This is a genomic window from Phycisphaeraceae bacterium, from assembly GCA_020851465.1.
GTDB lineage: Bacteria > Planctomycetota > Phycisphaerae > Phycisphaerales > Phycisphaeraceae > JADZCR01.
The window spans coordinates 1-56,673 of sequence record JADZCR010000012.1; the positions used below are offsets into that span (position 1 = coordinate 1).

General features: G+C 54.6%; 46 protein-coding genes and 1 CRISPR repeat array. Of the genes, 18 read left to right on the forward strand and 28 right to left on the reverse strand.

Annotation, left to right across the window (positions count from 1 at the left end; translation table 11 throughout):
- Positions 1–348: 348 nt before the first annotated feature.
- The 7 genes from IT444_11740 to IT444_11770 all read right to left on the reverse strand — a co-directional run bounded on the left by IT444_11740 (position 349) and on the right by IT444_11770 (position 13,671).
- Entirely contained in the window at positions 349–4,803 is a 4,455-nt protein-coding gene (locus IT444_11740; GenBank protein ID MCC7193443.1) for a tetratricopeptide repeat protein, read from the reverse strand.
- A gap of 5 nt (positions 4,804–4,808) precedes the next feature.
- On the reverse strand, positions 4,809–7,499 hold the full coding sequence (locus IT444_11745) for a hypothetical protein (GenBank protein ID MCC7193444.1): 2,691 nt from the start codon (positions 7,497–7,499) through the stop codon (positions 4,809–4,811).
- A gap of 5 nt (positions 7,500–7,504) precedes the next feature.
- The gene (locus IT444_11750) at positions 7,505–9,274 is read right to left on the reverse strand and encodes an EpsI family protein (GenBank protein ID MCC7193445.1); all 1,770 of its coding nucleotides are present in this window, start codon (positions 9,272–9,274) and stop codon (positions 7,505–7,507) included.
- The gene (locus IT444_11755) at positions 9,226–10,341 is read right to left on the reverse strand and encodes a GNAT family N-acetyltransferase (GenBank protein MCC7193446.1); all 1,116 of its coding nucleotides are present in this window, start codon (positions 10,339–10,341) and stop codon (positions 9,226–9,228) included. Before IT444_11755 ends, IT444_11750 begins: the two co-directional genes overlap by 49 nt.
- Before the next feature lie 152 nt (positions 10,342–10,493).
- Positions 10,494–11,063 (reverse strand): hypothetical protein, encoded by a 570-nt coding sequence (locus tag IT444_11760; protein MCC7193447.1) that lies wholly within the window; start codon positions 11,061–11,063, stop codon positions 10,494–10,496.
- A 103-nt stretch (positions 11,064–11,166) separates the two neighbouring features.
- The gene (locus tag IT444_11765) at positions 11,167–12,423 is read right to left on the reverse strand and encodes a glycosyltransferase (protein ID MCC7193448.1); all 1,257 of its coding nucleotides are present in this window, start codon (positions 12,421–12,423) and stop codon (positions 11,167–11,169) included.
- Entirely contained in the window at positions 12,424–13,671 is a 1,248-nt protein-coding gene (locus IT444_11770; protein MCC7193449.1) for a glycosyltransferase, read from the reverse strand. It lies immediately after the preceding gene.
- Positions 13,672–13,761: 90 nt separating this feature from the next.
- Here IT444_11770 and IT444_11775 point away from each other — a divergent pair, with 90 nt between their 5' ends.
- Positions 13,762–14,328 carry an NADH-quinone oxidoreductase subunit B gene (locus IT444_11775; GenBank protein ID MCC7193450.1) on the forward strand — a complete coding sequence of 189 codons (567 nt, stop codon included), beginning with the start codon at positions 13,762–13,764 and terminating at the stop codon, positions 14,326–14,328.
- Between the two features lie 85 nt (positions 14,329–14,413).
- Here IT444_11775 and IT444_11780 read toward each other — a convergent pair whose 3' ends face one another.
- Positions 14,414–16,177 carry an NAD+ synthase gene (locus IT444_11780; protein ID MCC7193451.1) on the reverse strand — a complete coding sequence of 588 codons (1,764 nt, stop codon included), beginning with the start codon at positions 16,175–16,177 and terminating at the stop codon, positions 14,414–14,416.
- 144 nt (positions 16,178–16,321) lie between these two features.
- Here IT444_11780 and IT444_11785 point away from each other — a divergent pair, with 144 nt between their 5' ends.
- A complete protein-coding gene (locus IT444_11785; GenBank protein MCC7193452.1) occupies positions 16,322–17,320 on the forward strand; it encodes a tetratricopeptide repeat protein in 999 nt (332 codons plus the stop codon).
- 9 nt (positions 17,321–17,329) lie between these two features.
- On the opposite strand, the gene IT444_11790 is transcribed toward IT444_11785, so the two are convergent.
- The 3 genes from IT444_11790 to IT444_11800 all read right to left on the reverse strand — a co-directional run bounded on the left by IT444_11790 (position 17,330) and on the right by IT444_11800 (position 19,919).
- Positions 17,330–18,403 (reverse strand): deoxyhypusine synthase, encoded by a 1,074-nt coding sequence (locus IT444_11790; GenBank protein MCC7193453.1) that lies wholly within the window; start codon positions 18,401–18,403, stop codon positions 17,330–17,332.
- Positions 18,404–18,575: 172 nt separating this feature from the next.
- Positions 18,576–19,232 (reverse strand): bifunctional 4-hydroxy-2-oxoglutarate aldolase/2-dehydro-3-deoxy-phosphogluconate aldolase, encoded by a 657-nt coding sequence (locus IT444_11795; protein ID MCC7193454.1) that lies wholly within the window; start codon positions 19,230–19,232, stop codon positions 18,576–18,578.
- A gap of 135 nt (positions 19,233–19,367) precedes the next feature.
- Complete coding sequence (locus tag IT444_11800; protein MCC7193455.1) at positions 19,368–19,919, reverse strand: DUF2617 family protein; 552 nt, start codon at positions 19,917–19,919, stop codon at positions 19,368–19,370.
- Positions 19,920–20,127: 208 nt separating this feature from the next.
- Here IT444_11800 and IT444_11805 point away from each other — a divergent pair, with 208 nt between their 5' ends.
- The 3 genes from IT444_11805 (at position 20,128) to cyaB (ending at position 23,222) form a co-directional block, all read left to right on the forward strand.
- Positions 20,128–22,005, forward strand: a complete 1,878-nt coding sequence (locus IT444_11805) for a HEAT repeat domain-containing protein (GenBank protein ID MCC7193456.1) — start codon at positions 20,128–20,130, stop codon at positions 22,003–22,005.
- The gene (locus IT444_11810) at positions 22,002–22,469 is read left to right on the forward strand and encodes a hypothetical protein (GenBank protein ID MCC7193457.1); all 468 of its coding nucleotides are present in this window, start codon (positions 22,002–22,004) and stop codon (positions 22,467–22,469) included. The genes IT444_11805 and IT444_11810 overlap by 4 nt, the downstream gene beginning before the upstream one ends.
- A 180-nt stretch (positions 22,470–22,649) precedes the next feature.
- Entirely contained in the window at positions 22,650–23,222 is a 573-nt protein-coding gene (gene cyaB / locus IT444_11815) for a class IV adenylate cyclase (GenBank protein ID MCC7193458.1), read from the forward strand.
- Between the two features lie 2 nt (positions 23,223–23,224).
- Here the strand turns inward: cyaB and IT444_11820 are convergent, their stop codons facing one another.
- The 3 genes from IT444_11820 to galK form a co-directional block, all read right to left on the reverse strand.
- Entirely contained in the window at positions 23,225–23,836 is a 612-nt protein-coding gene (locus IT444_11820) for a hypothetical protein (protein ID MCC7193459.1), read from the reverse strand.
- Positions 23,837–24,053: 217 nt separating this feature from the next.
- Entirely contained in the window at positions 24,054–24,929 is an 876-nt protein-coding gene (locus IT444_11825) for an aminotransferase class IV (GenBank protein ID MCC7193460.1), read from the reverse strand.
- Positions 24,930–25,152: 223 nt separating this feature from the next.
- Complete coding sequence (gene galK / locus IT444_11830) at positions 25,153–26,382, reverse strand: galactokinase (GenBank protein ID MCC7193461.1); 1,230 nt, start codon at positions 26,380–26,382, stop codon at positions 25,153–25,155.
- Positions 26,383–26,524: 142 nt separating this feature from the next.
- On the opposite strand from galK, the gene IT444_11835 reads away from it, so the two are divergent.
- From IT444_11835 to IT444_11850, 4 genes are all read left to right on the forward strand, one after another.
- Complete coding sequence (locus IT444_11835) at positions 26,525–26,932, forward strand: polyketide synthase dehydratase domain-containing protein (GenBank protein MCC7193462.1); 408 nt, start codon at positions 26,525–26,527, stop codon at positions 26,930–26,932.
- 46 nt (positions 26,933–26,978) lie between these two features.
- On the forward strand, positions 26,979–27,365 hold the full coding sequence (locus tag IT444_11840) for an acyl carrier protein (GenBank protein ID MCC7193463.1): 387 nt from the start codon (positions 26,979–26,981) through the stop codon (positions 27,363–27,365).
- 77 nt (positions 27,366–27,442) lie between these two features.
- On the forward strand, positions 27,443–27,961 hold the full coding sequence (locus tag IT444_11845; GenBank protein MCC7193464.1) for a hypothetical protein: 519 nt from the start codon (positions 27,443–27,445) through the stop codon (positions 27,959–27,961).
- A 72-nt stretch (positions 27,962–28,033) separates the two neighbouring features.
- Entirely contained in the window at positions 28,034–28,483 is a 450-nt protein-coding gene (locus IT444_11850; GenBank protein ID MCC7193465.1) for an RbsD/FucU family protein, read from the forward strand.
- Positions 28,484–28,512: 29 nt separating this feature from the next.
- Here the strand turns inward: IT444_11850 and IT444_11855 are convergent, their stop codons facing one another.
- Complete coding sequence (locus IT444_11855) at positions 28,513–29,409, reverse strand: NAD(P)H-hydrate dehydratase (GenBank protein ID MCC7193466.1); 897 nt, start codon at positions 29,407–29,409, stop codon at positions 28,513–28,515.
- Between the two features lie 57 nt (positions 29,410–29,466).
- Positions 29,467–30,546 (reverse strand): 3-deoxy-7-phosphoheptulonate synthase, encoded by a 1,080-nt coding sequence (locus IT444_11860; GenBank protein MCC7193467.1) that lies wholly within the window; start codon positions 30,544–30,546, stop codon positions 29,467–29,469.
- Positions 30,547–30,885: 339 nt separating this feature from the next.
- On the opposite strand from IT444_11860, the gene aroF reads away from it, so the two are divergent.
- Complete coding sequence (gene aroF / locus IT444_11865) at positions 30,886–31,902, forward strand: 3-deoxy-7-phosphoheptulonate synthase (GenBank protein ID MCC7193468.1); 1,017 nt, start codon at positions 30,886–30,888, stop codon at positions 31,900–31,902.
- 58 nt (positions 31,903–31,960) lie between these two features.
- The gene (locus IT444_11870) at positions 31,961–32,482 is read left to right on the forward strand and encodes a hypothetical protein (GenBank protein ID MCC7193469.1); all 522 of its coding nucleotides are present in this window, start codon (positions 31,961–31,963) and stop codon (positions 32,480–32,482) included.
- Positions 32,483–32,526: 44 nt separating this feature from the next.
- Here the strand turns inward: IT444_11870 and IT444_11875 are convergent, their stop codons facing one another.
- The 6 genes from IT444_11875 to IT444_11900 form a co-directional block, all read right to left on the reverse strand.
- Positions 32,527–33,441 (reverse strand): UbiA family prenyltransferase, encoded by a 915-nt coding sequence (locus tag IT444_11875; GenBank protein MCC7193470.1) that lies wholly within the window; start codon positions 33,439–33,441, stop codon positions 32,527–32,529.
- A 44-nt stretch (positions 33,442–33,485) separates the two neighbouring features.
- A complete protein-coding gene (locus IT444_11880) occupies positions 33,486–34,088 on the reverse strand; it encodes a UbiX family flavin prenyltransferase (GenBank protein ID MCC7193471.1) in 603 nt (200 codons plus the stop codon).
- 72 nt (positions 34,089–34,160) lie between these two features.
- A complete protein-coding gene (locus tag IT444_11885) occupies positions 34,161–34,931 on the reverse strand; it encodes a hypothetical protein (GenBank protein ID MCC7193472.1) in 771 nt (256 codons plus the stop codon).
- A gap of 4 nt (positions 34,932–34,935) precedes the next feature.
- The gene (locus tag IT444_11890; protein ID MCC7193473.1) at positions 34,936–35,628 is read right to left on the reverse strand and encodes a hypothetical protein; all 693 of its coding nucleotides are present in this window, start codon (positions 35,626–35,628) and stop codon (positions 34,936–34,938) included.
- Between the two features lie 109 nt (positions 35,629–35,737).
- The gene (locus IT444_11895) at positions 35,738–36,715 is read right to left on the reverse strand and encodes an AEC family transporter (protein MCC7193474.1); all 978 of its coding nucleotides are present in this window, start codon (positions 36,713–36,715) and stop codon (positions 35,738–35,740) included.
- 134 nt (positions 36,716–36,849) lie between these two features.
- Positions 36,850–38,196, reverse strand: coding sequence for an aspartate kinase (locus IT444_11900; protein MCC7193475.1), 1,347 nt, complete (start codon positions 38,194–38,196; stop codon positions 36,850–36,852).
- Positions 38,197–38,697: 501 nt separating this feature from the next.
- On the opposite strand from IT444_11900, the gene IT444_11905 reads away from it, so the two are divergent.
- Positions 38,698–40,530, forward strand: a complete 1,833-nt coding sequence (locus IT444_11905; GenBank protein MCC7193476.1) for a DNA repair protein RecN — start codon at positions 38,698–38,700, stop codon at positions 40,528–40,530.
- Positions 40,531–40,605: 75 nt separating this feature from the next.
- Here the strand turns inward: IT444_11905 and IT444_11910 are convergent, their stop codons facing one another.
- Positions 40,606–41,409: a hypothetical protein gene (locus IT444_11910; GenBank protein ID MCC7193477.1), complete on the reverse strand. Its 804-nt coding sequence runs from the start codon at positions 41,407–41,409 to the stop codon at positions 40,606–40,608.
- Positions 41,410–41,515: 106 nt separating this feature from the next.
- Between IT444_11910 and IT444_11915 the strand changes: the two genes are divergently transcribed.
- Positions 41,516–43,006 (forward strand): AMP-binding protein, encoded by a 1,491-nt coding sequence (locus IT444_11915; GenBank protein MCC7193478.1) that lies wholly within the window; start codon positions 41,516–41,518, stop codon positions 43,004–43,006.
- Between the two features lie 60 nt (positions 43,007–43,066).
- On the opposite strand, the gene IT444_11920 is transcribed toward IT444_11915, so the two are convergent.
- A complete protein-coding gene (locus tag IT444_11920) occupies positions 43,067–44,050 on the reverse strand; it encodes a TIM barrel protein (GenBank protein ID MCC7193479.1) in 984 nt (327 codons plus the stop codon).
- 284 nt (positions 44,051–44,334) lie between these two features.
- Between IT444_11920 and IT444_11925 the strand changes: the two genes are divergently transcribed.
- From IT444_11925 to truB, 4 genes are all read left to right on the forward strand, one after another.
- Positions 44,335–46,035 carry a M20/M25/M40 family metallo-hydrolase gene (locus tag IT444_11925; GenBank protein ID MCC7193480.1) on the forward strand — a complete coding sequence of 567 codons (1,701 nt, stop codon included), beginning with the start codon at positions 44,335–44,337 and terminating at the stop codon, positions 46,033–46,035.
- A gap of 241 nt (positions 46,036–46,276) precedes the next feature.
- A complete protein-coding gene (locus IT444_11930) occupies positions 46,277–47,107 on the forward strand; it encodes a fumarylacetoacetate hydrolase family protein (GenBank protein ID MCC7193481.1) in 831 nt (276 codons plus the stop codon).
- A gap of 58 nt (positions 47,108–47,165) precedes the next feature.
- Entirely contained in the window at positions 47,166–48,377 is a 1,212-nt protein-coding gene (locus IT444_11935; GenBank protein ID MCC7193482.1) for a hypothetical protein, read from the forward strand.
- Between the two features lie 27 nt (positions 48,378–48,404).
- Positions 48,405–49,301, forward strand: a complete 897-nt coding sequence (gene truB, locus IT444_11940; GenBank protein MCC7193483.1) for a tRNA pseudouridine(55) synthase TruB — start codon at positions 48,405–48,407, stop codon at positions 49,299–49,301.
- Here truB and IT444_11945 read toward each other — a convergent pair.
- The 4 genes from IT444_11945 to IT444_11960 form a co-directional block, all read right to left on the reverse strand.
- Entirely contained in the window at positions 49,220–50,110 is an 891-nt protein-coding gene (locus IT444_11945; protein ID MCC7193484.1) for a hypothetical protein, read from the reverse strand. The genes truB and IT444_11945 overlap by 82 nt on opposite strands.
- 50 nt (positions 50,111–50,160) lie before the next feature.
- Complete coding sequence (locus IT444_11950) at positions 50,161–51,243, reverse strand: GntR family transcriptional regulator (GenBank protein MCC7193485.1); 1,083 nt, start codon at positions 51,241–51,243, stop codon at positions 50,161–50,163.
- 55 nt (positions 51,244–51,298) lie between these two features.
- Positions 51,299–52,282, reverse strand: a complete 984-nt coding sequence (locus IT444_11955) for a Gfo/Idh/MocA family oxidoreductase (GenBank protein MCC7193486.1) — start codon at positions 52,280–52,282, stop codon at positions 51,299–51,301.
- Positions 52,283–52,400: 118 nt separating this feature from the next.
- Positions 52,401–54,905: a DUF4838 domain-containing protein gene (locus IT444_11960; protein ID MCC7193487.1), complete on the reverse strand. Its 2,505-nt coding sequence runs from the start codon at positions 54,903–54,905 to the stop codon at positions 52,401–52,403.
- 683 nt (positions 54,906–55,588) lie between these two features.
- Here IT444_11960 and IT444_11965 point away from each other — a divergent pair.
- Positions 55,589–55,840, forward strand: a complete 252-nt coding sequence (locus tag IT444_11965) for a hypothetical protein (protein MCC7193488.1) — start codon at positions 55,589–55,591, stop codon at positions 55,838–55,840.
- A 314-nt stretch (positions 55,841–56,154) separates the two neighbouring features.
- Positions 56,155–56,649: a CRISPR direct-repeat array (repeat unit 36 nt; unit sequence GTTGCGGGTTGGCCACGGGCTGAGGTTGAATGGATG).
- The last annotated feature ends 24 nt before the right edge of the window (positions 56,650–56,673 follow it).

The following is a 56,673-nucleotide window of genomic DNA, read 5'->3' on the forward strand; positions in this document are numbered from 1 at the left end:
CATAAGCCATGGCCTGAGTAGCCAGCACCGCAGCGCCGGCAACTCCCATAAACATGCCAATCTTCGTCTTCATAAAGGTCTCCGCTTCCATTCGTCCGAACCCCTTATCGCCATCGCCCCGGACGTTTCGGTGACAGCCAAGATCGCGTAAGCAAGAAACATTCTTGCTTGAATACGCTGTGTTGAATACTTTCCTACAGGCCCCCCCTGATATGGGACCTCTCGCCCTCACTTGGCGACTGTCACAGATTACACCCATTTTTCTGTCGTGCAAGGGACCTACAACAATTTTTTTGGGTTAAACCCTCATTTTTAAGGCTTAACGTTAAAAAATTTACCCCAGATTATCTATTTTTTCAAAAGCTCCTTGGCTCTCTCCGTTGACGGGGAGTCTGATGGGCCAGCAGCTGCAACGGACAAGTGATAATCAGCCCATTTCTCATTTCCCATGCTCTGATACGTAGCTCCAACGTGGTACTGGACTTCCGGAACACCACCCAGTGCCACTACAGCGCGACTAAGGAGTGGAAGTGCTACTGAGTCATTTTTTGACAAGTGTTCGATCCAACCAACCGTATCGATAAGAGGGGAATAATCTGGCTGCAATTTTAGCATTTCATTGGCCATCGTTCGTGCTCGGCTCAATTCCGACGGCCGATTTTCCGCCAGCAGATAAGCCAGATCGTTGCTCGCAGCCACCTTATAAAATCCGTTGAGGGCTCGGACGGATTCTAATTTAGGAATCGCAGCGTCCGGCATCTTGGCGGTTTGGAGGAAGTTAGCCTGCGTGTATAAAACAAAGTCGTTTTTAGGCTCTCGATCTACCAGCTTTTGCATTACTTCTGCAGCACCCTTGTAGTCTTTGTCCAACGCTCGCTCGCGGGCTGCGAGAAAGATCGCCAGGGAACTGGTCGGAATAGCCCGAGCAGTCTGATCCACAAATGGTCCGATAGGCTTATTGGTGTCAATGAGTGCTTGGGCAGTCAAAGCATACGCTGGCGCAAAAGTCGGCATCTTCTTGATGACTTCGCGGCAGAGTTCCTCCGATAACTGTGGAAGACCTGCTTCCTGTGCCACCAACGCCAGTGCAAACTGCTTGAACGTGGCGATCATCTCAGGGGTCTGGATGTCCGGCCGTTCGAGGATCGGCAACAGATCGCTGGAATAGATCGTTCGCATACCCAGTACCTTTTCCGCTGCGGAACGGGCTGCAGGCACGTCGCCCTTAATGGCTGCGGCGATATAGGCAGCCAACGGAGCTGACAACGATTCAGGCGGGGCGGGCTGGCCGACAACCAGCGATAGCAGCGATCCCTTGGATAAGGCGGGGTCGTTGGTCAATACACGGGTTGCTTCGGGAAGTCTGCCCAAACGAACTAGCACACACGCGCGAAGAATGGCAACTTGCGTCGATTTGGGCTGCACACGTTCGAGATCATCCAGTGCTGCGAGTGCTGCCTTCCAATCCATTTTGTCTGCTGCGATCGCAGCACGCACGATCAGCCATCGCGCCCGCGAAGCTTCGGGCAGTCGCTCCAATGCAAGCTGCTCATCACTCCACTTGGTGAGTTCATCGTTGCCTGCGTTTCGTAAATTAATCTGCATCAACTCCGTGGCGACGGCATTAGCAAATGCTGGATTCCGTGCCAGACTCTGGAGACGCTTGCGCGCATCATCAATCTTTCCCTTGCGCTGCTCAATGCGCGACAGTGCAATCTGAGCCGGCACATAAAGCGTGGAATAATTCGCTATCGACGAAAGTTTTTCGACGGCTGCCTCATCACGCCCCAGTGTCGCATAAGCGGTACCGATCGCGTACGTGATTCGCGGGTCATTGAGCTTTCCCGCAGTCTCAAGGGATTCGAAAGCATTGACTGCCTGCTCCTTCAGCCCGAGCTTGAGGTACATCTGACCCAAGGCTGTCAAACCCATGATCTTGAAGGAAGTGACCTGTTTGGTCATGTCGAGATAAACCTGCTCCGCGGAGGGGAAGTCGTACTTCGCCTGATATGCCATACCGAGTTTGGTGGGCATTTCGACGTTTTCGGGAGCCAGTTTGATGGCGGTCTTGTACGAAGCGATCGCTTCATCGATCCGTCCCAGCGGAATCAGCGCATCACCTCGCCACCGATGCAGCAATGCCTCCTCGGGCTTTTGAGCGATCCATTCATCCAGCAGCGCCAGCGCACTCTCAAACTTTTGCAGTTGCGCAAGTCGGTCCATGACCTCGTATCGCAGCCGTGCCTGATCAGGCGTAATCATTTTGGCGATGGCTTCGAGTCGCTTGACGGATGCTTCGCGACTTTCACGGCCGTGCATGATGTCAGCCTGCCTTAACGCAGCCTGAGGGACCATCAAATTCGCTTGGATGAGCTTGTCATAAACAGCAACCGCTGCGGGTACGTCATTACGCATCAAATTGATCTTGGCGATCGCATCTCCCAGTGCCAAAGCCAATGGTTTACGAGCGCGGATTTGAGAGTTGTAACCGGGCTGGACAATCTGAAGAGCCTCGGTCGGACGATTAGAAGCCATCAGCAGTTTGGCCTGCGCCAGACGTGACAGAGGCTCCGCCATATCGGGGAGACTTTGAAACTTAATAAATTGCGTCCGGCCGGCATCGTAATTTTTCTGCTCCAGATAGAAATTAGTCAGGAGCGTGTATCCCAGCGGCAGATTGGGCTGAGCCGTGACCAGGGCGACAAGGTTTTCTTCCGCACGGAGGTAGTCTTTTTTCCGCAGATAAATGTCCGCCAGAATGAGACGCAACGAAGCATCGGTATTACCCGCTGCCAATGCACGGTTACAGATTGCCGCTGCATCATCGAGACTACCCAGACGGGTCTTGATCTGTGCGAGCAGGCCTGGATTTGATGCTTCGGTAACCTTTTTTTCATCGATCTGCGCAAGATGTTCATTGGCCTTGTCAGGTTGCTCAAGCACCTGATAGATACGGGCCGCGATGGCGTGAGCGTCCACGTTGTTCGGATCTTTTTCCAGGACCTTGCCGATCTGCTCCAGCGCATCTTCCATCAGAAAGAGGCTGGTGTAGGATCGTGCCAGGAGCATCCTTGCTTCGATATTGTTTGGCTCAGCGTTGACCACTGATCGCAGAGAGTCCACTGCCCGGTCAAACGATCCCCGTTGAAGATACAACCGACCCATGAGCTGATCGACACTCGCGTAGTCGGGGTATTTCGCTTTCAGCTCCTTGAGCATCTCACGGACCTCGCTGTCCTTGTTCTGCATGAGACGCATTTCAGCCAGCTTGAGTTGGCCCGAAGGCAAATCCGGGTGTCGCTGCACGAGCATCTGCGCGTATTGCTCCGCTTTTTCGAACTGCGACAAGAAGGCATAACCATCCACCAGGATGACCAGATGTTCATCCAGCAGCGGCTTGATTTTTTCTGTTCGCTCCAACACTTCACGGACACGGTCAGGGTGACCTTGCGATTGATCAAAAATGACTTTGAAACGAATCGCCCGCGGATCGCTGGGGTTGTTGTCATAGTTGCGGGTAATTTCGTCACCCGCGTCCTGGAACTTGCCCTCAGCAGTGATGATCGCAACCTTGATCTCCATGTACCGCGGATTTTCAGTCAGCGTCGGTGAGTTACGACGATCGAGATCAATCGCTTTCTGAATCGCTTCTTTCGCCTGCGATAGATTGTTGGTCTTCCAAAGTGCCATCGCGTAAAGAACCTGAATCTGCGGCGAGTTGGCAGCATCTGTCGAAAGTTTCGCGAGGATGACTCGCGCGTCCTCAAACTTCGCCTGTTCGTAAAGTGCCTGTGCCTTGAGGTAGCGGGTGGTGATGTCCTTGGGCTTGCTCTTGAGCGCAGCATCAAGCAGCGGCAGTGCCTTGTCCGATTCGTTCGCCAGCAGGTGCAGCTTGGCGGTGGCTATTTTCGCAGCAGTCATTTTTTTCTGTGACTCTGCGAGCGCATCGCGGATTTTCCAGCCCAGCTCGACACGGGCGGACGATGGCTGGACGCTATCGGGCATGGCAACCAGCGCGTAAGTCAACTGCTCGTAGATACCAATAGGCAAATCTTTTTCCTGTGATATTTTCTGAGCCAGCGTCCAGATGGCCGACCAGTCTTGTTGATCAAGAAGCAGGCGGGTGTACATGCTGGCGGCATCGAAGTGTCGCGGGTCAGCATCAATAGCGTTCTTGAGTTGCTCACGGGCATCAGCCATCAGCGCGTCGTGCTGTTGCCGCATACGACGCAGCTCATTACTGACCGCCTGCTGTCCATCAAGATCAGCTTCTTTAAGGGCTCGTTCCTTGTCACGGATATTCCGCTGGAGCCGCATGGCCTCGGCCTCAGAGAATCGAGCGCGGTAAAAGCTCGCGTCACCTTTGCTCTTGCCGGTGGTTTCAATCCAATCAGCCTGTTCCCGACCCAGCTTCAGCGTTTCGTCAAAGATTGCCTGAGTTTTGGCGTTGGTATTGAAATCTGATTGTGAAAAAAGCGTACTCAGCTTCACCATCGTCCACTGAGCCTTGAGCCGTCGCGCTTCTACCAGTTCAGGGTTTGCTTTCGCAAACTGATCGATTGTCTTGAGTGCGTCATCAAGACGAAGGAGTTGCATTTGTGCGCGGACTTTAATCTTCGTGGCTTCAACATCGCCGGGCTTCTCCTCCAGGAGGCTTTCAGCCAGTTGAAGAGCCTGGTCGGGCTTACCGTTTTTAAGTGCCAGGTTCGCATTGCGCATGCGCAGCTCGGCACTATCACCGCAACCGACAAGCATGCCGCTCAGCACCAGAACCAGCGATAACGACTTGATCATCCGTTTCATCTGCATCACTCCACGATTGCCCCATCCGGAATGGCGGGGTCGATGATTCCTACTTGAGGCGGGGTTGACTTGGCCGCCGCTTCAATCCTTTCAACCAGTGCGTCAAACCTCGCTCCGGTTACGTTAAGTCTCTGCAACTGATCTCGCGTCTCCTTGGCTGCGTCCAGATTACCGCTGTCCAACTGCAACTCCGCTAGATAAATCAAAACAAGCGGATCGCTGGGACGTTTGGTGTTGAGATATGACACAGCCGGCAGCATGATCGCCGGACTCAGCGACATGCGAGCGGTGGACAACACCCGATCGACCAACCACAGAGGAGCATTCTCCATGGCTTCGGATTTGATGATTTCCGTCATGGCACTCATGAGCTTGCGATCGGCTTTTCCCGCTTTGAGTGCCTCTGTGCCCAGTAAACGCATTTCCAGTGATCGATCGGGATTGGTCACTGCCAGTGCCTGAAAGGCAGCTGCTGCAACGTCAGGATTACCCATCTCAAGCGCCGCCCTGGCAGCGAATTCCGCCGCAATCAGACGCATCTCCGAATCGGCCGCCTCCTGATCAATCAGACTCCGTGCATCGGCAGCCGCGTGAGCAGCATCATTGAGCGCCAGATTGATTCGCGCCCGGCAAAGCGTCGAAAGACCCGCATTCATCTCACGGACAAGCTCGATTACATCGCGCATCCTCGCCTGGTCCACGTCGGCCATGGCGTCAGCGATTACCATCATCGCTGCGGCATCATTCCACGGATGACGCTTCAGCAGGTCACGGAGTGCCAGATTAACCGCGCCGACATTCCGGTTGCGGCGGGCAAAGCAAAGATCTGACCACAATCGCACCATTGAGTACCTGGGAAGCTCGACATCAGAGGGGCTTTCATCACTCAAGAGTGCCAGTCTGGACTCTTGTTCGTGTAGCTCGTTGGCATCCGGCCACCGCTGGGCAGCAAGGGTAAGCATGTCCCTCGCTTGCGCCAGAAGCGGAGGAACGAAGCGGTTTTCGCGCAGACTTGCGCGGCCGGTGGTGGGGGCAGGCTCAGAACGGGTATAACTCGGTCGGCGAGCTTCTCGCAAGGTGAGCGGATCAGGCTCCAGTGAAACGCGCATGGCTCTTACAACCGTCCATGAGACTCTCATCCGTACCCCGCCCTCGGCACGACGCCACGCATCCACAACATCAATAAATGGATCTCGAACCAGTGAAGGACGATCGAGGCGACCATCTAACCACATAACATCGTCGAGCGCCATCGCCGCAGCCAGCGCAACGTGAGTCGGCGTCGCCAGCTTCGCTCCCTGGTTGCTCAGGAGCGTGCTCAGACCACGGCGGTCCACCTTGTCCACCAGCAGCGCGATGCGATACGCACGCACGCGAGGATGATTCGGCGACAGTGCCGCAGCCGTCATGATGTCCTGTTCCGCCAGCGTCGAGGGACCTCCGCTGATTAGTGAATCAATCAACGCCAACCGGAAGACCAGATTGTCGTTATCGCGTTTCAGACTTTGCTGAAGCCAGAGTTCGGACTGATTTTTATCTCCCTTGGCTGCCAGCGCAATGCCATACGCGCCCATGACCTCTGGAAATTGCGTTTCTTCCGCCAACGGTTTGATCGCTGCGATCGCTTCGTCCACCAATCCACGATTGAGCATGGCTGTGGAGAGCAGGCTGACCAATGTCGGATGAGAAGGATGTTTTTCGAGGAGTCGGCGAACAAGCTCCTCAGCAGCGGGGGCATTACCGCGAGCCAGACGAAGCCTGACTTGAGCAATGTCCAACCGAAGCGAATCAGCGCCCACCAGTGAGGAGTGATTGATCAGTTTTTCAGCACAGTTGACTTCGTCGTCTGTAACCGGCAACCCATAACTTCGTTCCAGACTCAGCAAAGTGTCTGCAACAGCACCGGCAACGTGGCGTGACAGTTTGGGAAGCTCGGCCAAGTCCTTCGCCTCAGCGGTCGCGGTATCACGATCTCCCGCACGCCACGCTGCTCGTATGAGCATGTACCGCGGCTGCGGATCGTTCGGCATCTGCCTGCGCATGCTGCGGCTGAGCCGATTGACAGTGGTATCGGAAGCAGCCATCTGCCGCTGCATGAGTTCCACTGAACCCGACGGCTGAGGCAGCGATGCCTCGATCATTTCCGGCGAGTGAAGAATCCTGAACATCAACGCGGATCGAACGTCCCGCTCGGTGGCTTCCATCATCGCCAATGCGGGATCGCCCGGATGTTTCAGCGCAAAGGTTTCACGACGCTGAGTAGCGTAAGCAAGCAGACTTTCCACGTCGGGACGAACCGACGCGATCAATGGGGCGGGCGTGCGTTGCACGATGTCGTCTGCTTCGGTGACAAAAGCCTTGGCTTGGAGTGAAGCCGCATCGTACGAACCGTCTCGATCCAGTGCTTCGAGCACCAATCTCGCCTGATGATGCAATCCCTTATCCAACAAGGCGCGGGCCTCGACCAAACGAGCCTGCCGGTGATAGGGATCGATCTGGCTGATCTCCAGTGCCGCACGGAGGCTCACTTCTGGATCTTCCGATTGGAGCAGCGGCTCGTACTTTGCCAGGCGATACTTGGCTAGCCATACCCGGCCGGTGTAAGCAAGCACACCTGCAACCAGCGTGACAAGCAGGATGATACCGATGAGCCGCCGCGATAGTTGAAGCGGTGCTGGCGATGGGTTAGAAGGCACGATACTCAATTAAGCCCCTTATGTATGGCGGGCATCAGTTCCCGTGCCGCGTTAAGTCCCAGCTCACGCGCCTTCTCCAGATCGTTACCATCCATCGGTACTGAAAACCGGATAAGAGCTCCAGAGGTGCTTCGTCGAGTCAGACCGTTCAAGACGATTTTGAACTGCTGACTCCAGTAACTGTTGGTGTACTCGTCGCCGCATTTGTAGATGTACATGTGGTAGATCTGTCGCGCACCTCGCTGGCTCACCAGTTCACGCAACACGATGTGACCCGGCCCGGGGACATCCAGTGAAATATCAGCCTTGTGTACGATCTGATCACCGCCGCCTTCCAGGCAGACATCCGGCGGGTGAGTACCTTTGCGATTGTCGGGGCTGAAAACGATCAACAAGTCAGCTTCACGATGTGAGGCACGGTCGAAGAAACGACGGTACACGTAATCATTGGTTTCGAGGATCGCCAGCGTCAATTCGTCGAGTGTTTCGTCAGCACTCTCAAACTTTTTCCCATCAATCATGATGGTCTGAGGCACCGCGTGGCGGGCGACATTACTGTTGTTTTGCGCGACTGCCTTGGTTGACCAGAAAAGACTCAAGCCTGCGGATAGCAGCAGCGCGAAAAGAACCGTTGGCCGAAGCGTAGCTGGTGATGCGCCGCTGCCGCGAGGAATTCCGTCAAGAAATCCGAGCAAGCGGGTATCTGCCCAGTTGCGTTTGAGCATCCGTCCGGCAAAGAGAATGATCTGCTCGATGCCAAAGAGCATGGCCAGTGCGACGATGAAGACCAGCAAACCCGACATATCGTGAAACGTGCTATTGGGACCCGCGGCATCCACGCCATAGTAGTTAGCGACGAGATTAAGCGACGTGATGCGAACGATATTGGTTGCCATGGCCACCGGTACCGCCATGAGCAGCATGAAGATGCGCCAAGGGCCTTTGACACGGCAAACCACGGCAAACAAAGCGGCAAAACAGATCAGCGAAATAAGACTGCGCAGGCCGCCGCAAACATTTTCGACAACCAGTTCCTTGGGTAATCCATCAGGGCCTGGTTCGAGAATAATTGTGGCACCCTCCATGATGGCAGGTACTTTGAAGATATGGTTGGTGATCCAGAGAGCCGACTCGCCGGCAAAAAACTTGAGCTGGAAATTGAGCTTGAAAATCCAGTCCATGGGCAGCGGCACCATGAAGACCAAAAATGCAACCGGCAACCAGTATGCCTTGAGCAGGGTCCATCCACCCCAAAGCAGAAGAAGTGCCGCCAGCACGCCAATCAGAGCGAATCCCGAAGGGAACATGACTCGTGCATACACGCTGAGCACATGAACGAGCAGCGAAGCCGCCAATGCAACACCACCAATAAGATTGGCGGAGAACGTCCGTTCCGTCGGCGTACCTACTTTTCGATATATCAAAAACGCAATCAGCAGCGATACCGCCGGAACCATCGGGCCGTGGGTGTAATAGGAATCACCTTCGGTGAGTCGATCACTCAGGCTCCACTTCACCTTGTCCCAGCTTGGGAACCAGCGATACCACATATCGCCAAATGTGTAATACCAGCCAACCGCCAGCAGCGCGAAGGTCACCAACAGGCCGAACAAGGCACGACCACCAGCACGCGGTGTCGCGTCGGTATCGGCCACGGGAATAGGAATCCCCGCATGGACATGCGGCACTTCGCTCGATGTCACCGGGTTGCTCGGCGTCGTCTGACTCAAGGAATTCCTCTCACGATGGCTGGACCCACAAGTCGCGTCAGCCATACGGGCAGTTTCTGCCATGTCTCGATACGACGTTTGTGTCTGGGGTTGTCCGGGCGAACCGCATTGATGTCACCGCGACGCACGTGATATTGCCAGACGGTCGGGTGCGGCTGCGCCCCCCATTGTTTCTTGAACTTGTACGTCCCCGAATCAACGCTGGATCGACCAAAATCGAATTCCCGGCTTCCTCTGGCGATCGCTCGCAGGAGAAGCTGGTGGTACATCCACATATTTGCGTTTGTCGAATTGAACTCTCGCAACGCACTGGCGGACGGTACCTGAGTCGATCCAGCCGCATGGATGAGCAGGGCTCCCGCGATCGGCTGGCCTTTGTGATGTACGACCGCCATCTCGGCGTCACCCTCCAGCCGCCCCAGGATCGACGCGAAAAATTTCCTCGCGTACACCGGTGTGCCTAAATCTCGCATGTTGATGGCAAAAACATGATAAAAATCGTCGAGCACTTCCAGACCGCCCCATTTGAGGGTGAGGTCGCTTTTATCCCCTTTGCGAACCAGATTGCGGGCTTTGGAATCTATGGCACGCCAGAGTTGTTCGGCACCGGGTTGACCGGCACCGGGTAATGCCTCCTCAACTGCCTTGCCTTTGGCAGGTGGGACCGGGGCGTGAGGGTCCGGTAACGTCAGGACCATCCGCACTTTTTCATCACGAGAGGCCCCCAATTCCTTGTGAGCCAAAGCCTGCCCATGACGCAGCTCGAGGTATTGAACATCGTGGTCATCAGCAAGTGATACCGCACGCTCGATCAGATCAGCCACGACGCGCTCATCATTGGTTGCGATGCCGGCACGATTCAAATAGGGAAGGCTGACAAGAAAGCGACCAAACAATCGACTGGAAACCAGAGCCACCGGCAGGTAGCCGTCGATTTTACCATCGGCGGAGCGTGAAATAATGGAAAATGGCCGATGGCCGAGGCCTTCGTGAAGGATATCCAGCCACCGTGGATCGTGCTCACCGCAGGCACCACTAGGGGCCGTCGCTAGAAACGAACGCACCTCCTGCTCAAGCGCAGGGTTCTGCTTTGATAGAACTTCGATTGCCATGCCGTGTTCCGCGCCGCGCGCAATGCGCCCCTGAAGCCCTGATGCAATTTTCGATTAACGGGCACGCCTCTCATCGGCAATCTGACCGCCGGCCTGCGGTCGCGTCATCGGATCATAATATCGGACTCAGGTTATCGGCGAAATGTCACGTTTTACATCCCTAGCGGCTTGGCGGGCACTCCCCCGACCTTCGCGTTGGCATCAACGGGCTTAATGACCACCGCACCGGCACCCACGATCGCACGTGGTCCCACGTCGGCCATCACAATCGCACCAGCACCAATCCACGCACCAGCACCAATCGTTACCTTCGTAAACTCCTGTGGATTGTCGCGCATTACAGTGCCTGCCGCAGCAGTCTGTCCGTGTTGATGACGACCACTGAGAATCTGTACCCCATCCGCAAGCATCACATCGTCACCAATCTCTGCCCAGCCGATGGAGCAGAAACGCCCGATGTAAACGCGGTCACCTACTGTCGCCTGGGCTTTGCTGAAGACCGACATAAATCCGAAATACACATTGACGCCGACTGATGACAAAAGCGTTTTGTAGAAGCACTGTCTCGCGTACACACCCAGAAAGCCGGGGAGCCGTCCGATACGTTCACTAGCTGCACTGAACGCCCGCATCTGGCCGAGGATGGGCTTGCAGAGCATATACGCAATCAGAATCGGCAAGGCGCGGATGAAGCCGAAAATGGTGCCCAGAAACTTTGCCATTAGCTAACTATCGGCGAAATGAACACCTTCCCAATGGGGGAATGAGCGTCACGGCATGCCGCGGGATTTTAAACAGATCGATGATTCATGTTTCGTGGATTCACTACCGTGCGGCGGCGACTCGACGCTGACCTTTGGGGGGCGGACTGGCCAACAACTTGTCGTAGATCGCTTTCTCTTTGGCCATTCGCTGTGTGAAACTGTATGACTGTTCGATGTGCTTCCGTCCGGCCGCAGCAAGTCGCTCACGTACCGCAGCATTGCTTGCAAGACGTTGCATGGGACGTGTCAGGCCGTCAATATAACCGATCGGACAGAGCAGCCCCGTCTGGTCATCGGTAATCAATCGCGGCACACCGGCTACACGAGTCGAAACAACCGGCACCCCCATCGCCATCGCTTCCAGCACGACATTCGGCAGGCCTTCCCGCAGGCTGCTGAGAACGAAGATGTCCAATGCATGATAAAGCTCGATGGTGTCAGCCCAGAAGCCCAGCAACCGCACCCGATCTTCGAGTTTAAGGTGTCGGATTAGAGCTTCGAGGTCCGCGCGTGCATCGCCGTCGCCTGCGATCCAGAGTTCGACATCAAGCCCTTGACGAATCAGATTGTCTGTCGCGCGGATCAGATTATTAAAAGCCTTCTCTGCGCTGAGACGCCCTACCGCACCGATTACTAATCTCCCCGGAGGTACGTTGAACTTCTGCCGCAGAGGCGACTGTTCTGCGGGAAACTTCCGTTTGAATGTCCGCTCATCAATCGCATTTTCGATCAGCGTGCAACGCTCTTGCGCAACGCCTAGCTTCAAACACCTTTCCTGTAAGTCATCTGACACCGTGATCACATGGTGGTAGTAAGGCAACGACCAGCGATCGACCATGTAATAGAGCGGCGTGCGCGTGGTGTGCTTAACCCAGCCATGTACGGTGGTGACGAGCTTCATGGACCAGAACGGCCGGAGCATCAGGCCGATTGCGTTGGACTTGTAATCGTGCGCATGCCAGACCTTGACGTTGTACAGCCGGCAGGCACGGAGCATCGCACGGAACGGCGTGCGATCCAGCGGCCCCTTATCGGGAATGCTGATAAGTGGGCAACCAAACTCGGCTGCGCGTTTCTTCACAGCTTCGTAGCCTGCATCATTGGGCGGATGCATGTAGGCGGCAGCAAGCCAGTAGTTGGAGTCAGCCAGAAACGGAGCGGAGAGAAGAATCGTTTTGTCAGGTCCCCCGCCGGTATCTGTGACGACACGTGTGTGGAGCACCACTTCTTTGGCCGCTGCTGGAGGAGGCGGCCAATCGCCGGGTAAATCTTCGCGCTGTTGCCTCCGTTTGGCCATAGGTGTATGCAGGTACGCCATTCAACCCAGGATCATTGCCTCAAACTGCCGTGCCTTTTCCTCCCATGTCTCCGATACCAGCCGTTTCCGTGCATCCAACTGTTTTGCCGGAACTCCCTCCGCGGCTCGCAACCGGCAAAACGTCAGAAATTCCTCCGCCGATTCCACCACATCTGACGCATCAGCCCAATCCTGCGTCGCGGGCAGTTTTCGTCCAACTACCGGCTTGCCCGTCGCCAGGTACTCTTTGAACTTCAGCGGCTGCATCGCACGGGTTACGGGCATGTCGGCGTAAGGCATGACAAGCACATCCGCTGCCGCAGCCACACTCGGCAATTCCTTGTAGGACATCGGCCCAGCCCACACGATCCGCTCGTGACCAAAAAGTCCTACTGGAGGAGCCTGTTGCGGTCCGACCAGCACGAGCGTTCCGATCCCAGAGTTCGCCAACGCGAGACACCATACCGCATCAAGCCTTGCGTCTATCAAACCCCAGAACAGGAAGATCGGTCCATGGAGAGCACGTTTCGAGCCTAGAAGTCGGTCCCGCGGGGTTTTGGCGCCTGCTGGTTCCGTTTGCAGCGATCCTGAAGACTGGGAGTCTTCATTATCCCAATCCGTGGCTGCTCCCCGCCAATGGCTTAGGTCTATACCATGCGTTAATAGGGAGATAGGTTTTGATGTAAAGCCCGATAACCGCGTGCGAAGTGTTTCCGAAACAGCAATCAATACATCGCATTGAGGAGTAAGTTCTCGCTCCATTTCATCCATCACTCGACCATCCGAGCCGGGCCAAATCGAGAAATCGTCCACGCAGTAGTAAACCCAAAGATCAACATCGAGTCCCCTTTCGGCGGTACGGCGAAGTAGATCGGCTGTAATCGGAAGCGTGGTAATGGCAATCCGAATCTGACCCGTCATACGTGGGCCAAGCGCAGCATGGACCGCGTTCGCCATCTGTTTCGCATTGAAGTTCCGTTGTCGTCGGGTGCGGAACCCTGGCCACATACGCGGGCTTATCACCGTTAGATTGGGAGGAAGGGGATCAATGCTCTGTCGCTTCGAGATTCCTGTCCACTGACCGATCTTCTTGAAAACCTTACGAAAATCATCGAACGAGAGACTGGGGGCACGGGTGCCAATGGTATTAACCCACAGAGTCGGATATCGCGACAGGAGTTGCTTTACGAGATGCTGGCTGCTGGAGGGGTGACGACCCCAGTCATCGGAAAACATGATCAGCCGCGTGCTCGGCGAGTGCTGGGTCATAAGTCGATTCTATCGGAGCTATCGAAAACCGTTGGTCGCCTCAGCAGGAAAAATCCCCTATCATTTCTACACCGCGAAGGATTCCGCTTTATGGGTATCGAATCAGCATTGCCGACCGATGGCGTTTTAACGACGCAACTTCAGAAAGTTATCAACTGGTCACGTCGCAGTTCGCTCTGGCCGATGCCCTTCGCCACCGCCTGCTGCGGTATTGAACTGATGGCCACAGCGTCATCACGGTTCGACCTGGCTCGCTTTGGTGCGGAGGTCATGCGATTCAGTCCGCGACAGAGCGACCTGATGATTGTCGCCGGGCGCGTTGCGGTAAAGATGCTCCCGGTCCTCCAACGCATTTACCAGCAAATGACAGAACCCAAGTGGGTGATCTCAATGGGAGCCTGCGCCAGCACTGGCGGAGTTTTCGATACCTACGCCGTCGTGCAAGGCGTTGACCAGTTTATTCCCGTTGATGTGTACGTCCCCGGCTGCCCGCCACGCCCCGAAACACTGATTGAGGGCATCATGGCGATCCAGCGCATCGTAGATCGTGATGGAATGCCGCCGTCGGGAGGTAAGCGGCGGCCTCTTCAGATCGCGATTGAACCCACACACACCCTCAGTCCACAGCCCGTGCCATTGACGGTTTCACTGAGTTGATCGATTCCTGACCAATCAGTTCGTTCGTCAGCGTCTCATGCTTTCAGACGTATCGTGATTCCGCGAGCCGGAGCAGTTGGTTGCATTACTTGGAGTGTTGCGTAGCCGGCTTTATCGTCCGCGCATTATCGTATCGCTGTGCAATGGGCATCCGCCGACCAAATCCAAATGCACGGCTGGTGATCTTCAGTCCCGGTGCTGCCTGCTTGCGCTTGTATTCGTTGAGATCGATCAAGCGAACCATCTTCAGTACCACGGACGGATCTACGCCGGATAATTCCGCGACAATTTGCCCCGCTGATTGTTCACGCTCCACATAACGCTCAACAATCTGATCAAGCACATCGTAAGGCGGTAACGAATCCTGATCGGTTTGATTCGGACGAAGCTCCGCACTTGGTACTTTTGTGATTGACGCTTCGGGTATCACCGCACCGTTATAGGCACGGCGAAGCGGCGAGTCAGACGAATCATTGATCCAGCGTGAAAGCTGCCACACCATCGTCTTGGGTACGTCGCTGATAACCGCCAGCCCGCCAGCCATGTCACCGTAGAGCGTGCAGTAACCGACAGCCAACTCGCTTTTATTACCCGTAGTCACAAGCAGTGAACCGAATTTGTTGGAGAACGCCATCAGGATCACACCTCGGATGCGAGCCTGAATATTTTCTTCCGAGGTATCGGGTTTAAGTCCGGCGAACGCTGGAGCGAGCAACCCTTCAAAGGCGCGGTGTGGTTCGTCAATTGGGATTCGATCGAACTTGATACCCAGACGCCGAGCGAGATCGGCCGCATCATCCACGGACCCCTGAGAGCTGAAGCGAGAGGGCATCGTAATGCCCCGCACGTTTTCCTTGCCGATGGCAGCGACCGACAGTGCAGCGCAAAGCGCGGAATCAATACCTCCCGACAACCCCAGGACGATTGACTTAAATCCACACTTGCGACAGTAATCATGGAGACCCAATACCAGTGCGTGGTACGCCGATTCGATACCGTCCTTAGGGGCGGAGATTCGTCCGGTACCAGTGACAATCGGCGGTTTTGTCCTGACTTTCTTCGTGGGCTTAACGGCGACTTTTTTCTGCTTCAGATCAACAATCAGCAGATCAGGCTCGAAGTCTTTTGCCTGCGCAATGATATTCCCGCCCGCATCGACCGCGCAGCTATTGCCGTCAAATACCAGTTCGTCATTACCGCCAACCTGATTGCAGTAGAGCAGCGGCAGGCCGTGGCGTTTGGCAGCATGTTGAAAGAGCTTGATGCGGAAGGCGTGCTTACCAACGACAAAGGGCGATGCGGAGCAGTTAATCAAAATCTCCGCGCCGGCTTCGGCAAGTCGCTGAACAGGATCGTCACGATAAAGCAGGCGAGGCATAAGCTCGCAGTCATTCCAAAGATCCTCACAAATGCTCACGCCCAGGCGTATCCCCAGGTGATCACACACGGTGACGGGCGGCCCCGGCTCAAAGTAGCGATGCTCATCGAATACGTCATAGGTAGGTAACAGGCTTTTGACAAAACGATGCACAATTCGACCACCGGCGCAAAACGCAGCCGCGTTGTACAACGACCGACCCACCGCCTGGTCCGACTCCGCCGGATAGCCAATGATTGCAGCAATATCGAAGCATGAACCTGCTAGTTCCTCCACCGCTGCAGCACACTCATCGATGACCGTCGGCTTGAGCAGCAGATCCTTGGGTGGGTAGCCAATGACGGTAAGCTCGGGGAAAACTACCAGCTCCGCGCCTTGTTCACGGGCATCCATGATTGCATGCCGCACTTGCGCGGCATTGCCGACAATATCACCAATGGTCGGGTTCGTTTGCGCGAGTGCGATGCGCATGGTGAGAATTGTAGTGCTTCCCGCTCAATCGCGGCGGAGGCACGGCCTGAAAAGTATCTTGGACCTATCGCCTTACCAGAAACAATCGTTCCTCAGATGATTACTCCATTGACCCCCGCTGTGAGGCCGCCTAACTTGGGAGCGATGAAATACGCAAACGCAGGGTTCTTCATCCTCGTCGGAACAATGGCTGTCGCGTTTACGTTCGGCAGCTCCGGCTGCCGCTCTCTGTCCACAACGCAACCTGCGGATTCCTCGCGTGGTCGAGACCAACTCAACGAAGGCAAACGACTCAATGAACAAGGTCTCAGCGATGACGCTCTGGTAGCATTCACAGCGGCACTGAAAGAAAACCCGCGCCTGGTCGAAGCCCAGATGGGAATGGGTGACATCTACCGTAAGCGCGGTGATTACGAAAATGCCGGTGTTGCATATGAGAGCGCGACAAAACTCGATCCGATGAGCTTCGAAGCCCATTATTACCTCGGCCTGATGCGCCAGCTCATGGGTCGAATCGAGGAAGCGGTTTCGAGCTATCTGCGTGCGATCGCGATTAAGCCCGAGAGTATTGACGCCAATCAAAACCTCGCCAGCGCGTATCTCCAGCTAAATCGTCCCGGTGACGGTCTGGCATACGCCAAGCGTGCAGCGGATCTTTCACCACAGAATCAAGCTGCCTGGGCAAATCTCGGTGCCACCTACAGCCTGTTGGCACAATACGACGATGCGGTCGATGCCTATCGACACGCAGCGGAACTGGGTGAATTGGAGGAACCGATCCTGCTGGGCCTGGCGGATGCGCATATCAAGTTGGGGCATTACGACCGCGCCGCGGCTGTGCTGCAAACTCAGCTACGAAAACAGCCGACTGCCACCGCGTATGAACGACTCGGATATTCGCAATTCAAACAGCGGCATTACGACGATGCGCTGGCGAGTTTCCGCGCCGCACTCTCACTCGACGCCAATGACGTAGCTTCGCTCAACGGTCTGGGCGTTGCGTTGATGACGTTGTACGTTCAGTCGGGACGTAACATTCCGCAACAACGAGATCAGGCACTTGAAGCGTGGCGAAAAAGTCTGACGATTCGCTCCAATCAGCCCAAAATCATCGATCTCGTTACACGTTACAGAAGGCTGTAATATCGAGTCTTACTTTCCCGCCCCAACCGCTGCTGATTCATAGAGCCGGGCGAACTGCTTGCCCTGCCTCCCCTTCCATGAACCCTTGTGGTAGCCATAGCCCGCAATCAGCGGAACCGCCAAAGTCGCTTCACTGAAGACCATCTGCTCCCACGCCAAGTCCACTTTGCCCCAACTTGACGCTTCTTTAAGCGTTGAGCTAGATAACGCGCCATCACGAACATCCGCTACGGTGACCTGAACAGCATATTTGTGCATCGGGGCTTCATAGCCGAGGACTTCAGCGGCGACCACGATGTCCTGCACAAAGTTCTTGGGAACCCCCCCGCCGACCATGAACAAGCCCGTCGTCGGATTTTTGAGCTTGATCTGCGTGAGTTCGTAAAAGTCTTTCGCCGAGTCGATGCTCACCATCGGCTGACCGGCCTGGGTTCGTGCATGCTGATGGGCAACCAGTCCGAATCCCGCAGAGCAATCGGAAAATGCAGGACAAAAAATCGGCACGTCATTTTCATAGGCAGCCAGCACGATCGACTCTTTATCCTTGCCGTACTTCTGGAGGTATACCCCCATCTCACGGATGAACTCTCTCGACGAGTATGGCCGCGGCTCCAGCGAATCAGTAATTTTCATCATTACGTCATCGCAGATGCGCAGCTCGTCCTCGTCTATGAACGTGTCATAGATACGGTCAATCGCCAGTTCACGAAGTTCACCGTCAAACATGCCGGATTTGTGTTTATCTTCAGCGATGTAATGCTTGAACCCCAAGGCCTCAAAGAAATCCTGATCCACGATGTTGGCACCGGTGGAAACAACAGCGTCAACCATCTTGTTGCGGATCAAATCCACAAACACCTTTTTCAGGCCGGCACTGATAAGTGAGCCTGCAAGCGTAAGGATGATTCCGCATTCGCGGTCTTTGAGCATTCGGTCAAAGATGTCGCTGGCCCGCTGAAGATCGCGGGCGGAGAAGGCCATATGCTGCATGGAATCGACCAGAGGTACGACGTTATGCCGAGTGATGTCGATGTGTTTGACAGTGCGTGAAAGCAGTTCCCGTTTTGCCGGTGAATCGGCCATGTGAATCCCCTTCTCGTCAGACACGCGGACGGAGCACGCGGCGCAGGGCGCAACGATATTTTAGCGAGGTTTTCCCGTCGTGAAGGGACTAGGCGCGTTCAACGAAATAATTTTTCTATTTTGAGTCTCTGCAAAGATACTACACGGATGGCACTCGGTAGGTTTTGATTCTTCATCCGCCCCTCGATTGCTTAATCACCTCCACGAACTGTCGCGCCAGACCGGTCAGCCCCTTCCAATCCTTCGCTCTAATCAAATCTTTTCTCACCAACGACGATCCGACCCCCAGGCAGGCAGCTCCTGCCTTGAGCCAATCAGCGGCGGTTGTCAGGTCCACGCCACCAGTTGGCGTGAGTTTCAGGTGCGGCATGGGAGCCAGCACATCCTTGAAATACTGAGGTCCGAATAGATTGGCGGGGAAAACTTTCACCATATCCGCACCGGCCTGCCAGGCCGTAATAATTTCAGTCGGCGTCAATGCACCGGGAATCACGGCCTTATCGTAGCGATGGCAGATCTCAATCACCCCAAGGTTTGTCGTCGGGGCGACGACGTACTGCGCACCGGCAAGGATGGCTGCACGGGCGGTCTCCGCATCAAGGACACTGCCAACCCCTACGATGAACTCTTTACCGAGTTTCGTTGTCGCCTGATGGATCACATCCAGCGCGCCGGGAGTGGTCATGGTTACTTCAGCGACGTTTGCACCGCCCTCACCCAGGGCGCGGAAAACATCAATTAACTGGTCGGCACTGTCGGCACGAATCACGGCGACAAGGCCGGCGGTCTCGATCTGGGAAATAACAGCATTACGTCCGGTGATTCGCATGGAAAATCGTCTCGAATGTCAGAATAAAGTTTCTAACTCATGATCGCAGCGAATAACGTCCAGTGTAAATGAAACAAGGCCGCGATGTTGATCGCGACCTTGATTCGTTCTTAAGAGCTGATGAGCCCTGAATCTTCAGGCCTGTGGCTTGATCTCGAAGATCGACTGCGTACGCAAGACCATCCCCGTCGCGCCGATCAGGTGATAGCTCTGAAGGTGGAACTCCTTCTTGTACTTCTGCACATCCAAGAGCGAAAGGCAGGGGTTGCCTTCGTGATCTTTCCATTCGTGGACCATTGCGTCCGCTTCACCTGCTAAATCGCGCATCTCGCGGAGCGTGGCAGCGAAGAGGTTGTCGCTGAGCGACTCAGTCTGAACGGAGGTAACATAGCCCAAACGACCTTCGGGCTCCAACTCGAAATCTTTTTCACCCAAACAGTGCAAAGCATGCACTAAGCCGTGCTCTGGTAAGTGATCACCGCTTTCGAGAACGGCCTCAGTCAGGCACTGACCTTCAATTTGAAACCGCACAACATGGCCACAAGGTGACAACCATGCCTCTACTTCGTATTCCCCATGTCGAAAAATCTTTCGACTCTGGAGATCAAAGAGCTCCGGGTGCAGTGCCCGGCGGTACAGCATGAGACGAAAAAGCTGTGCATTACTTGACTTATGAACACTACTCATTGTTTCCTCTGGGGTAAAAACGGCGGGTAATGCTGCATTATATCGGGGATATGTCTGGCGCGAAGCCTAAAAATCGGTATGACCACCTGATTTTCTTCCATTTTTGGAAGTGGAGAGCGATAAACATCACTGCCGATAACTCCTGTACACACTGAATGATCCGAACGGACAGCACCCTCGGATTATCCTCAATTTTCCGGTCCAACTGATGTCGAAACTTCTTGAAATTCACCGACGGCTCAATGCTGTCCATGACGAGTCGATCGATGCATCGATGGCCGCGGCACTCCCTACCGCTGATCCCGCGGCGGCAAAATTGATCGCCAAGCACCTACTCGAAAACGACCACCCCAACGCAGCTTTGAGCCTGGTTCAAAATTTTCATCTGCTACCAGGTGAAATCCAGACAAGTATCGTCACCCGAGCGTCAGCCTACTACCATGCTCTTCGACAGGCTGCGCAGAAGCGCAGTGGTCCTGGCCCCATCAATGCCATACAAATCGTCCGCAGGGCACGATCACCGCGGCTCGCTCATCTTTTGGTGGATCAATTACGTTTCGGTGATGCCGAGGTCCGATCGCTCGCCGCCGAAAGTCTGCTTGAGATGGCGCGAGAGTTGGCTGCTTCGGCAACTCATGACGCAGAAGCGGAACAGATTTTCATTACGGGTCTTGAAGAGGCGCTAAATCTATACCGTCATCATGGTCAACCGATGGTGCTGCTGGCGGCGGCAGCATTGATCCCGCGACCGATGGCCGGAATCTTCCGCATCCTTCAGGATCGCACGCATCCAGCTGCTGAGCCGATGGCCCGATTGATGGAGGGGCATTCCGCACCTGAATTTCGACGCTCTCTGTTGGTCTGGTTAAGGATGCCGCCACTCATGGATCCAGCCGTGCAACGACTGCACCGCATGGACGGAATGGTATTGGCCGAACCACTAAGATTCACACACTTTTTATCCATCGGAACAGCAACACGAGGACTTCGTCGTCTATCTGATGCCAGACGTCTTTGCCCGAGTGCCGAAATTACAGATGGGTTTCCTGCATCCATCAGGCGGACTGTCCCTCGCTGGATCAGGGCATTACCTCTCGATCCGCCGAATCAGATCGACGCCCTCTCAAAACTCATTCATAGTCACGATGTGGCGATGAAGATATCCCTGTTTCGAGCGTTGTTATCCATCAGTGAGCAGCCCGGCGGCGAGGGAGCGCATGATGTGCTCTCCACGTTTACTGATGATGCGGACCCCCAACTGGCAAGGATGGCATTGCGACATCTCGTCCGTGTTCGTTGGCCGGGTTTGGCGAAACTCCTGATCAAACTCGTCAATTCGCCCCACGCGGAGATTCGCCAACTCGCCGGTGGACATTTAGCTCCGCTGGGATTCACTCGGTTCTGGGACAGTTGGCCGCGGCTTAGTTTTGCCCAGCAAATCGCAGGCGGGCAGGCATTGATCAAACTAGATGCCACGTTTCACAAACATCTGGCAGAACGGCTGGCCCGACCTGAACGCGCAGCTCGGCTTCGTGCATTGGCAATCATTCACACACTCAACCAGGGACCATGGTTTGAATCGTCACTTCAGACTCTTTCGCACGATCTGGATGAAGTTATCGTCTCCGCGGTTGCGAGAGCAATGGGCACCTGTGACACGCCTGTGACTGTGGAAGCACTCGAAAGGCTTTTGCATCATCCTGACAGTCGTGTGCGTGCCAATGCCATCGAATCACTTCATCAACTCAAATCGACACGGCATGTGGATCGCCTGCTTGATATGGCCGAACGGGAAGAAAACCGTCCGCGTGCCAATGCGATCCATGCCTTGATGGAGATGCGTACCGGTGAAGCACTCACGTCGCTGGCCCGTATGCTTGCCCACCCCCAACCGGCACAGCGTACCAGCGCACTGTGGCTCATCGACCACTTGGGGTTAATCGACCTGTCACGTCACGTTGCGGAGATGTCCATTACTGATCGCGATGATAAGGTGAAGCGACGTGCCGGTGAAGTGATTCAGCATCTCATTACCGTACTGCGTACCGACACTCACCACCACGACCACAACCAGGGGGCAGCGTGATTCCGCTACTTCTGGCAAACACGCAAAAATTGGCTGGGGCTGCCGGCAGCCGGTCGGGAACCACTGCGACGCCGTCATGGGAGCTGATGCGCGATGCAATCCGCAACCAGCAGCCATCCGATTCCCTGGGTATATGGTGGCTGATCTTACTTGCAGGCACACTCGTTGGACTGCTGATCGCAGCCAGAACTTTTCGCTGGATTCGCGAGCGGCACCTGCGATCGAAACCGCTCCGCATCTTTCACCATCTCGCCAATGAGCTTGGTCTGCATCTGGCGGATCAGTGGCTCCTCGTTCGTATATCCCGGCAGCAACTTCTGCCTTCACCTCTGACGCTGATCCTCTCTTCAAGCACCCTTCGGCATCACGGCGAACAATTCGCACTGACCCTGTCAAACCGAAAACAGTCGCGTGTAATGCTGCACATTGCCGGAATTGATGCTGTGCTGTTTGGTGATAATTGATTTCCAAAAGCCGCCAGATAAAGCCAGTTTCCATTGATCCTGACATCACGATTACAAGAGCATTCCGGTATCACCTCGATGTCGCACATCCAGCCACCAGTATGAACTGATCACTTGCCTCACATACTCCCTTCCATTTAAATACTCCGTTCTCTCAGCGATCCAAGGAAGGAATGAGTATTGAGTATTGAAATTGAAGCGAAAATGCAGGTGACCGACCTGGCTGCACTTGAAGCCAAACTGGAAGCCGTCGGAGCCAAGCGCGGACCTGTACATCTTGAGATCAATCGTTTTTTTGACTCGCCATCCGGATCGCTGCGAATGGCCGATCAGGGACTGCGCATTCGAGTTGAGAAATCTACAGACGGCAGCCGCGAGGTCGTAACGATTACGTACAAAGGTCCGCGTGCTCAAAGCAAACTTAAGCAGAGACGGGAGACGGAGATCGTGGTTAACGACGCCAAGATCGCTGCGCAACTCCTCAATGATTTAGGGTATGTACAGACTCTGAGCTTCGAAAAACAGCGTCGTCGATGGGAGTTCGACCGCTGCCACGTGGATATCGACACGCTGCCCTACCTGGGCGACTACGTAGAGATCGAAGGACCAGACGACAAAGTCATCCTGGGGGTTCGTGAGAAATTAGGATTGGGTAAAGCCCCGCTGATTCGGGCAGGATATGCGGCAATGCTGACCCAATATCTGGCTGAACACCATCTTCGTGCAGAGCATGTCCCGCTCAAATCCTCGTGATGTCATTCACACGGTACAGTCGGCGCGACAGAACTGATCTGTGCCGTATCCGCTTCACCCAGCATCCGGGCTGTGCTGTAGAGCATGATTCCCGCGCCTACCATCTCCAGCACTTCCTCGACCAGAACTTCAGTGGTGTAGTAAGGCGTCTTGCGCAGGAACTTGTAAGAAATGATTTCCAATCCTACAGCCCCAACCAAAAAAGTAGCGGCTCCGAAGATCGCGCATCGTGCTGTGTAAGGTCGTATTTTCCATAGCACGCATACGTCACGCCAAACCCAGATCAGAATAATCAGTGCGAGGACTCCATACACCGGCATCCAACGGCCGGAGTTGTTAATCGCAGGAAGCCATGGAAATACTTTTCCAAGGTGTGTAATTCGTTCGTGAATACCCAGTGCCTCATCCGCGGACAGAAAGAGAAATCCCACAGCAGCGATGACAAAGAACCGGGGGCGAGGCCCGATCGTACCGTCGCAACGCGACGCAATGAGCAACGATAACGCAGCGATCAATCCCAGCTGTAATGATGAAAACCACGCGGGCAGGTTGTTTTCCGCGTCAAGGTCGAACATCTGAAACAGACCATCGTCATGGCTACGAGTCAGCCGCACGAAAATATATGCCAAGGCGAAAAACGTCGTTAGCAGAAGTGAGGCTGCCAAAAATATCCTGGCATCGCGTCTGTCGAGAACGGGTCGCGTTGTCATTGGAAATCCCCCGAAGGTGGTAACCCGATCGCCACAGAAATTTTTATCGGCAGGAATTCAACCCCTACTTAGAGCCGCACTTAACGATTATCCGTTAAAGGTTTATGAATTTACCAGTCGGTTAAGCAAGAATCGGTACCCGCAGACATGACTCGACGATGTGATTCATGAACAACTGATGAATCCGCGTCGTCAATGGGCCTGCGGATCCGTTACCAATGACGGTCGAATCAATCTGACTGACCGCTGCCACATGGGTTGTGCTGCCGCACATAAATACTTCATCTGCCGTCAGAAGTTCGTTGACCGAATAGGTTCGCTCGCGACAGGTCAAGCCGTGTTTTTTTAGAAGTTTCAGAATGATCGATCGTGTGATGCCGCCGAGGATCCAATGGTCAGCTGGATGGGTCCAGAACTCTCCTCCTCGAGCGATGAATAGGCTTGCACACGTGCCCTCCGTCACTCGGTCGCCTCGATGAAGAATCGCTTCATAACATCCCGCTTGTATAGCGCGGTTACGTGCCAGGACATTGGGCAGGAGCATCACGGACTTGATATCGCAGCGATGCCAGCGTTCATCATTCGCAAGGATGGTTTTGATCACTCGCGGCGGGGCTGCCGGATCAATAGGCTCCGCTCTCGAAGCGATCAACAGAACCGTTGGCTGAGTAGATTTGGGATATGCGTGGTCGCGGGGTGCTGCTCCACGGGAAACCTGCCAATAGAGCTTGGCTTCCGTCAGGCGGTTGCGACGGACCAGCTCATTGCTGAGGTCTTCAATACGCTGAGTGTCCGATGTAGGCTCGATTGCAATTTCGGTCATACTCCGTTGCAGCCGCTCAGCATGTTCACGCATCGCCAGCGGTTTGCTGCCGTAGTAACGGACGACTTCATAAACCCCATCCGCAAACATCGCCGCTCGCTCTTCGATGTCGAGACTTGCTGCGGTGCGGGGTAAAAAACGGCCATTCAGAAATACAACGGAGTCAGCGTCCATACCTAATTAAACCCCTCAAACTGAGGATTTCCCAATTCCGGTACCTCAATTTACACATCGGTCAGAATACCCGTGAGGTATTGGATTTATACGCGAGTCGGTCCTCCTCGGACGCCTTGTTTCGAGGTTGTTGTAATTCCGTGATAAGAAGTGAGTCGTGAAATCATCGAAGCGTGGACACACAGGAACCGATCCATTTCCCAGATTTCAGGCGTCACGCCGGTTATTTCAACGCCAATACCCGCGCTCCCGCAGCTGGTCTCGTGTCAAAAATCGTTGCCTCGATTCCTGTACGTTGCTTGTAGCCGTGTGCGAGTGCGTCGCGGACAGTACCAACCGCATCGGTACTTACCAGACTCACGGTGCAGCCACCAAAGCCGCCGCCCGTCATACGCGAGCCAATGACGCTGCCTGTCGCCATCATGTCGAACGCCAGATCCACTAACGTATCCAGCTCCGGACAACTTACCTCGTAATCATCGCGCAACGATGCGTGGCTCTGAAACATAAGTTGGCCAAATCGTTGCCAATCCGCACGCTGGGCTGCCTCTGCTGCTTCAACAGTTCGCGTAATTTCGTTAACCACATGTAATGCTCTACTGAATTCGACTCGATCGAGTTTCGATCGATTTGCTTCGAGCTGAGCCTTGGTAGCATCACGCAGGCTCCGAAGGCCAAGCTTCTGAGCCGCTGACTCACACTGCAACCGCCGCTGGGCGTATTCACCGCCCGTAAGCTCATGTCTTACGTTCGTGTTGGCGATTAGTATCGTCAGGTTCGGATCAGATAGCGGCACTGTCTTTGTTTCCAGCGACCGACAATCGAGAAGCAGCGCATGGCCGGCCTGTGCTAATGCTGCGATTGCCTGATCCATAATCCCGCACGGTACTCCGGCAAACGTGTGCTCCGCTTTTTGCGCAAGTAATGCCTTGTCCCATGCGGAGAATGAGCACACTCCCATCGCTTCCAACAGCGTGATCATCGACACTTCAAGAGCTGCACTGCTCGAAAGACCTCCACCCAACGGCACGTTGGAGTCAATAAGCGCATCAAATCCGCCGTAATCACATCCTCGCAGACATGCCAGCGCCACCACACCTTTTACATAGTTTGCCCACTTAGGTTCACCTGGTCGAAGCTCAGAATTAACCTCAAACTCCACGAAGGCATCACTACCTCCTGCACTTTTCAGCGCAGGCATGGTGCTGATAATCCGTACAGTGCGTCTGGGTGATCGGTCGGCGACTATCAGCGTCTGCCGTTCAATCGCCATAGGCAAAACAAACCCCTCGTTGTAATCCGTATGCTCACCGATCAGATTCACACGCCCCGGCGCAACAGCGGCAAAGCGCGGCTGACGACCAAATTTTTTATTGAACTGCGCTGCTGCTCTCGCAAGCTGGTCGCCAATCGCAGGCGTTAACGGATGGTTTCGATGGTTTTGATCAGTCATGAACAACGATGATAAGGCAAGTAGCCGGAACGATATCGTTCAGCCATTAGAGTTCCGCGCCCAAACTCCTCCTTACCGATGGTCGCAGGCTTTCGCACTTGTTGCTAAACTCCGCTCTCCTGCGGCTAAGGAAAGGCAGCGATTGCGATTTGAACTCCTTGATCGAATAATTGAACGCTCGTCGGATAAACTCGTGGCGATCAAAAACGTCACCAGTGCAGAGGAGTACCTCGGCGACCATTTCCCCACGTTCCCCGTTCTGCCAGGCGTCATGATGCTCGAAACGCTGGTCCAGGCTGGTCGTGAACTTGTGGGCTCCCCGCGGGATGCTGCCCCGCTGGTAATGACGGAAGTCCGCAACGTCAAATACGCTAACATGGTCCGCCCCGGCCAGACGCTGCGCGTTGAAGTGACGCTGCGTGGCCGGGACGATGCGGGCTTTGACTTTAATGGAATCGGCACCGTCGGCGACCAAGTAGCTGTGCAGGGACGGTTTCGACTCGCACCGCTGACTCATTCGGTGGCGAAGCACGACCAGACTGTCCGATAAAGGCCTCTCAGCCGCGCGTGAAGCACGGCCAACACGGAGATAAACCATGGCGTTAACACACGATGAAGTGCTGGGCAAGGTGCGGAGTGTCCTCGTTGAAGCTCTCGGCGCGGACGAAGACGAAGTAACCCCTGAAGCCACACTCGTAGGCGACCTCGGCGCGGAATCGATCGACTTTCTCGATATTGTCTTCCGTCTCGAAAAAGCCTTTGGCATCAAAGTCGAACAGGGCGAACTCTTCCCGGAAGCAGTCTTCACCGACCCCAAATATGTCGTGGATGAAAAAGTTACCGATGAAGGTCTAGCTGAGCTTCGCAAACGCCTGCCGCACATGAACCTCGACAAGTTCGCTCAGAGTCGCAAGGTCGAGGAATTCCCGCAGATGATTACCGTTGAAGACATCGTGCGGTTTGTCGAGAAGAAGGCGCAGTGAAATTAATTCATCGACTGACAGGTAATCACGAAACACCACGCCAGCAGAGACTATTTTAATCGGCAACCGAGGCTGCCATGCGCTGGATCTGGATCGATCGCATTCTTGAACTGGAAAAAGGCAAGCGATGCGTCGCGATTAAAAACATATCGCTGGCTGAAGAAGTTCTACACGACCATTTTCCAGCGTTGTGTGACACGGACGGCAAGGTCCAACGAGAGGCAATGCCGGTCTTACCGAACCCTCTGATTGTTGAGGGCATGGCACAGACTGCAGGCATTCTCGTTGGCCATGCCTATGACTTCGCCGAAAAAGTGATCCTTGCCAAAATTGGAAAGGCTGTGTTTACCGATGCCGGTTGGCCGGGTTACACCCTGCGATTTTCAGCCACTATCGAACGGATCGATCCCACCGGCGCATCCACAACGGGCATTGTTGAGCGGATCGATCCCGCGACAGGTGCCGTCACACCCTTGGCGACAATTGACCTTATGTTCAGCCATGTCGATCGCAATCGCTCTGGATTGGAGTTTCCCGAACATAATTTCGTCTTTACCGATCAATTTATGAACCTGCTCCGATCAAGTGGGTTTTAACAACCGTTCATCAAATTACGACTACCAAGAGCAAATAAGCTCGCGTTGCAGCGTCAACTCCGAGGTAACGACATGCTCACCACCCGCCTCATCCATCCGCAGATTCTCTCCGCTCTCGCCAGTGCCGGCCACGCATCAAAGGTACTCATCGCTGACGGCAATTACCCCTTCTCCACACGGCTAGGTCCCAAAGCTCAAATTGTTTTTCTCAACCTCATGCCCGGTATCACAACCTGCACGCAGGTACTTGAAGCACTTGTTACTGCTGTGCCCATTGAAGCAGCGCAAGTGATGGAACCGATGCGAGCCGGCCAGTATGCCATGAAAAATGATCCGCCGATCTGGAAAAGTTTCCGGAAGATCCTCGATGGCGCAGGCATCGCTGTACCGCTGGAAAAAGTCGAACGATTCAAGTTCTATGACGTAGCTGGTGCCCCGGACGTGGCTCTGACCATCGCCACGGGAGAGACAGCGGTGTACGCAAACCTATTGCTGACCATCGGCGCGATTGTTCCGAAATAATTTCGCTGCAAAACCGATTCTATCTGTCGTTACTTTCGCGGTTGCATCGTTGCCCATAGATTTCCGGCACGATGATGCTCGAATGCTTTAGGCAGCAGATCCGCCAGGTCCATCGCTCTCATGCCAGCCGCACCATATTCCTGCAACCACAAGTCGGCTGCGAGGCCATGCAGATAGACCGCCAGAACTGCGGCCTCGAACGGGGCCATATTCTGCGCCAGCAGTGCTGCGATAAGCCCCGTGAGAATGTCACCACTGCCCGCCGTCGCCAGAGCCGCATTTCCTGTCGTGTTGAGATAGCCCTTCCGCGGTTGCGGCGAGCAGACAATGGTGCCCTTGCCTTTAAGCACGATCACTGCGTGATGTGCATCAGCGAGCTTTGATGCCGCAACGCTGCGCGTACACGGATCGGTTGGTCTTTCAGAAATTCCAAGCGGTTGAGCCAGGCGGATAAATTCACCCGGATGCGGCGTCATCACCACAGCGGACCCGGTCTCAATACGCGGTTTACCTGTCATGGCCAACAGATTTAATCCATCAGCATCAAGAACCACCGTCCGCTTGCCGCGCAGAATCTCATCAACTAACACTCTTGATAACTTCGACTGCCCCAACCCCGGCCCCAATGCTATGACTGCTCGCATCTGGGGGTCAGCCTCATCAATCAACCGCATCGCTTCTCCGGAGTCAGGCGGCAGTGCGATTCCTGTCGCGCTCGGTTCAATCGTAAGAGCATAAGGCAGGATTTCGGCGATGGTGGCGATCTTCACCAATCCCGCACCACCTCGAAAAGCAGCTCGCGCACACAAGGCCGGCGCGCCGATCATCGTGGTGCTTCCACCAACGACAATCACCATGCCAAATGTTCCCTTATGTGAGTCAGGGGGGCGATCCGGAGCGGCTGGGATGGTTTCCACCGTTTCCATATGAACAGGATAGATCGAAACAATCGCTTTGCAGAAATGTACCGACGGCGAGCAGCCTTAAAAACGAACCGCCTGCTTCTTCGCCCAGCTTGCCGATCCTAGCGTTTCATACGCGGACAGGAGCAACGCCTCCGTCTCTTCCCAGCCTATACACGCATCGGTGATCGATACTCCCGGTTTAAGTTTCGTCAGATCGGCTGTGAGTTTCTGGCAACCTTCATGAAGATTGCTTTCGAGCATCAGCCCTTCAATCGCGTCATTGCCCGCCGCATGCTGGGCGACGACATTATTCCAAACACCAGCCTGCTTACGATGATCCTTTTCGCTGTTGGCGTGGCTGCAATCGACGACGAACCGTGATGACACTCCGGCAGCTTTGAGTTTTTCACCAGCAGTGCGAAGATCCTGTTCAGAATAGTTAGGCCCGCTTCGTCCGCCGCGCAAAATGAGGAAACCAAACGGATTCCCCTTGGTGTTCACAATGCAGGTGTTCCCGTCTGTGTCGATGCCCAGAAAACTATGCGGCATGCGTGCAGCATGCATAGCGTCAATTGCGACCTGAAGATTGCCATCCGTGCCGTTCTTATAACCCACTGGCATCGAAAGGCCGCTGGCCATTTGTCGGTGGGTGGGTGATTCCGTCGTCCGCGCACCGATCGACGCACAGCTAATCAAATCCGCAATGTACTGCGGCGTAATCGGCTCGAGCATTTCCGTTGCTGCGGGTACTCCTAGTTCTGCAATATCAAGCAGCAGTTTCCTTGCTATGCGAAGCCCATTTTCGATGTCGAAAGTATCGTTGAGGTGCGGGTCGTTGATTAACCCCTTCCACCCAACGGTCGTGCGAGGTTTCTCAAAATAGACACGCATGATGATAAAGATGCGGTCCCGCACTTTTTGCGCAACGGCCGCGAGTCGTCGGGCATATTCCAGTCCTGCCGCGGGTTCGTGGATGGAACAGGGACCCACTGTCACCATCAAGCGACGATCTTCATTGCGCAGGATGCGCTTAACAGTCTCCCGTCCATCAATAACAGTGCGTGTTGCTTTCTCGGTCGTCGGAACTTCACCGGCGAGTTGCCGTGGCGAAATCAACCGAACAGTGCTGGCGACGTGGATATCCTGCGTGCGTTGCATGGCGAATCGGTGAGTTTACGTAAGTTATGGCTGTGTTTCAATTATCGGCGATCTTTACATCTGTATTGTGATTAACAGCCGGTTTTCGCGGAATATTCACCTTGCGATTCTTGACTTCCACCATTCCGGTGTCATTATTGCGATACATGGCCACGCACTCGTTCTATTTTGGTTACTTTTGGTTTACCCGGTATCCCCGACTGGCCGCAGCGGGTATGGTCTGAGCGTTTCTGAACCAACGACCACACGAACCCCGAATGCGGCAAACGCATCGGGGTTTTTTATTTTCCGTAAGCTTCGCCTAAATACACAGGACTACTTCATCAGGAGCATTCACCCATGATTGTCGTCATGCAGCCACAAGCTAAAAAAAATGAAATCGAGCACGTTGAGTCGCTGATCCGTGAAATGGGACTCAAACCGCACACCATTCAGGGAACTGATCTGACTGTTGTGGCGGTAATCGGTGACGACCGAAAAAAGGACAAAGGCCAACTCGAACGGGCTCCTGGGGTCGATCGGGTCGTACCTATCCTCGCACCGTACAAGATGGCGGCAAAGGAGAGCCGCAGACAGCGCACTCGCGTTTCACTGGGGCAAGGATGCGTCTTCGGCAGCGCGCAGGTGCCGGTAATCGCCGGTCCTTGCAGTGTCGAAAACCGAGAGCAAATTCTGGACGCAGCCCGAAAGTGTAAGGCTGCTGGTGCCCATGCGCTTCGCGGCGGAGCGTTCAAGCCACGAACTAATCCCTACTCCTTCCAAGGGCTGGGGGAAGAAGGACTCAAACTCCTGGCCGAGGCGCGTGAAGAAACCGGTCTTGAAATCGTCACCGAAGTTCTTACACCCAGCGATGTCGATTTGGTTGCCAAGTACGCTGACTGTCTCCAAATTGGTACGCGGAACAGCCAGAATTTCAAACTCCTCGAAGCCGCAGGAAAAAGCGGAAAGGCGGTGCTCTACAAGCGCGGCATGTCGATGACACTCGATGAATATCTTCAGGCCGCTGAGTACATCCTCGCTGCGGGTAATGACAAGGTACTCCTCTGCGAGCGCGGCATCCGCACCTTCGAAGACCATACACGTAATACGCTCTCGCTCAGTGCCATCCCCGAACTGCACCACCGTACGCATCTGCCGGTCATCATCGATCCGTCTCAAGGAACCGGTCACGCACGACTTGTGCCGGATATGTGTCGCGCTGCTGTCGCGGCTGGGGCAGACGGCTTAATAATTGAAGTTCATCCCGACCCGGAGCACGCAATGACTGACGGTGCCCAATCCATCACGCCGCAGGTGCTGGCCGACTTGATTGTCTCATTGCGGCGGGTCGCCGGTGCTGTAGATCGAATGATGTAAGACTGATTCCCGCTTAATCTCCTCGAAACAATTACTATCTGTACTCAAGAGTATTCTCATGCCACAACTTGTCATCACTGCCGTTGGTCCTGACCGTCCGGGTCTTGTTGAAGATCTGTCAGGATTTCTCACTGAGCTTGGGGTGAATATCGCCGATGCGCGGATGATCAATCTGCGCGGTCGCTTTGCGGTGATTCTCTCCGCCGAAGCGGATGAGGCTGCGCTTAAGCGTATCCGCGAGGGAATGGCTGGACTCACCCAACAGACAAATCTCGAAATTAACGTCACTGCTGAAGGACCTGCGGGCAAAACCTTCACTGGGGTGCCCTTCCGGCTCAAAACCTATTCGATGGATCAACCTGGAATTGTTCACCGTATCACCCACGTCCTTCACCGACATGGTGTGAATATCGAAGAACTCCAGACTCGACTCGAAGCGGGTCCGCATACCGGAACGCCGCTGTTCACGATGGATATTCGCTTAACCGTGCCTCGCGGCGTATCAGTCAAAGCGTTGCGCAGCGAGCTTGAAACTCTTTGCGATTCTCTCAACTGCGACGTTGATCTCGAACCGGATTAAGACGTTCATCATGATGGACCTGCGATCCGTGAACACCTGCTTTTTCAGCGAACAAATCGGATCACATCAATAATTCCAAGGCCCCCCAACACCAGGCTGATCACACCATTGACCGTGAGGAAAGCCATGTTGATGTGATGCGTCTTTGATTTCCATACCAGTGCGTGCTCAATCATCAGCAATCCAATCACGATGACGATGCCGACGAGAAACGCCAGACCGAGCGCGTCGCTCCGTTTGAGCAACACGAGAAGACAGAGCACACTCGCTGCGTGGAGTAGGCGGCTGATCCAGAGAGCTGGCTCGACGCCAAGGCGGGATGGCATGGAAAAAAGGCCTGCATGACGGTCGATCTCCACGTCCTGCAAGGCATAGATCACATCAAAACCGGCAACCCAACACATGACGACACCAGCCAGTAAATAAGGCTCTGGAGTTGCCAGGTATTTGGGATTTACTGCCAGTGATGCAGCCAGCGGGGAGAGTGCCAAGGCCGTTCCAAGAAAGAGGTGGCAGAGCCAGGTGAATCGTTTGGTGAAGCTATAGAGACCAAGCCACGCGAGGACCAGCGGCGAGCAGATGAGCGGCCAGAGATTTTGGTTGATGTAATAAAATCCCGCCGCGGCAAGACAAAGTGCAAACCCGCAACCGACCGCAGCAGCAAGTACAAAGGGGCGCGAGAGTTGTCCGCTCGGAATTGCCCGACGAGCAGTGCGAGGATTCGCAGCATCAAGCCCGGCATCCGCCCATCGGTTGATTGCCATTGCCCACGTGCGGGCAAACACCATACAGAGCACAATCAATCCCAACGTAGCGGCTCGTGGTAATTGGTGATCGAAAGCCGCAGCCAGAAAAGTGCCCAGCAAAGCAAACGGTAAAGCAAACACTGAGTGACTGAGCTTGATATCTCTTGCGAGCAGTGCCGCACGGGAAAGTGGACCTAGCGTTGCCGTGGTCATGGGTTTCGTCTCAAATCACTCGCTTTACGCACAGCGAGAAGCTCTCACTCATCTCCACAAGGCCCTTCCCCCCACCTTACACGGAGCGTGTGCTTGATACCCATCAGGTCCAGCACTCGGCCAACAACGAAATCCGCAATCTCCTCTATTGATCGAGGCAACATATAAAAGCCGGGATTGGCTGGACAAATAATTCCACCCGCTTCAGTCACGCTCGCCATATTTCGGATGTCCACGAGTGATAACGGCATTTCGCGGTGCACGAGCACCAGCTTACGACGTTCCTTGAGCGTTACCTGTGCTGCACGATGCAGTACGTTCTGTGAGGAACCGGTCGCAACGGCTGAGAGCGTATTCGACGAGCATGGGATAATGACCATCCCTTCGTTCTGGAATGAACCGCTGGCAATCACCGCACCGACATCACGGTAGTTATGCACGACGATGCGTGAGGCGGCAGACTCATTGCCTGCCAAGGCCATGAGATTCAGACCTTCCATTCCTAGCTCGTCATGCATCAGCCGTTGGCCCAACGGCGAGACCACCAGATGAACCTCAATATCCGTAGTGCAAAGTAGCGCAACCAGACGTTGGGCGTAAATTGCCCCGCTTGCGCCAGTGATACCAACAATGATGCGTTTTGACATGAAGTATTGAGGGTTTGGGGTGATGGATCGCGTGTTTAACCTGTGAAGCCTAAAGATCTGCTCATTTTATATTCAAGATGGTTTCTTCATCTCCGTCTTTACATGCAGATCGATTCCGTCATCTGTGATGTGATATCCAATCAGTCTAAGCTGCCGCGTGCTATCAAGTTTTGCGATCGGCGAAAAAGACTCACCGCTAAGGAAATCGACCACTCCCTTAATTCCTTTAGCTCGCTCGTCGCCGGAGGCTGACTTACGAACCTGGTTGAGGATTGGCCCTAGTGGCACCGGCAGCAACCCGCCACGTACCCCTTCAAGACGTAGCCGTGCAGAGCCGTCGTCAAAAATATCGATACCGAATTCCACACTTATGATTTGATTGAGTTCAGGAGTATCGTAGCGCGCTCGCAGGACAAGATTTTCTCCCGCAGCCGACAGCATGTAATCCTTGACCTGAGGCGGCAGCTTCAGATTCATGCTTTCATTCCATGTGGGCAATTCATCTGCCAGCCAGACGTTGATCTCCTGAAACGTCAGATGAATGGTGCGATCCTGATTGAGATACGGCTGTTCGGGCGAACCCGGTTGGGCGATATCCGTTGCCTCCGCCACCACGCGGTTGCGCACGGCCTCTGCAATCTGAAGTTTTGCGGCATTGTCCAGAGAGTTCAGATATACCTGATTCCTTACCCAGTCGGAAGGAACACTTTTCCAGAGCCAATAAGCAGTCACGCTACCTGCGACAAGGAATGCGATAGCCGCCAGTAGCACAATCTGGCAGCCCAAGCGGCGCGAACGAGGGGCTTTCGCCGGTGACGAAGATGCTGTCGTAGGCTCACCCATTTATTTATGCACGACTCAGAGCGCGGGCCGCATCGGCGAGCCGCTGATGGATGATTTCGTGATCAGTAATTACCTCGAGACATTGCTCGAGGGCAGCTACTTTCGCCGCACCGGTTAGCTTAGGGCTAATGGCCGCCAGCGCAGCATCACCAAGGCGTTCTGTAGCGTGCACAAACCACGCCCCGGGAGTGTCTGTGGATGTATCAGCGGTTACCTTTATTTCACCGGGATGGAAAAATCGACCAATCCAGTGATGCGGCGGTGCGGGGAGTTTGCAGGAAACTGTCGAACCAGCGAAGGCGCGGATCGTCCAAGTATTGTCAGCGGCATCACTGTCCGCGAATAAGATTTCAAGGTACTTTCGCTCTTGACGAGCACGAGCAGTCAAGGCGATGGCATCCGCAACTGTTGACGGCTTGATCAGAACAATGCTGGCGGAGGTAAGAGATTCAATCTTCGTGCGAATCGCCGGATCGGTTGCACTTACACCCAGAGCAATTACGCCTTCGGCTGCGATAATCCGACGTTGCCTGCGGACTTCCTGGAGAGGCAATAGGACTCTCGCGTAATACTCCCATTCCCCGCGCCGCCGGGCTTCAACCAACGCTTGCAAGCAGAGTGCCTCGCAAGTGAGGTACTCCATTTTCACCAGCGCCTTGCTGGCGTCTTCCATGATGTGATCTAGATTACGGGGCATCACGCGATTCTAGCAGGACGTTCAGATCGTATTTTCACATCAGCCAACGATACGGATCACCGATCTTCAACGTCCAGAGTATTCCTCAGTCAGCCAATCGTTCCACGGTCTATCCGAGCCACCACAAAATGAGTAATAGTGGAACCATCAGGAATATCACCGTATTCCATACCCAGAGCACGCTGGCGAGCCGAGCATCGAGATGAAATAGATTTGCCAGTACCACCATTGACATACCTGTCGGTGCGGTCGCCTCGATCATCGTCGCTCGCTGTGTCAACGTAGAAAGCGGCGAACTGAACACGCCGATCAAATGCAGCATCATAAAACACACGAGAGGGATCATGATGAATTTAATTCCCGCGAGCATTGCGTGTTGAGGCAGATATCGAATCGAATCTCCCAATCGAAGACGCAAACCGATACCGAAATACCCACCCGCGGCACACGCATAGGCGACGATATCCAGCGCGTGGATATCACGAAGCAGTTGCGGGTAAGGCACCTTTGCTGCGGACAATGCGAGGCCGATGGCTCCGGCAAAAAGTCCGATCGAGCGCACGTCAAAGACGCTGCTGACGATCAGACGTGGAATGGATAATTTGTCAGCCTCATCCGAACTGAAATGTTGTGCGACCGGATAAATGAACGGCACCGCGATAATCAACTGGAGCATTGCATACGCTTGAGCAACCGCAAGAGCGGAATCATGGTCCGGTCGAAGCAGGCAGTAACTCAAATAGGCGCCAAGTGTGATACCACCATTACAGATTCCCGCACCTATCGCCATCACACCGATCTGCGGCCTCGTGCATCCGATCCATTTTGCCAGCGGAATCACCGAGTAAGTCGGCACCGCGACAGTCACCGGGACGATCAGGAAAAACCAGAACATTTCTGGTGTAAGCGGTAAAAGCCAGAAACTGAGAATTCCGCTGAATGACCAGAACCAGAGAACAGTATGAAAGTGGATCGGCCGGGCAAGTTCCTCACGTATCCAACCGCGTCGTCGTAAAGTGTAGCCCGATAGCAGCGCAAAGAGACCAAATGCGGTGAACAGGAGAAATCGCAGTGTGCGCGGGTCCATGCAAACAACCTGAATAAAACCCTTAACCGTATGCCACTGAATCCGTTGAAAAGAATCACCCGGCCTGCCTCTTGAGCAGGCTATCCATCAGCAGACCCGGTTTAAATCTGGGAACGGCGTCACTCTACCCGAGTTTACGCCACAAATGCCGTGTAAATTGCTCGCATGGCTTTTTCAAAGTCTGGTGTTTCCACCCCGACAATAATATTGATCTCACTGGATCCCTGGTCGATCATTCGCACGTTCACACCCGCACCCGCCAGAGCGTGAAACAGCTTTGCAGCCGTACCCGGATGCCGTGCCATGCCACGCCCAACGGTGGCGATCAATGCAAGATTTGGAAAAACCTCTATCGAGTCAGGCTTGCACTCAGAGCGAATTTCGTCGAGTACCTTTTCGATCTTGCCGCCAAGCTGTTTATCAGCAATCACCACACTCATGGTGTCGATGCCGCTGGGCATGTGCTCGAAACTGATTCCGTTGGCTTCGAGCACGGTCAACAGGCGACGACCAAAGCCCAGTTCCTGATTCATCAGCGCCTTCTCGATGGCGATGACCGTGAAGTCTTTTTTGCCGGCAATACCGGTGATCTGTCCGGGTGTCCCGCCTGATCCATCTCGTGTTACCGAGGCTGCGTCACGCACAATCAAAGTGCCCGGATCGTCCGGTTTATTTGTGTTGCGGATATTCACGGGAATACCTGCCTGCCGCACGGGGAAAATCGCCTCATCATGCAGCACGGTCGCACCCATATAGGCCAGTTCGCGCAATTCACGATAGGTCACGACCTCAATCGGCTTGGGATTGGGAACAATCCGCGGATCAGCCATGAGCATCCCGGAAACATCCGTCCAATTCTCATAAACATCCGCGCCAGCGCCACGAGCCACGATCGCGCCCGAGACGTCCGATCCGCCTCGCGAAAAAGTCTTCACTTTCCCCTGCGTATCAGTGCCATAAAACCCTGGCACCACTGCACGGTTTGCTTTTTTCAACCGCGCGGAGAGAACCTCCTGAGTACGCTCCGCATCAAACTGACCTGAGCTATTAAAGAAAATCACCTCGGCTGCGTCGATGAACTCGTAACCGAGTAATGCAGCCATGATCAGACCATTGAGGTATTCACCACGGCTTGCAGCGAAATCTGCCGTACCGCCTGTGGTGGAGGTTTCGGAAATCCCTCGCTTTGCCTTGTCGAGATGAGATTGCAGATCAAGCTTCACTCCAAGCTCTCTGGCAATTTCCATGTAGCGTGATGCGATGAGATTAAATACCTCGTCAAACGGCAACTTCTGCTTGGCGTGTTCATGACAGAGGTACAACAGGTCAGTGATTTTCTGATCGCTACTGGTCCGTTTTCCCGGCGCGGAGGGTACGACATAGCGGCGATCTGAATCGGCCTTGATGATGGCTTCGACTTTGCGGAATTGGCTGGCGTCAGCGAGTGAGGTTCCGCCAAACTTGGCGACTTTGATGGCCATGGCAATCTCAGGGTTAAGGTTCTGGTTCGTAGTGGGCGGAACAATTTAGTGGCTTTCATCAGTACCCGCCAGCGCAGAAGCCGTCTGTTCTATACGAATCCGATGATGTCCGATTAACTCACATCCCGCCGATTTAACTCGAATGGCCATGCCGTATATCTTTATTCGACAGGTGGTTACTGGGTTTATCCCAGCTTTGCATGGAAGAGAAAATCACGGCAATTCATACCAAGGGACGGAAATCCGAGTCACGTCCGTACAGATGCCCTCTGCCTGTATTTACCTTTTCTCCGACAGAGGAGTTGACCGCCATAGAGTTCGTCCATCAAGCAGGGACTTGAACTCAAACTAAATGTGCTTGCTGTCCCTGCGTTTGGTTAGAAAGCTGCACGCGCATTGATAGTCGGATACGGTGCAAGGCCAACGGCTGCCCCCCGTAATCCAGCGGCTGTCTATACTCTTCGCCTGGATCATGCGTCGCGGACAGCAACCTCGGTTTACATGAACATGCTTCGCGAATTACACATCTCCAATTTGGCTGTCATAGAAGATGTAGGTATCGAGCTTGGACCTGGATTAAATTGCTTCACAGGTCAGACCGGGGCTGGAAAAAGTTTAATACTCGGTGCCTTCGAGGTGTTGTTGGGACTGCGAAGTATTTCCGGCGGTGTGGCTGATATGCTCCGCCCCGGAACAGATGAAGCGCGGGTTTCAGGACTCTTCGAGCTTTCAGATTCGTCGTTGAGCAGGCAGATCGGCCAGATACTGGACCTTACGCTCGAACAAGGTGATCAACTTTTAATCACACGAAAGTTTTTCGCGTCCGGGCGATCGAGCATCAGCGTCAATGGGCACCCCGCGACAGCACCGATGGTTCGCGCCATCGGGGAATTACTCGTGGACATCCACGGTCAGCATGACCACCAGTACCTCCTCAAGCCATCGAATCAACTATTGATCCTCGATGGCTTCGCCAAAGCAATGGATCTGCGCGAGAAATACGGTGAGTTATATGCGCAGGTGCGTAATCTCGCTCAGCGACGTACGGAGCTAGCAGCCTCTAGAACGCTCCGGCGACAGCAACTGGATCTTTTTGAGTTTCAAGCAGGTGAAATTGATGCCGCGATGCCGGTGGCTGGTGAGTTTGATGAACTCAAAGCCCGCCACTCTCTGCTCGCAAACATGGAGAAGGTGAAGCGAGATGCAGGACATGCGTTCAGCGCGCTCTACGAAGCTGAGGGGTCGATTATCGAGCGGCTGCAAATGGCCAGTCATGTGGTGCTCGATCTGGCAGAATTGGATCCTGCGTTGAAAGATACCGCTGAGCAGATCCGTACCTGTACGCTGATGCTCCAAGATAGCGCATTCGACCTCAACCGTTACACGGAGCGACTCGAACTTGACCCCGCTGAATTGGCGGAGGTAAATGACCGGCTCAATGTTTTGAATCGGCTGATCTCAAAATATGCTGGCTCCGCGCGTGTAAGTGATCCCGTCGCGGAGATCATTGCTTTTCGCGCTCAACTTGGTGAACAAATTACGCAACTTCGCAGCCAGGATGAGGATCTCAAAAGTATTGACGATCAGATTAAAGCCCTGCGGGAGGAGCTAACAACGATCGGTCAGGAGTTGAGCAGCCGTCGTCGGCTGGCAGCGGCGAAAATCAAACCACTGATCGAAGCTCAGCTTCTGGAACTGGGCATGGCTGACGCCTCTCTGGATGTGGAGTTTTTAACGCCGGCGCAGGAAGACACAGAGACTCCGATCCGCACAACGGAATTACCTCCAGCGGCACCTGTGGGTGGTGCCAGCGGGATGGAAACCATCGAGTTGCTCATCCGAACCAATCCGGGGCAACCCGCGAGGCCTCTACGTAAGATCGCTTCAGGCGGTGAGATGTCGCGCATCATGCTTGCGATCAAATCGATACTCGCCCAGAGCGACCGTGTGAGTGTGTTGGTATTTGATGAGATTGATGCCAATATCGGCGGGCGAATGGGTACCGTAATCGGAGAAAAGCTGCGCAAGCTCGCGCATGGATCGTCCAAGGAACGGCCCTCGGGAAAGAGGACTCCAGCACTAGCGAGCAGCTCCTGTCAGCAACAAATCATCTGCATCACCCATCTGCCTCAGATCGCAGCGTATGCCGACCGCCATCTCCGCATCGCCAAATCGGTCGAAGGGAAAGGCAAAGACAAGCAGACGCGCACCACAGTCACGCCACTTGATGGCTCCGCTCGCATCGAAGAATTAGCGGAAATGCTCGCGGGCAAGGATGTAAGCGAGACGACACGAAAGCAGGCCAAAGAACTGCTAACCAGTGCGACCGCGTAATGGTTTAAGACCGACAACGCGCCGCACTTCCCTGCGAGTTTCCTAAGATCGGGCTTCGCTTTGCACCGTGCCGAGTTATGGCTCGGTCAGAGATGTGACCGCAGCAGCAGTCATGCCAAGGTTATCGCGAGCCATCATGGCGGTCGGCCAGCTCGAAAACTGTCCTAGCCACACGAGGTAGCGTTTCTGGCCGGTAGCTGGATCGGCTCCAATTACAATTCGCGGTTTGGTGTACCGAAAAGCTTCTGCCTTCGGTGTGGCCACTTCGGCTGCGCGTAGCGCATTGGATTCGACATCAAACGCACCGATCTGGAGCGTGTAACCGGTCACTTTCAATTGCTCACGCACCCGCTGACGGAATGCGGGATCCTGACTGCCGCTCATAGCCATACTCAACGTCGTACGGGCTTGCGGCCAGCGGCCTTCTTTCTGCTCGGCGACACCCGCATAGAAATAAGCATTGGCTTTATCAGAGCCGGTCAATTTGCCGGCTGCATCATGCAGAGCCTCTGCAGCAAGCCCAAACTTACCTCGTTCCGAATAGAGCAATCCCAGTTGCACTAACGCATCAGCGGACAGCGCGGGATCATGACTGGCGGAAGCAATCTGCAAAAACTCCTGCGCCCGATCGTAATTTCTCATCCGATACGATGACATGCCGACCATATAGGCTGCGTTCTCGCGATCTTCCTGATAATTAGCCGGGTTGTCGTAAACCGCGCGGGCCTCACGATATGAACTGACAAAGTCACCCGACTGGTATGCGCTCTGACTGGCCTGGAGACTATCCGCTCCCGGCGTCTGACAACCCTGCACAAGCAGCAGGCTCATGGACAAACTCAGTACACACATTGCTCGCAGCCAGGTGCTTCGATTCATGGGATCCTCTTTGACGTACGCTGGTGAACTATTCTAATAGCCACACGCTGCCCGAAGCTGCGCAGCCGTTGCCGCGCATATTCGGCATTATGCCCGGAAATTACTCATGAGTCTTGTCGGCTCCATTCTCAAGCATGTCCTGACCAGTCCCCGCCGGGTCGCGGTCGTCGATGACCGCAAGTCCTACACCTACGGCGAGATATTCGGTGGTGCCCTCTTCGTCGCGGAAAAGCTCGATCAGATCACCTCCGCAAAGACCGTCGGCCTGATGCTGCCCACCAGCGGCAGCTTCCCCGTCGCACTGCTGGGGGCATGGCTCTCTAAACGAGTCGCGGTTCCTTACAACTATCTGCTCAACAAGGACGACCTGGCATACGTCATCGGAGACAGCGGTGCGGACACCATCATCACCGTCGGCCCGATGCTCGATTTCATCGGCGGCGCACAAATGTTGCCTGCGGGAATCAAGGTATTACGACTCGACGAAATGGCTTTCAGCGGTATAGCCCCGTTACGCTGGCCGCCTCTCACATCCACTCAAGATCCGGCGGTGATTCTCTACACCTCCGGCACAAGCGGACGCCCTAAAGGCGTTGAACTGACACATGGCAACCTCCTGAGCAATACCCGTGGCGGCATCGAACATGCCCGGATCACTCGTGCAGATACTTTTCTCGGAGTGCTTCCGCAGTTTCACAGCTTTGGATTGACCGCGCTGACACTGATCCCACTGAGTGTCGGAGCCAAGGTCGTTTACACGGCAAGATTTATCCCTCGCAAAGTGGTGAAACTCATCGCCGAGCATCGTCCCGAAGTGATTATGGCTGTGCCCTCCATGTACGGCGCGCTGTTGACGGTCAAAGATGCAGAACGAGACGACTTTAAATCAGTACGGCTGGCGATCAGCGGCGGCGAGGCATTGCCGGATTCGATTTTTCAGGAGTTCCACAATCGTCTCGGGGTGACGTTGCTTGAAGGCTATGGCCTGACGGAAACCTCACCGGTCGCAACATGGTCCACTCCTTACGCGTTTCGTTATCGCAGCGTTGGTACGCCGCTGCGTAATATTGAAGTTCTCATTGTGGACGAGCAGGATCAGCCCCTTGCACCGGGTTGTGAAGGGGAAATTCTGATCTCCGGCCCCAACATCATGCGCGGCTATCACAAGATGCCAGCCGAAACCGCAACGGTCGTTCTGAACCGTAAAGTGGCTGGGTACAAAAATAGCCGTTGGTTTCGCACGGGTGACCTCGGCCATGTCGATCCGGATGGGTTTCTGTTTATCACTGGACGGAAAAAAGACATGCTCAAGGTCGCCGGCGAAATGGTAATCCCCCGAGAGATCGAGGAATGTCTCGGAAAGCATCTGACAGTGAAAGCTGCTGCGGTAATCGGCAGGAAAGACGACATCCGTGGCGAGGTGCCGGTGGCGTTTGTCGAAATGAAGGAAGGCGAGACGTTCAACGAAAAGGTTCTGCGCGAATGGTGCCGTGAAAATTTAGCGGCGTTTAAAGTACCTCGAGATATACGACACATCGAGGCACTGCCACGAAATCCAACGGGAAAGATTTTAAGGCGTGAGCTGAAGGCTGATTGATCAAACCCTTTCGTCAGCCTTCATCCAACGAATTTCGTCGCAATGGGCTGGTGACTGAAATTAACCCCAGGGCTTCAAATCGCTCGGCTCATCCACTTTCATCGTAATTCCCTGCGCGCCCGCATCCGCATACCGCGCCATCGCACGCCAGAGCGGCACCAGGCTCGCATCTTGTGTCAGGGAATCGACGACGGTCTGGTACGGCCCTGTCTCACCGCTGATCGTACGGGAACTCAACCCCTGCGCCAGCGAGGGCTTCATGAGCTGGAATAGTTGCCAAGTCATACCCTTGGCAGCCCAATCCTCTTTGGGATTGGGTACCGGAGCGGAGAGATCACCATACAACCGCGCGATGCGCGCATGAGTGTGACCCAGTTGATTTTGGATTCTGCTGACATGCTTACCTTTGAGGAAGCCTCGTGAGAGGAAGTGAGACATGTCACCGTTAAGCTCACATGAGCACATCTCAAGAATCCTGCAGAGCGCAGCGGGATCTTCGGTGATGCGGTCCACATGGACCTCCAGATAGAAATTCAGACCGAGCTTCCATGCCTCGTCCCGCAGCTTCGCGACTGTCTCAGCGCACCACTTGAGGTAGTCCTCATCATCCCGATAGGCTCCGGCGGTGTTGTAGTAATCCGGGTGTATTTCGTATTGGAAACTCGCAAATTCGCCGCCGAGGTCTTGGATGGACTTCATGTCATCCACGACCGGCCCCAACCAGCCGAGCTTTCGTAGTTGCGTGTCGCCCAGGTGAAGTGTCGCACCAAAGACTCGCAAATCAGCCTTATCAACCTCACGTCGCGCTTTACGTGCCAACACTGAGCCTGCATCACCAGGGAAAAACCGCCCAAAGCTGCCGGGGGCAAACTCCAGTCCCTCGTACCCGGAAGCCTTCAAAAATCCCAGAAGCGCACCAAGTGTGCTGTTGCGAGGATCGCCGCCACCCATCATGGTCGGCCACGCAGCGATTGCCACGCGGTGTGGACGAGCTTCAGGTGCAAGTCGCTGATCCCCCAGAACCTTGTTGTAACCCAGCGGCATCGCATACTCCTCAATTGATGACGGTATCGTAGGACGACCTCGGCGCACATGAAGCGCCGAGCCGTTGAGCATATCGGAACAGTGCAACCGTGAATTGAGCTTCCAGGCGCAATAATCGTTACAACCCGAAAAGGTCGCAATAAATTGCGTAATTTGGAGGACTTGGCGACCTATGCCTCCTAATGATGTGGCGCTGTCTCGTCGCCATCGTCTTTAATAGTCACTTCGCCTTTGTGAAGTTTTCCTGATATTTTGCCAGCCCAAACTTTCCCCGGAGTCTTCGCATGGCCGCTTCTGAAATCGCTCAATCCGCCGCGTCACCCGCTTTTCGTCAGTATCTGGTCGATCTGCTTGTCGAAATCGTGAAGATCGACACCACCCCGCGACCAGACGTGGCACTCTCACAGAAAAACGAAGCGCTGGTTTTCGATATCCTCGAGCGGGAGTTCAAGAAATACGGCTTCGCTGCATCATCCACGGAGCGGCCGGCGATCGATCCTGCTATCGGGAAACACCCCTTCTTTTCCAACCTTTACTACTCCATGACCAAGGAGAATCCCAAAGGGCTCACCGTCGAGGAGTGTTACAAAGGACGAACAAATCTTCTATTCAATGTGGACGGCGAACAGAAGTCCGGCAAAGGCGTAAACCAGGCGGTTGATGTACATATTGATGTGATCTCTCCGTATTTTCCGCCACGAGTCGAAGGCGATCGCGTTTACGGACGCGGTGCGTGCGACGACAAGGGTAACACCATCGCACTGATGGGCGCGCTCAAGCTCATCGGTGAACACCTCCGAAAATCCGGGAAACGGCTTAACAAACATTTCACCGGCCTGATCGTGATTGAAGAAGAAACCGGCGGAAACGGTTCGCTATCTATTGCGATCGATCGCAACCTGAAAAAACGGTACGACAGCCTCGTCGTGCTTGAAATCTGTGAGAGTCGTCTTTTTCCCGGAAATCGCGGCGCGGTTTGGTACAAGCTCGAAGGCACATTGCCAAACGTCAATCTCTTTGAGGCGGCGGCATTCATTGTTGAGGAAATGGAAAAAGAAGGTCGCTCCATCAAGTCCGAGAGCGACCACCCGTTATTCCCGCACCGACCCGTCCAGACCTGCCACGGCATGATGGGCAGCAGCGGCGAACACCCATCGCGCATCAATGGCCGAATCGATTTTGAAATTCATCTCAACAAAGCTGGCGCATCAAAAGCCCGCAAACTCATTCTCGATGTGACGAATTTCGCCATCGAAGAATACATCGGTCGGTATGGCGATAAGACCAAGGTAAACGATCCGCGAACCGGTAAACCCAAAGTCGATCACCATGTGGATGTGGTCGAGGCGGCGCATGGATTTACCGTCCAGGTTCACGGTTCGACCGGCCACATGGGTTCGATCCTCGAAAACGACGGGGCAATCACAAAAATGGCCCAGATCGTTCGCGGCCTGATACGCAGTCGAAAAGCCATCGAGACGGCAAGCGACGGAAAAATGGAACTGCGTCAGGTGAACTGGTCCGATTCGTCACACCTGGTGATGGAAGGCGGGCAAGGCTTTCTGCCAACACATCCGATCGATCAGGTACAACAACGCATGCGAGAGGCAGTGTGGCGCGGCGCAGATCATTATTTCCGCTTGGTAGGCGTGAACGGGAAAGGAGCGGACATATTCAAGGTTACATACGAGAAATTACATAACGCCGCGTTTGCCGGCGCAGCAGATTCTCTCGATATGCTCAACGCTATCGAGTCCGCCAAACTTGCTGGTATCTGGAAAAATGAACCGATCCGCGGCTGGGATGTATCTTGCGATTCACGCATTTTCGCCTGCGAATATCCCGGCATGCCGGTTATCACAACCGGTCCAGGGTCGCTCAACTCGGCTCATAGTGACAGCGAACACATCGAGATCACCGAAATGGTGAAGTTCGCGGAGTTTCTGGCATATTTCATTTTAAAGCAGACGGGCACAGAGATCTGAGTAACTCGTACCCTCGAAAATACGCTGTACCGCGATCTTACCGACAGATCGCATACTAAGAATGGGATGAGCTGTTATCCGGTTCGTTGTATTCATCTGGTTCGATATTTCGCTGCACGTGCCGTAACACTCGCCGGAGAAAACAACCCTTGAACAGTTGCGTAATCCAGCGAGCGCCAGTGTTATCCTCCAACACTGGTGCTGCTCATGCCTCCGCTTCTTTGTCGTATCATTCTCAACTATGAAACTCTACCGCACTCGCCGTGGCTCGCTCGTCGAGCACGAAAACAAGACCTATCTGCTCGAAGGTATCGACTGGGATCAGTTGATCAACCACAACGATCTCGCTGGATATCTGCGCGACTCGATCAGCAAAATGAAACCGCTCGCTGCATCAGTACAGCCCGCAGATCTTCTGCCGCCAATCGTCTCACAGGAGGTATGGGCTGCGGGAGTCACCTACTTCCGAAGCCGTGACGCAAGAATGGAGGAAGCCAAGAAAGCGGGTGGAGGCAGTTTTTACGATCGCGTTTATTCGGCGGATCGGCCGGAATTATTTTTCAAAGCATCACCTCACCGAGTCGTCGGCACAGGTCAGAACGTCCGCATCAGACATGACTCCCGATGGAATGTCCCCGAACCTGAACTGACGCTGGTAATCAACAATCACGGCAGGATCATCGGATACACGATTGGTAACGATATGTCCTCTCGTGACATCGAAGGCGAAAATCCGCTCTATCTCCCGCAAGCCAAGGTCTATTCACAAAGCTGTGCCCTGGGCCCATGCATCCTTGTAGCTGACTCGACGCCGGCGAAGGAAACCTCCATCGAACTCATCATCGTGCGGAATGGTCGGGAAGTATTCCGTGGCGCGACCACACTGGCCCAGTTAAAACGTACTCCGGAGGAACTCGTGGGCTGGCTATTTCGTGACAACTCATTCCCTGCGGGAACATTTCTGTTGACTGGTACCGGAGTCGTTCCGCCCGATGAATTTACGCTCCAGCCGGGAGATGAGATTCGGATCACGATTGAACCGATCGGCACGTTGATCAATCGCGTGGAGTAGTTCGAGAGGGGTCTTCAACCGATACATACAGGCGAAGATCACCATACGGAGAGAATCGATGCGTTGCCTTATCGCTGATTCCTTTGAAGCCCAAGGCGTAGCCCTCCTTAAAGCGGCTGGCCTTGAAGTCATCACGAAGCCGGGCTTGAAAGATGACGCTTTACGTGAAGCGATTGCCACGGCTGATCCGCACGTGCTTGTTGTACGCGGAACAAAGGTCACTGCGGCGATGATCGAGGCTGCGCCATCCCTGGGGCTTATCGTCCGGGCTGGTGCGGGCTACAACACGATTGATGTCGCGGCTGCGTCTGGTCGTGGAATCTATGTCGCCAACTGTCCCGGCAAGAATGCCGCCGCCGTCGCCGAACTTGCCTTTGGTCTGATCCTCGCGCTTGATCGTCGCATTGCTGAAAACGTCATCGACCTCCGCGCGGGAAAATGGAACAAAAAAGAATACAGCGATGCACCAGGACTCAAAGGTCGAGTACTCGGTCTCATCGGCATGGGCGGGATCGGTCAGGAAATGGTCGCACGGGCAAAAGGGTTCGATATGCCCGTCATTGCCTGGAGTCGTTCTCTAACCCACGAATCCGCAGAAAATCTCGGAATCGAACGAGCTGCGTCTCCGGTAGAAGTGGCTGCAAAGTGCGATATTCTCAGCGTTCACGTCGCACTGGTTCCCGAAACCAGAAACCTGATCAATGCCGACGTTCTTGCAAAACTCAAGCCCGGTGCCAGTTTTATCAATACAAGTCGCGGAGAAATTGTCGATCATGCAGCGCTGACTCAGGCCATTCAGGAAAAAAATCTCCGTGTGGGACTGGATGTGTTTGAAAAGGAACCGGCAGGCGGCACCGGCGTGTTCGAAGATCCGATCGTCAAGCAGTCGGGGGTTTACGGCACCCACCATATCGGGGCATCAACTGACCAGGCTCAGTCTGCGATTGCTGACGAAGCTGTCCGCATCATTACCACCTATATCGCTACCGGCCAGGTTTCCAACAGTGTCAATCTCTGCGCCCGTTCACCCGCCAAACGGCTGCTGGTTATTCGTCACCTCAATCGCCCCGGTGTGCTGGCCCATATTCTCGGTGCAATCAGCGAGGCGGGGATCAATGTCGAGGAGATGGAAAACATCATCTTCAGCGACGCCAAGGCCGCCTGCGCCAAAATTCGCCTCGATGAATCGCCCGACGCCAGAACAATCGAGCGGATCCGGAAAGGCAACGAAAATATTCTCGCGGTCAATCTTGTCGCGTTGGATGGATAGGTGAAATGTCTGTGCAACAGTTCACGAATGAATCCTGGTATTCATCTCATTCATAAACCCATTGGCCCGACCAGTTTTTCGGTCGTTCAATCCTGCGCTGGAAATATTGACGCTCGCCGCCTGCCTCGTCGTCCGCGCATCTGTCATGGCGGCGCACTGGATCCTTTCGCTAGCGGACTGCTTCTGATCCTCATCGAGCCGGCGACAAAGCTCTTCGATTACCTGCACGATGTACCGAAAATTTACGAGGCGTCGATCCGCTGGGGAGTGGAAACCGACAATGATGACCCCAGCGGCCGAATCATTTCCACCGGCAACCCCTCACAGCTTTCCCCGCATCAGCTTGAAATCGCTCTGGCTGACTTCACAGGTTGGCATGAGCAAATTCCGCCAGCCACGAGTAACAAGCGCATCAATGGCGAGCGGGCGTATGTGAAAGCACATCGTGGAGACATGGTCACACTCCCTCTATCTCGTGTCTATTTGCACGAAGCGCATTGGTTGGAACACGATCTGCCGCACGAGAGCCGCTTGCGCATCAGTGTGCGAGGCGGGTTTTATGTGCGATCTCTGGCGCGAGAGCTTGGCCGAAAACTTGGGTGCGGCGCGCACCTGTCGCAACTGCGTCGTGTTGCAATCGGTCCATGGAACGATCCTGGACCCGACAAGCGCGTCGAAATCCATGGTAGGCAAGTCTTGCCATGGACCCAGAGCCGTGAAGTAACTGAAGCCGAAGCCAGAGAACTACTCAAAGGAAATACCATCGCACAAGAAACACTCATTGCGCCTGATTGGCATTTGCCGGATGGCTTTCCAAACTCCGGCTTGGTTGTACGTGGATTTCAGCGCGGCCGGTTGTGTTTTCTGTTATCCCCTATAAATGAACGATTGGGCCTGCTCGCTGCGCTTCGCGGTGGGCTGTGAGGTGGTCGATGTTCGCTGCGTTGGCGCGGAGTTGCTTGTGATGCCTGGCGGATATTGCCGGCTTTACTTGCACCCGCTTTCTTCATGATGAACAGATAATTAAACCCCCGCAGGAAAAAGTTGCCCTCCTCCGCAGCAGCGCGGTAGTTCCCCATGTTCAGCGTGGCGTTATGGCGAACCACCGCGACGATATCCACCGGTTCGAACCGCTTTCGCATTAGGGAAAACAGCTCAAATCCGATCGGAAAAAACCCATTCCCTTTTACGAACGAATCGCTGACATAGAGAGCCATGTGTCTGCCCGGTCGAAGCACTCGGTGAATCTCGCCGAGTACCTTATCCATCGCTTCGTAATAGGCGTTTGATCCGCTGGAAACATCCAGCTTGCCGATGCAGCGAGGATCCTCCGAATAGTTGATGTGCGTCGAGTATGGCGGATCAATGAAAACCAAGTCCGCTTTTTCATCTTCGAGCGGCAATTTTCTCGCATCAACACGGAAGATGTCCTTGCGAGTCGGCGCCAGGTCATAACCCAGAGCCCGCCGATCAAGATCGCGAGCGACATCAAGTGTTGTCCCGCTTCCAGCACAGGGGTCAATGACCAGATCGCCGGGCTTCGTATAGCGTTGGAGCAGATTCCAGATGATGTAGCTTGGCGTCGCGCCTTTGTATCCCGGAATACCCTGCTGCACCTCGCCATAATCCTGCGAAGGATAATCCCACAGCGTGGTTGGCTGAATGCGCAGCGGCGGCTTTTTGAACTTCATCATGATGTGAAAAGAAATTGCATCGCGAGACAGACCAGACACCGGCTCATCATCGACGGAGCCAGCCAGGTTGTCACAGCTATTCGCACCAGTTATGAGAATCCGTCTTTCAATTGCGGCGCAAATCTTTCAACACGTGCAGCCGTGGCGGGATTGACCAGACGTTCGAGCATGAGCGCAGCAGTTCGGCGCGTCAACTCATCAATATCCACTTCAAATGGAATCACCGGCAGCCCATACACCAGCGGCAATTGCCGATTCGTCTGAACCGCAATCATCGGACTGTAATTACCCGCTTCTCGCAGCACGCTGGTCATACCCATCGCGAAGTGATCGTCAAAGACAATGATCCCTTCGGGTCGATCCTGTTCCGGCTTCTGAAGCAGAGAGGAGGCAATTCTCTGGCCGTCCAGTACGCCCGGTTCCGTTTTGAATTGAATAAGATCGCATGGAGCTAATTTCGCCAACGCGAGACTTCGCTCCACCAGCGTCTGTTCCCGACGATCAAACTCCCAACTCGTGTGAACCAGAGCGATTTTCTTCGCACCACGCCCTGCCATTATCTCGATGGCACGACTCGCCATCTCTGCTTCATCAATGATGACACCGCATGGCGCTTCGCGCCAGATCGGCGTATGACAGAGAACTACACCACGAGACTCGATCTCGCGCCAATTATGGAGCGGAATCGAAGTTAACAATACGAGGCCGTCCAGGTCCCCACGTTCAAGGTCTAGATGAACCGGTGGAACCGCGGAAAGCAAGGGATCATGGCCGCTGTCCGCGTGAACATACGCCGTGCATCGGCAGTTCTGATGGGCGAGAGCCTGCTGCATTCGCACGGTCAGGCTCGTAAAGAACGAGTTAGTCCCCTGTGGAGGCAGGTGCGGCGTGATTACTCCGACCGCCCATTCAACCGGAGGGATTTTCGTCGGATCGGCTATCACGGTACCGACACGAGTTTTTCGTGTCAGCGCTCCGGTAGAGACAAGCATTTGCATCGCCCCGCCGAGCGTGCTGTTGTTGAGGCCGAGTTTTCGCCATAACTCCTGCTGCGCCGGCAGTTTCTCGCCTCGACCAAGGCCTTCAGAGCGGATAAAGCGGATGAGACGCTTATAGGCTCGCCTTGTCTGGCCGCGATTGTGGAAATCCGGCGTCCGTAGTTGCGGGGTCATGGTTTTCCCATCGATCTTGCTTATTACCTTATCAGTATAGAGATATTTTTAACAATCAGACAGCACCCACATGGCGATAAAACGCATCAATGAGCGTTTGTGACGTCAGCGCAGCTTCGGTAAGGGGATGAATACTTACTCCTGTTTTTACCGCATCCGCAAACTCCTGCATCGCTGAAGACATTGCACTCCGTACCACGTCAGCCAGACCCCACTCTTTTGGAAAGCTATGAGTCTCGCGGGCCTCACCGTTGAGCGGTTCAAATCTCCACCCGCGCCATGCAAAAATGCGAATCGTGCCGTTGGTACCGTAAACCGTCAGCTCATCATCCATCTGCATCGGAGAACCGCGTCGCCACGACGCCAGAAATTGCGCCGGTATTCCATCTTCAAATTGCAACAGCATGGCGGCTGTATCCTCCGCATCTCCCATACCCTGCGTATATCCCGCATGTCCGCTGGTAAAACTCAATCGTTTCCCCGTTATGAACGCAAGACGGTCGAGCATATGAACGCCATTGGTCAGCGCGACACCCCCGCCAGCCTTATCGCGGCTGTATATCCATGATGAATATCCTTCCGGGATGTATTGGACAATGCGATCCGTAGCAACCACCAGCTTGCCAAGGACGCCCTGCTCAATCGCAGCGCGGGCCTCACGCATTGGCTTGTAAAAACGATGCGTCAATTCAACAACCAGAGTGATCCCGGCTTTTTTTGCAGCGGCGACAATGTCTTTTGCTTCATCAAGGTTGCAGGCGATCGGTTTTTCCAGGAGCACGTGCTTTCCCGCAGCAATGGCAGCCAGCGCAGCATCGCGATGGAGATGATGAGGCAAACAGATACTGACCGCATCGATATCGCGGGATTTAATCAAATCATTCCATGACTTGAAAATTTGAAGATGCTGCGGCAGGCCATCCAACCGCTGTGAATCCGCTACCGCAATAACATCCAGGCCGTCAACCGCCGCACTTGCTCCCAGATGCTGCCGTCCTGCAAAACCCATCCCGATAATGCCAAGCCGTATGTTGGACACGATCACTCTCCTGATGGCTGATTACAACTCACACCTACTCACATCAGTCTGAATTACCATCCTTGTGTTGTGGTAACGAAAAATATATCTGCTCGCCTTCGTATTCCGTGCGTTACGCTCACTTGCCGCTCGTGGCCTGGTTCGATGCCGGCCGATCCGCATTGACAACCTCGCGTGGCAGCAACAGCGCATTGGGTGAACCTGCAAGGTAGTTAGGTATGTTGAAAAATCGTAACTGTCCAAGAGCCAATTCTGACAACGACCAGGCATACCCATCGGTCCCTTCGGGTACGGGAATAGATACGAATCGGCCGCTTGTTTCCACCTTCGCTATGGGTTTGCCGTCCGGCCCGCGAACTTGATGAGGACCGCCCTGCCAGTAATAGTCAATCCGGCGTGTTCCTTTGGGCACGTAAAAGTACATTCGCTGCATATGGCCCAGATGGTGCTGTGACGCATGACGTAGGTCGATTGTTACAGGAACACCTGCTGGTACTTCGATACCCCACGCTGCCCCTTGATCGTCAAACTCCATCCAATACAGTCCCGCGGACGGTACCGTGATGTTGACCAGATGTTTGGCGCCATCCTGAGGTAACCGCTCGGACGCTATCTTTTTGCCGTCCGCTGAAGTCACCGTGTAGTGCGCCTCCGCCCGGTCGCGATACCAGGCGATAATTCCCGTCGTGATGGTCAGGCTGAGCGGCTCCCCCGCTCGACTGTAAAGTGCATAGCGACATCCATTCTGGAATCGTTGTGACGAAGCAGCCGGAGTATCGGTGACGATTCCGCTCGGCACCAAGTCTGATGAGAATTGCCGCTCTTCCACAGCCTGCGGCTGGAAACGGTCCATATCCTCGCGGAAGAGGCGATCAGTTTCATCGTGGCTAAGCGGTTCCTCAACGCGCCAAGGATTGTCCTTTTGATGAAAGCTCCAAGAAGGCTCGTTGAACTCCGTGGCTGCCACCGGAGTCCATCCCTGACGCATCGCTTCCCAGTGGTTCATGTAGCTGTAACGAGCGCGATAGACATGCCGCAATGCAGCCAAAGCCAGGTCTCGCCGCATCGCTTTATCCGCTGCACGATCATGCTCCCATCGTAGCCGCACGTAGTGCTGATATTGCTTGAGTTGATCGATCCGCGTGATCACCTCAGGATGCCCGGCAGCAAGTCGAGTCGCGTCGTCAAGATCTCGCAGTGCAAGAGCCAGCAGGTGTTCACTCAGGAGCGGATCGTTACCGGGATCCAACCGTTCGTAGTAACGCCGCATCGGCTCGGCTGCGGGACCAAATGCCTGTTGATAGAAATCGTCTAACAAGGTGTCCAAATCGGCTTTCGGATTCCACATCAGTTTGTTGGCGATGTAGTAGCCTCGACCATGAAGTCCCCAGTTGTTGCCGCTCTCACAATCAAGGCTGGTGGCACCGATCGCGGCATAGCGGCGGATTTGATCTCGGATATATTTGACGTTCGCACCTCGTCCACCCGGCGGCATGTCAAAATCCCAGAGCCAGACGGACAGATATTCGTAGAAACCAAAGTTACTGGCCACCTTTGGCCAACGCTCCATCAACTCATCAAACGTGTACTTCCCCCGGATGAACCCGGCTGTCATCTGCACGTAAACATTTGGTTCGAGCGCGAATGACGGCGGTTCGCAATGATCGTTATATGCGTAGAGGCCAACCATCTTGCCCGGCATCTCGTGAGCCACGCGGCGGGCTACTTCATTGGCGAGTCCGAAAACACGGTCTGAAATGCTCCCCAACTTACGGCACGCATCACACTCACAATGACCATCACCGTCAGACGTTTCAAGCGACACCATGTCGGCATTCGGGTTTCGCTTCAGGTAGTCCATTGCCCAATCGGAAGCGATTTGTCGTACCGCCGGATTGGAGACGCATAATTGCGGCCCCTCACGTTTCCCCTTTACGAGGGCCAGATACTCAGGATGGTCAGCGAAAACTTTACTGTTCTCCTCAATGATCGACTGCCATGCGTGCCCGGCATAGATCGTGCGTGATGCCGCCATGCGGTTGTGACGTGCCCATGCTTCGTAGTCGGCGCGGGCCTTCGCATCAAAGAATCCATAACCCCACCAGATCCGCCGCGACAGGATCGCCGGCCGATCATTGAGATCGAGTGAAACGGTAAGCGTCGGACGTGATGGGATTACCTCCCATTCCGGCGCGGGAAAGAACCAACGACAGCCAAGCTCTTCGAGTAACCGAAACGCTGCGTGCGATGTCCCCAACTCGGTAGCTCCGATCAATCGCACGCGGCCAGTCTCGGTACGGATGGCAAAGGCTTCGCGGCCGTCACACGTATCGCGGATCGCCAATGGCTCGATCAGTTCGGGATCAGGAAATTCCGCAAGCGTCCCCAAGACAATGCCTGTCGCACCATCGCCGACACGCACCTCGAACTTGCCTCCCGTGATGCGCGACAGATAGGCAGCTAACTCATCAGCGACATGCTTTGTCTTGTCAGACGCGGCAGATGAAATGCAGACGGGCAACAGCGGCTGGCCGTTTTCAGCGAGCGTGAGCGTGTGCGCTGGCCGAGTATTGATGACTGAGTCATTGGCGCACCCGACCATGCTCAAGAGCACAGTCGTCATGAGGAGAATTGCAATCCCGTGTTTACCGCTGGTTTGTTTCATCGAATTTCCGCCTCAATTTCTGGCACACAGACCGCAATCCATTGGGATCGGCAGCATGACACAGCCGCCGATCTGAAACATTCTGACCACCGGAATTGCAGCAGGATAATTCAGTCAGAGGCTGATGGGCAATTTGCAATTCGATACCGTGTGGGAGTGATTTCAGGCTAGACCGTTTTCACTTTTGCTCCAGCGTGCAGCCGCAGCAACCGAAGAAGCCGGCGGAAATGATCGTGGCACTTCGGGCGGTCATTGGTTCGCGGGGGCTTCAATGTGGCCGCAGTCGGATGACTGCGGAAACCAGCACCCGTCCGAAGTTTTGGATTACTCGGCAATTGAAAACGACATTTCGAGCGGCGGCAATTCAAGCAATGATTTCCATGAGAGAGCAGGTCTCTTTTCTTTCCTAACTCTTGACTTGTCAAAGATCACGAGCGGCTGCCCTGATTATCGCACCACGTCGCCGCCCGTTCTACTTCAAACAATAAACGCTCGGGGGATTGGAGAGAAAGGCTTCCTCAGGGTTTCGATGGAAAGATCAAGCCCGCTATGGCTCGAGCCGAGGTCAACGATGAGAATCTGGTCTTGTTTTGCATGGACCACCGCCGACAGCAAGGCTCGCTGCTGATGGACAACGGGCCTTGTTTGGTCGAGAGACGAGTCGCGGGCTCGTCGAATGGAGCCGGGGGGAATCGAACCCCCGTCCCGTTGCAGAAAACATCGAGAAACAAGCTGATTTTGAAATAAGCGCAGCGCCATGCGCAGCGCGTGATGCACAGGCCCACGCCATCGACCCGACGATTGCCACCCTGATCAACGCATGGGACAACCTGCCCGAACCCGTCCGGGCCGGCATCCTGGCGATGATCCAAGCTGCCAAGGGGGGCGAGTGATGATGCCCCGTCTACACCGTCTACGCCTACACAACCTCAAAAACGCCATCACCGCGCGAGGTTTCGTTGGCGCGGGGGTGGTCTGGCAAGGGGGTTTCGTAGACGCCCCGGGCGCATGGGTCCTCCCTGACACGGACTTTGCTGTCAATACTGCCGGGAACAGTCGGAAATCATAACTGGCTTTCTTTCGTGGTTTTATGAAGTCGCTGACCATCGCACAGACCGCTAAGCTGCTGAGCACGACAACCAAACAGGTGCAGGCCGATATCGCTACTGGCGCGCCGATCGGTGCGAATGGGCGGGTTGATCTCTTGGTTGCGGGTTGGCCACGGGCTGAGGTTGAATGGATGTCCATGCTCATAGTAGAGCCATCCATCCGGTTGCGGGTTGGCCACGGGCTGAGGTTGAATGGATGTTGATCCTCAACGGCTCGGTTGCGACTGCCGTTGCGGGTTGGCCACGGGCTGAGGTTGAATGGATGAGAATCTCATTCGCTGCGTCGTTGCCGCCAGTTGCGGGTTGGCCACGGGCTGAGGTTGAATGGATGACGCTTGCACGGTCAATGCTGCTTTGACTGTTGCGGGTTGGCCACGGGCTGAGGTTGAATGGATGTGCGGTTCGTGTTGCTGATGAGTTCCGTAGGTTGCGGGTTGGCCACGGGCTGAGGTTGAATGGATGTCGACTCCGGGCAGGATCACTCCGGCCTAGGTTGCGGGTTGGCCACGGGCTGAGGTTGAATGGATGTCGACGGCGTGTTGCTCGACCGAGACGACGTTGCGGGTTGGCCACGGGCTGAGGTTGAATGGATGAATGCTACTATCAATGATAGTATC

Excerpts from the sequence above, each read along its gene's own strand:
- IT444_11740 (MCC7193443.1), bottom strand. The coding sequence starts at position 4,803 with ATGAAACGGATGATCAAGTCGTTATCGCTGGTTCTGGTGCTGAGCGGC.
- IT444_11750 (MCC7193445.1), bottom strand. The coding sequence starts at position 9,274 with ATGGCTGACGCGACTTGTGGGTCCAGCCATCGTGAGAGGAATTCCTTG.
- IT444_11755 (MCC7193446.1), bottom strand. The coding sequence starts at position 10,341 with ATGGCAATCGAAGTTCTATCAAAGCAGAACCCTGCGCTTGAGCAGGAG.
- IT444_11760 (MCC7193447.1), bottom strand. The coding sequence starts at position 11,063 with ATGGCAAAGTTTCTGGGCACCATTTTCGGCTTCATCCGCGCCTTGCCG.
- IT444_11765 (MCC7193448.1), bottom strand. The coding sequence starts at position 12,423 with ATGGCGTACCTGCATACACCTATGGCCAAACGGAGGCAACAGCGCGAA.
- IT444_11770 (MCC7193449.1), bottom strand. The coding sequence starts at position 13,671 with ATGACCCAGCACTCGCCGAGCACGCGGCTGATCATGTTTTCCGATGAC.
- IT444_11775 (MCC7193450.1), top strand. The coding sequence starts at position 13,762 with ATGGGTATCGAATCAGCATTGCCGACCGATGGCGTTTTAACGACGCAA.
- IT444_11780 (MCC7193451.1), bottom strand. The coding sequence starts at position 16,177 with ATGCGCATCGCACTCGCGCAAACGAACCCGACCATTGGTGATATTGTC.
- IT444_11785 (MCC7193452.1), top strand. The coding sequence starts at position 16,322 with ATGAAATACGCAAACGCAGGGTTCTTCATCCTCGTCGGAACAATGGCT.
- IT444_11790 (MCC7193453.1), bottom strand. The coding sequence starts at position 18,403 with ATGGCCGATTCACCGGCAAAACGGGAACTGCTTTCACGCACTGTCAAA.
- IT444_11795 (MCC7193454.1), bottom strand. The coding sequence starts at position 19,232 with ATGCGAATCACCGGACGTAATGCTGTTATTTCCCAGATCGAGACCGCC.
- IT444_11800 (MCC7193455.1), bottom strand. The coding sequence starts at position 19,919 with ATGAGTAGTGTTCATAAGTCAAGTAATGCACAGCTTTTTCGTCTCATG.
- IT444_11805 (MCC7193456.1), top strand. The coding sequence starts at position 20,128 with ATGTCGAAACTTCTTGAAATTCACCGACGGCTCAATGCTGTCCATGAC.
- IT444_11825 (MCC7193460.1), bottom strand. The coding sequence starts at position 24,929 with ATGGACGCTGACTCCGTTGTATTTCTGAATGGCCGTTTTTTACCCCGC.
- galK (MCC7193461.1), bottom strand. The coding sequence starts at position 26,382 with ATGACTGATCAAAACCATCGAAACCATCCGTTAACGCCTGCGATTGGC.
- IT444_11840 (MCC7193463.1), top strand. The coding sequence starts at position 26,979 with ATGGCGTTAACACACGATGAAGTGCTGGGCAAGGTGCGGAGTGTCCTC.
- IT444_11845 (MCC7193464.1), top strand. The coding sequence starts at position 27,443 with ATGCGCTGGATCTGGATCGATCGCATTCTTGAACTGGAAAAAGGCAAG.
- IT444_11850 (MCC7193465.1), top strand. The coding sequence starts at position 28,034 with ATGCTCACCACCCGCCTCATCCATCCGCAGATTCTCTCCGCTCTCGCC.
- IT444_11855 (MCC7193466.1), bottom strand. The coding sequence starts at position 29,409 with ATGGAAACGGTGGAAACCATCCCAGCCGCTCCGGATCGCCCCCCTGAC.
- IT444_11860 (MCC7193467.1), bottom strand. The coding sequence starts at position 30,546 with ATGCAACGCACGCAGGATATCCACGTCGCCAGCACTGTTCGGTTGATT.
- aroF (MCC7193468.1), top strand. The coding sequence starts at position 30,886 with ATGATTGTCGTCATGCAGCCACAAGCTAAAAAAAATGAAATCGAGCAC.
- IT444_11870 (MCC7193469.1), top strand. The coding sequence starts at position 31,961 with ATGCCACAACTTGTCATCACTGCCGTTGGTCCTGACCGTCCGGGTCTT.
- IT444_11875 (MCC7193470.1), bottom strand. The coding sequence starts at position 33,441 with ATGACCACGGCAACGCTAGGTCCACTTTCCCGTGCGGCACTGCTCGCA.
- IT444_11880 (MCC7193471.1), bottom strand. The coding sequence starts at position 34,088 with ATGTCAAAACGCATCATTGTTGGTATCACTGGCGCAAGCGGGGCAATT.
- IT444_11885 (MCC7193472.1), bottom strand. The coding sequence starts at position 34,931 with ATGGGTGAGCCTACGACAGCATCTTCGTCACCGGCGAAAGCCCCTCGT.
- IT444_11890 (MCC7193473.1), bottom strand. The coding sequence starts at position 35,628 with ATGCCCCGTAATCTAGATCACATCATGGAAGACGCCAGCAAGGCGCTG.
- IT444_11895 (MCC7193474.1), bottom strand. The coding sequence starts at position 36,715 with ATGGACCCGCGCACACTGCGATTTCTCCTGTTCACCGCATTTGGTCTC.
- IT444_11900 (MCC7193475.1), bottom strand. The coding sequence starts at position 38,196 with ATGGCCATCAAAGTCGCCAAGTTTGGCGGAACCTCACTCGCTGACGCC.
- IT444_11905 (MCC7193476.1), top strand. The coding sequence starts at position 38,698 with ATGAACATGCTTCGCGAATTACACATCTCCAATTTGGCTGTCATAGAA.
- IT444_11910 (MCC7193477.1), bottom strand. The coding sequence starts at position 41,409 with ATGAATCGAAGCACCTGGCTGCGAGCAATGTGTGTACTGAGTTTGTCC.
- IT444_11915 (MCC7193478.1), top strand. The coding sequence starts at position 41,516 with ATGAGTCTTGTCGGCTCCATTCTCAAGCATGTCCTGACCAGTCCCCGC.
- IT444_11920 (MCC7193479.1), bottom strand. The coding sequence starts at position 44,050 with ATGCCGCTGGGTTACAACAAGGTTCTGGGGGATCAGCGACTTGCACCT.
- IT444_11925 (MCC7193480.1), top strand. The coding sequence starts at position 44,335 with ATGGCCGCTTCTGAAATCGCTCAATCCGCCGCGTCACCCGCTTTTCGT.
- IT444_11930 (MCC7193481.1), top strand. The coding sequence starts at position 46,277 with ATGAAACTCTACCGCACTCGCCGTGGCTCGCTCGTCGAGCACGAAAAC.
- IT444_11935 (MCC7193482.1), top strand. The coding sequence starts at position 47,166 with ATGCGTTGCCTTATCGCTGATTCCTTTGAAGCCCAAGGCGTAGCCCTC.
- truB (MCC7193483.1), top strand. The coding sequence starts at position 48,405 with ATGAATCCTGGTATTCATCTCATTCATAAACCCATTGGCCCGACCAGT.
- IT444_11950 (MCC7193485.1), bottom strand. The coding sequence starts at position 51,243 with ATGACCCCGCAACTACGGACGCCGGATTTCCACAATCGCGGCCAGACA.
- IT444_11960 (MCC7193487.1), bottom strand. The coding sequence starts at position 54,905 with ATGACGACTGTGCTCTTGAGCATGGTCGGGTGCGCCAATGACTCAGTC.